Below are 57,671 nucleotides of genomic sequence, written 5' to 3' on the forward strand. Positions count from 1 at the left end.
CTCAAGATGAGATGTCCCATTCGAAAGAAGTAAACCCCCTTGAAGACGACGAGGTAGATAGGGCAGGGGTGGAAGTGTGGTAACACATGGAGCTGACTGTTACTAATAGGGTGAGGGCTTGACCAAGAAATGAGAAAGGCGGCTGCAAAGCGGCTGCCGGACTCACGCAGAGGTAAAATGATTCCATTAGGATGTAACATGTATGTAGTTTTGAAGGTACAGAACGGAAACGGTAGCCGGTTGGTTATCGTTTTTTTTGTGTGTATGTTCCTATTGCAAAATTTTCTCATTTGTTTACATTTACCTATTGCATTATTTGAAAATATGTAGTAACTTAGTATCTACCACGCTGTAATCACAGAACAAATATTCTGTTTTACAGTTTGGAAATGAAGGGGGAAATTGATAAATGGAAAACACAGTAACTAAGCCTGGATTCCGGAAGAAATTTCTGGGAGATAAGGCCTTTTACAAAATGGTACTTGCAATTGCAATACCCATTATGATACAGAATGGTATCACTAATTTTGTCAGTCTTCTGGACAATATTATGATCGGAAGGATTGGCACAGAGCAAATGTCAGGGGCAGCCATTGTAAATCAGCTTCTTTTTGTATACAATCTTTGTCTGTTTGGAGGCGTGTCCGGTGCTGGAATTTTTACAGCTCAGTACGCAGGCCAGAAGGATCATGAAGGTGTGCGCCAGACATTTCGCTACAAATTATGGCTGGTAATTGCGCTCACAATTATAACAATATTGATTTTAATGTGCTCAGGAGAAAACCTGATCGGCATGTATCTGAAAGGCGAAGGAAGTGCAGCTGCGCTGGAGGCTACGAGCAGATATGGAATGCAGTATTTGTGGATCATGTTTATTGGATTGCCGCCATTTATGATCAGTCAGGCATACTCCAGTACTCTTCGCGAATGCGGAGAGACTGTTCAGCCTATGAAGGCGGGAGTTACTGCAGTACTTGTGAATCTTGTATTCAACTATCTTCTTATTTATGGTAAATTTGGCTTTCCAGAGCTGGGGGTACGAGGAGCCGCTATTGCGACTGTTCTTTCCCGCTATGTGGAGGCTGCAATTATAATTATCTGGTCACATACCCACACAGAGAAAATGCCTTTTGCCAAAGGTCTTTACAGTACTCTGAAGGTACCAGCTAATTTAACAAAGAAGATTTTGATCAAAGGAACTCCGCTGCTGCTTAATGAGACTCTCTGGGCAGCCGGAATGGCAATTCTTACCCAGTGCTATTCTATTCGGGGATTAAACGTAGTAGCTGCACAGAATATTGCAAATACCATTAATAATGTTTTTAATGTTGTATTCATCGCTTTGGGAGACTCTGTTGCCATTGTAGTGGGACAGCTGTTAGGCGCGGGAAATATGAAGAAGGCCAGAGATACAGATAATAAGATGATTGCATTTTCTGTTATGTGCTGCACTGGAGTGGCATTAGTCATGCTGATTGTCGCACCATTTTTCCCAAAGCTGTATAACACCAATCTGGATGCGCAGGAACTGGCGAAATACTTTATTATGATCATGGCAATTTTTATGCCGCAGAACGCATTCCTGCATGCTTCATATTTTACCTTGCGTTCCGGTGGAAAAACGATCATTACATTTTTATTTGACAGTGTATTTGTGTGGTGTGTTAGTGTACCAATTGCGTATTGCCTCAGTCGCTTCACAGGTTTACACGTGTTGGCTGTTTTTGCCATGGTACAGGTGGGAGATATTTTGAAGTGTATTGTGGGGTTTGTGCTGGTTAAGAAAGGTGTATGGATGCAGAATATTGTTTCCGGAAAATAGGCGTGGAATGCCTGATAATTATTTTTCAAATAGAGTTTTTTGTTAACCGAATGACTTATCAGGAGCGTGTTTGAAAAAGGCTTTTTCAAATGCGTTCTAAGAAAAAATGCTTTTAATTTATTCAAACAGCAGTTCAGAAGCTGCGTAAATAAATTAAAAGCATTTTTATTATCCATGGGTATTTTAAAGAGAAAGCAGTTCCCCTGTCCGTGTCACATTATATCCGGTCTGTCCCTGAAGAATCGTTCGGAAATCTTCAGACCGTACAATTTCAAGAAGAGCAGAGAATCCAGGCTGGGAAAGGGCTTCCGTTTCCATGACCAGATACATAGGAAGTGTCTGAAGCGGAATAAAATCCAGAAGTCCGGACTGGTGTGCTGCGTATTCTTCTCCAAGAGCTGAATCTGCCTTGTGCGTAGCAATAGCTGCGGCAGTGGAAATATCAGATACCAGTTCAGTATGGTAACCAGATATGCTGGCTGGCGAAATTTTTTCTGAGAAAAGAAACTGGTCCAGGTAAATCCGTGGTGTACTTCCTTTTTCCCGATTGGCAATCTTTATGTCTTTACGGGCGAAATCCATCAGACCTGAAAGCTTCAAAGGGTTTCCAGAAGGAACATAAAGCCCTATGGAATACTCATAAAGGCATAAAAGAGAAAGCTGTACACCTGGGACAAGGCTGCGGATATGTTCCAGATCCAGACTTGCACATGCTATGTGAGCCTTTTTGAAATAAAGAGAATACAGGCTGTTGTAGCTGTTCATAAAGGATTGAAGGACTGGGATCCCCTGAGGGTGAATGGACATCTGGCTGATCAGAAGTTCGAGAGCCGGGGAAAACTGTCCGCAAAGGATCAGTCCGCTGGAGTGGAGAAGATAATCCCTCTTCAAAAGGGAACTTTCTGGAGGAAGTTCCGGAATCTGCAGATTTCCGTTAGGGGTACTGGAAGAAACGGCTTTCTGATCTGGCATGTTATTGCCGGAACCGGAACGCTCCAGGTATTGTTTCAGCTGCTGCTCGCTGATGCGAAGCTGTTTTCCTACTTTAGAAGAATATAATTCTCCACGTTTGATCAATTCATAAACCGTGGTCTTCTTAATTTGGAGCTTGTCTGCAATTTCCTGAGCAGTATAAAGTTTATTCATCAATTCCCACCATAACGTTGGTTGCCTTAATGACTGCGTAAGCGTCAGAGCCAACTTCAAGTCCAAGTTCTTCTACAGCTGCACAGGAAATAGTAGCTGTGATAATGTTGCCGCCTCCGATATCAATTGTGACGATGGAGTTAACGGCTCCCTTATTGATATTGATAACTTTTCCCTTTAACTGGTTGCGTGCACTTAATTTCATAGTTAAATCCTCTTTTCATTATTTACTACAAAACTCCTGAAAGACAGCTGTGTATTCATTATGTCTATATGCTGAATGGATGGATATCAGACAGATCGGAACATATGAGCAAGTAGGAGATTAGACAGGAGTATGAACGTGTTCCATAGCTGAGAAGCAGCTGCCTTTTGTATTTATTATTGGTAGTATTTAAATATCATAGCATGTTGGAAAGAAAATAACAAGGAGTGTTTCGTTGGAGAAAAAATGAAAAGTAAAAAAAATTTGTGTGAACTAATAAAAATTGTACAAACAATGCAGGTTCAAATTGACATAGCAAATGAAATTAAGTATAATGAATGAAACTGAATAAAACATAACAAAACACAACAAAATACAACAAGAATGGAAGGCGTGAAATGAAAAAAAGAGTTTTTGCAGCACTTATGGCTGGTGTTATGGGAACTATGATGTTTGGAACTACTTTCGTATCTGCTGAAGCAGAGACACCGGAACTGAAAGGTGAGGTTTACGCATTTATTGCAGCCAGCCTGAATAACGCCATGGAAGAGATTCAGAAGAATTTTAATGAAACTTATCCGGATGTTGAGATTCTTTACAATGCAGACAGTTCAGGAACTTTGCAGACTCAGATTGAGGAAGGCGCCCGCTGCGACATTTTCTTCTCAGCAGCTAGGAAGCAGATGGATGCACTGGTTGACGAGGGGATTGCTGACAAGGATTCTGTAGTGAATCTTCTTGAGAATAAAGTTGTTCTCATTAAACCAAAGGGGGGAGAGACCAAGGTAACCGGATTTGAGAACATTCCAGATGCTGCAAACCTTGCCCTTGCCGGAGAGGATGTTCCGGTTGGACAGTATTCACGCGAGATTTTTGATAATCTTGGAATTACAGATGAAGTAAACAAGATGGAGATCAACGAGGGTAAGAATGTTACAGATGTACTTGCATCTGTAAGTGAGGGCAGTAATGAGGTTGGTATCGTATATGCTACGGATGCGGCTTCTGTGGCAGATTCTGTTGAGGTTATTGCAGAGGCACCGGAGGGAAGCCTTAAAACACCTGTACTTTACCCTGCCGGAATGGTAGAAGATAAAGAAGCAAGTGATGATGATAAAGCAGCAGCAGAAGCATTTCTTGAGTACCTTCAGTCTGATGAAGCTCTTGAAGTATTTGAGAAATATGGATTTGCAGCTTATGTAAATGGCGAGAAAACGGATGACATGGCAGCCGCTGAAGAGACCGCAGAGCCGACAGAGGAAGCATCTGAAGACACTGCAGAATAAAGGATAATAATATGGTAGAATTTCTCAGTGAAATAAACTGGAGTCCTTTGTGGATTTCTTTGAAAACCGGTGTGGCAGCAACTATATTTGCTTTTTTTCTGGGTGTATTCTGTGCAAGGAAGATCATGAAACTGAAACCGGGAGCAAGGGCAGTGCTGGATGGGATTCTGACAATGCCTCTTGTTCTGCCTCCTACAGTAGCTGGATTCTGCCTGCTTTTGCTTTTTAGCCTGAAAAGGCCTTTTGGAAGTTTTCTGCTGGACAATTTTGATATTAAAGTAGTTCAGACATGGACCGGATGTGTGATCGCAGCTTCTGTGATCGCGTTTCCACTGATGTATCGAAATGCCAGGGCGGCCTTTGAGCAGGTGGATGTGAATCTGATCTATGCAGGAAGAACTCTGGGAATGAGTGAAAGCCGGATATTCTGGAAGGTAATTATACCTGCAGCAGGACCTGGAATTGCTTCCGGTACTGTACTGGCTTTTGCCCGTGCCATTGGAGAATATGGAGCAACCTCCATGCTTGCCGGCAATATCCTTGGAAAGACAAGGACGGTTTCTGTTGCAATTGCATCGGAGACTGCAGCTGGAAATTATGATATGGCAGGTCTCTGGGTCGTAGTGATCATATTGATCTCATTTCTGGTGGTTGCAGCAATTAATATTGCTTCCGGCAGAGGAATGCAGACCAGAAGGTGGATATAATGGCGATTGAACTTGATATTCAGAAAAATTTTAAAGGCTTTTCCCTGGATGTAAGACTGAAGGGGCAGGATGGACCTATAGGGATCCTGGGCGCTTCCGGAAGCGGAAAGAGTATGACTCTTCGCAGTATTGCCGGAATTGAAACTCCGGATTCCGGAAGAATCATTATTAACGGGAAGACTGTTTTTGATTCTGAGGCAAAAATTAATTTAAAGCCTCAGGAGAGAAGAGTTGGATACCTGTTTCAGAATTATGCCCTTTTCCCAACTATGACTGTGGAAAAGAATATTGCCTGCGGGTATCGAGGGGAAAAAAGCGAGCTTTCACAGAAGGTTGCAGATTACATAAAAAGATATCATTTGGAGGGACTGGAAAAGCATTTGCCGTCGCAGCTTTCTGGCGGTCAGCAGCAGCGGGTGGCTCTCGCGCGTATGATGATCGGAGAGCCGGAGGTGATTCTTCTGGATGAACCTTTTTCTGCGCTGGATGGGTATCTGAAGGATATTTTGCAGCGTGATATGCAGAATTTTTTGAAAGATTACAAAGGCGATATGATTATGGTAACTCACAGTAGGGATGAGGCCTATAAGTTCTGCGGTCAGCTGACCCTGTTGAATAATGGAAAAGATATTCTTACTGGTGAGACCAGGGATATTTTCGAAAATCCTCAGTATCTGGAGGCTGCAAGGCTGACTGGATGTAAGAATTTTTCTGCAGTGCAGAAGATGGGCAGCCATGAGGTTTATGCATTGGATTGGGAGCTTATGCTTCGTTCAGAACAGGAAGTGACAGAGGATATTACCCATGTTGGAATCCGGGGACATTGGATGAGGCCGGCAACTAAGGCTGGTGAGAATACCATGGAAGTGCAGGTTGAGGAGTATATTGAAAATACTTTTGAGCATCAGTATCTGTTTCGTAATAAAGGGGCTGCAGAAAGCGGCACTTTGTGGTGGATGTGCCAGAAAAAGAATTTCCAGGAAACTGCAAAGGACAATATCCCAAAGTATCTGTATTTTCCACCAGAGCATGTGATGTTGTTGAAGAAATAAAACAAGGTGGTTCTGAATGAATAATAAAGGAATATGAGACAGCATGGAATGGTTTGCTGTTTCATATTCCTTATTTTGTATTGCGAAGTCTGCAGAAGACGGATAGTAGAAGAATGTCTTTATTTCAGATATGTTTTAGAACTTTTTTTAAACAAGCTCTGATGCTGCGATAAAAAAACGCCGGAAACCTTGAATTACAAGATTTCTGACGCTTAAGAGCAGGGGATGAGAGAATCGAACTCCCACCAAAGGTTTTGGAGACCCCTATCATACCATTTGACCAATCCCCTATGTTTTGTTTCTGTTGCAATTATACATACAAAAGGAACAGTTGTCAAGGCAAAATTAATAAAATTTGCACGAAAACAATTATGAAACGGAGATGGAGGGATTTGAACCCTCGCACCGGTTACCCGGCCTACCGCATTTCGAGTGCGGACCCTTCAGCCACTTGGGTACATCTCCATGACATTCTCCATTATATCGGGGGATTGGATAAAGGTCAATCTTTTTTTTATTGACGTAAAAAGAATAGTGTAATAATATGAAAGGAAAGCAAAATACGAGGAGACCAGTTATGAGTGACAAAAAGACATCCATAGAGAATGCAGTAGAGCGTCTGACTGCCAATTACCGTAAGGAAGAGCTGTTTCTGACAAAGAGCGGAAGACATCTTCCAGTCCGTGCAGCGATTATTAATATTGTGAAAGAAATGAGATCAGTTATTTTTCCGGGATATTTCGATATTGATTCGGGAGCAGCTGTTTTTCCGGAACATTATACCGGATATCTGCTCAATGACCTGTTTGACCGTATGCAGGCGCAGATTGAGACGGCTTTTCTGTATGTTGGCGAGGATATGACCAGTGCATGCGGCAAGGCAGCACAGATAACCTCCAGATTTTTTGAGCAGCTTCCGGAAGTGCAGGAGATGCTGCTGAAAGATGTGCAGGCTGGTTTTGACGGTGATCCGGCTGCGAAGAGTAAAGAGGAGATTATTTTCTCCTATCCGGGATTTCTGGCAATTTATGTGTATCGTCTGGCACACATCCTTTATCTGGAGGAGGTTCCGTTTATTCCAAGGATTATGACAGAGTATGCTCATGACCACACAGGAATAGATATTAACCCAGGTGCTACGATTGGGGAATATTTCTTTATTGACCATGGCACTGGCGTAGTAATCGGTGAAACGACTACTATTGGAAATAATGTGAAGTTGTATCAGGGAGTTACCCTTGGCGCTCTTTCTACAAGAAAAGGACAGCAGCTTTCTGGTGTGAAGCGTCATCCTACTATTGAAGATAATGTGACCATTTATTCCAATTCTTCTGTACTTGGTGGAGAAACTGTAATTGGGGAGAATACGATCATCGGCGGAAACACATTCATTACAGAATCAATTCCTGCAAACTCCAAGGTAAGTGCGAAGAGTCCGGAGCTGGTGATCAAGAAGCCGCGTACACATGTGGAAGCCTCCAATGTATGGGACTGGGAAAATTAACGGAATAAAAAGAAAATGGCAGTCAACAGAACAGGCACGGTGGTATTTTAGAAAATATCATTTCTGGAAAAACAGAAAGTCGTAGTGTGAATCTGGTAACATGCATCGCTTTGAATATGGTGAACCGTGTAACTGTTGACTGCTCCAGAGCATGTTTGAAAAATCATTCCCCAATCTGCACGCCCCACTTTGCGGTATATTTCGCCCGAATTCAGTTGTCGTAGCCCGCTACGGCGCTTTCATCCGGGCAAAATCTCCCACAAATTGTGACGTACATCTTGCAGAAAGCTTTTTTCAAACATGCTCTAACAGACAAGCAATATTGCATCAATCTTAGAAACAAAAGAAAAAATTAAAAAATTTCAAAAAAGTTGTTGACAAATATTCCAACATCAGATATACTAATCTTCGTTGTGACGGACAAGCACAAATGTGCGGGTGTAGTTCAATGGTAGAACACCAGCCTTCCAAGCTGGATACGTGGGTTCGATTCCCATCACCCGCTTATGCGATAGTGGCGTAGTTGGTAACGCGCGACCTTGCCAAGGTCGAGACCGCGGGTTCGAGCCCCGTCTATCGCTCTTCTGACAAATGTCAGGTAAACACATCTGAATATGATGTGCGGGTGTAGTTCAATGGTAGAACACCAGCCTTCCAAGCTGGATACGTGGGTTCGATTCCCATCACCCGCTTGTGCGATAGTGGCGTAGTTGGTAACGCGCGACCTTGCCAAGGTCGAGACCGCGGGTTCGAGCCCCGTCTATCGCTCTTTAAAAGCCAGGAATTAAGTTTCCTGGCTTTTTTAACTTATGACGCATTATTTTCATTGGAGCAGATTGTTCCATAGAAACTGAGCAGATACAGACCCGAAAGTCCGACCAGCGCGTAGATGATTCTGGAAATCCAGCTCATACTGCCAAAGATGAGAGCTACCAGATTAAAGTTGAAGAACCCGATCAGTCCCCAGTTGACAGCGCCGATTATTGTAAGAGTCAGACAGAAACAATTTAAAAATTTATTTTCCATAAGTCACCATCCTTTCGTAACTATAGTGTTTCTTTTTATCGTGGAAATTATACGAAAAAGCCTGTATAAAATGTGGTAAAAGATGGAATTTTAGCAGCAAAAAACAGGGGGACTGTCTGAAACTGCAAAGAGAGACATAAAAATACGCGAAAGCCTTAAACGGAACTTTCGCGTATAAAAGATTTCATTGTGCTTCCCATATGGTGATGTGCTGGTTGCTTCTTTTACTGGAGATTTAATGTCTGTGCTGCTGTAATTCCTGTATCCAGACCAAATGCGTCCGAAGCATGTAAGGTAACCGGGCTCATATCATTAAGGGAAAAAGCCTGACATACATTTACCGTTTCTCCAGGCTGGATTTCTTTCATAAATGCATCAACAGCCTCATCACTGTTTGCCGGAATAGCTGCTTCAAGAGCCGCATCATTCTGATAAGCGGTAAGATTTACATCTACCATAGCACTGGAAGAACTTTCTCCGTTATTTGTGTAGTCGTAGTAGACGAGAAGACAGGGCTCACCGCCAAAGTCTGTGGAAACTACATTTCTGGTATAGTGGATAGAGAAACGCTGGTTGGAAAGATCAATGGTTCCATCAGATGTGGCAGGCGTCTGGACCACAGAATCAGCTGGACCATCGGTTCCCTCTGCTGTGGAGTCGGAATCCGCCAGAGCCTGGCTGATCTCATCCTCTACACTTTTGAAATTGGCGGACATGATCTTTACTGTTTCATCATCAAGAGCTGTAACCTTCCATTGGCCGTTTACTTTGATCATAGGATAAACAATGTCTGTTTCACTGAATTTGTCTTCCAGGCTGGAGGCTTTTTCTATTAAAATAGCAGCAAGCTTGTCCTGGGTTTCCTGTTCTGTAAGACTTTCTCCGGAAAAGGCGCTGGAAACGATCTGACGAAGGAATTCGGTTACAGTTTCACGGTAGATGTCAGATCCGTCTACATAGCGGATCCGCGCAGTGACTTCTGCAGTGCCGTCTTGAAAACTGAAACGTGTCTTTGTGATCTTCCAGGTCATTTTGGCGTTGATGGATTTGAAGAAGCTTTCGTAGGTGGCGTTTCGCACATCTGCATTGTCAAGAGCGGAAAGATCGGCGCTCTGGAGCATACTTTCCATTGTGTCGAAATCAAGGCTCTGGATGCCGGTAAGATATTTATCCAATTCTTTGGCTGGCTGGCTGCGTTCGTAGAAATAGTAGCCAATGGCTGCGCCGGCGATAAGGATAAGAATAGGCAGAAGCAGAATGCGTCCGGCCTTTCCTTTTCTTTTTTTCTTCGGAACAGGGTGTTCATCTGGCATATTTAGTTGTTTTTCTTCCATGTTTCCTCCTTGTTAAGTTTAGAGCCTGTTTGAAAAATCATTCCCACAATCTGCACGTCCCACTTTGCGGTATATTTCGCCCGAATTCGGCCTGCGTAGCCCATTGAGGCGCCCTCATCCAGACAAAATTTCCCACAAATTGTGACGCACATCTTGCAGAAAGCCTTTTTCAAACATGCTCTGGCGATGTCTATGATATTATAATTTCATAAATTGACCGTCTGTAAAAATTTCACATATAAATCTGTGTGACATCTTTTTTATTATAGTATACTCTTGGGAGAGTGTCAAAGTATTTACAGAGTGTTACTGCTCACTCCGTTCAAAGTAACCAGTAACTTTACGGATACCGGGTATTTATGTTAAGATAATAAAAAAAGAAGAAAGGCGGAAAAACTATGGGTGCAAAGTATGAAGCTTATATAGAATCAGAGGCGGATGGACTTGATATTTCCGTTCTGGCAGTGGTTCCGGATGAGACACCGTACAAAGGAATCCTGCAGCTTGTTCATGGGATGAGCGAATACAAGGAGCGCTATCTTCCCTTTATGGAATACATGGCTAAAAAAGGCTATGTATGCGTGATCCACGATCACCGTGGCCATGGGAAAAGTGTGCGGGCGCTGGATGACCTGGGATATATGTATGGCGGCGGCGCGGATGCGATCCTCAAGGATATTGAGGTGGTGAACCGGGAAATGCACCAGCAGCTTCCGGATCTGCCATTGATCTTATTCGGGCATAGTATGGGTTCGCTGGCCGTGCGCGCTTTTGCAAGAGATCATGATGACTGCATGGACATGCTGATCGTTTGTGGTTCTCCAAGCAAGAATGGGGCAAGATCTCTTGGAGAAGCAATTGCCCATATGGAAAGTGCTGTGTTTGGACCAGCTCACAAGAGTAAAGTTATCGAAACCCTTTCCTTTGCCGGAAATGTGATGCGCTTCCGCAAGGACAAAAACTGTACTTCCTGGATCTGTGCCAATAAGGCAGCAGCTCAGGAATACTCCGATTCTGAACTTTGTGGCTTTACGTTTACAGATGATGGCTATCTGGCACTTTTTGAGCTGATGAAGCGTGCTTACGACGTAAAGCACTGGCACTGCACCAGACCGAAAATGCCCGTGCTTTTTGTCAGTGGTTCTGATGATCCCTGTATGATCAACGTGCGTCATTTTGCAAAAGCAGTGCAGGATATGCGGCGCGCCGGTTATGTAGACGTGAAAGGCAAGCTGTATCCGGGAATGCGCCACGAAATTCTGAATGAGACAGACCGGAAGCGGGTTTATCATGACATTGCCTTCTATATAAAGAAAAAGGGTTTTTGAGAAAACACGTCCATTATGCATAATATGCTCTATTTTGCACATACTCACAGAAATACAGTGTGAAATGGAGAACTATATGAGAAAAAAAGGCTGGATTCTGCTGCTGGTTCTTCTGGGTGTGGCTTTTCTTATGAGCTGCGGCAAAGATACGGAGCCGGATGAAGCAAAAGGGGAACTGGTAAGAATTGAGAGAGAAGGATGCCAAGCTGGTATCCTTCTTTTTTGAATTGGAAAATAGATTGGTCCTGTACAGATTACAGGAATGATTTTTAAAACAGGCTCAAAAGTTTTTTTTAAACATGCTGTAGAGTTATGATAAACAATCTGCACTTGTGAAACAAACAAATGTCTTTGTATAAAATACACAAAAAATATACCATAATAGCACTGAAAAATAGTACAAGCTTAAAAAATTGCACCGTCACCGTTCTAAAGTTTAAAATGTTACTTGAATAAAGCGAATTGAAATGCTATAATTTTTTTTACATATTAAAAAATGAACTCTGGTCAGAAATCAGTCTGATATGGGTGTAATGTTTTTGATGGCATCTCTCATAAAGGAAACGGAAATAAATGTTTTCGACCGGAAAAAATAAGGAGGAAAAATGGGAAAGTATTTTGCAAAAAGACTTGGAATGGCGATTCTGACTATCTTTCTGGTAGCCTGTCTTACCTTCCTGCTGATGAATGCTGTACCTGGAAGCCCATGGCTCAGTGAAAAAACACCTTCTGAGACCACACTGGCTGCGCTGAATGCCAAATATGGACTGGATAAGCCGGTCTATGTACAGTTGTTTATGTATCTGAAAAATATTCTTCACGGTGACTTCGGTGTATCACTTAAGATGCAGAAGAACCGTGCAGTTCTTGACATTATCGTGGATATGTTCCCGGTATCTGCCAAGGTAGGTGCACTTGCACTTGCATGGGCGATTCTGGTGGGTGTACCTCTTGGCTGTCTTGCCGCATTTAAGAGAGGCAAGCTGACAGACAGCATTCTTCGTGTGATCTGTACACTTGGAATCTCCATGCCAAGCTTCGTTGTGGCATCTGTTCTTCTGGTAACCCTGACTGGAAACAATGCACTGAATCTGTTTCCGTCTATTTTTGATCCGTCGCAGGGATGGCGCGCCTATGTACTGCCATGTTTTGCCCTGGGCTTTTACCCAATGTGCTATACAGCACGTCAGACACGTTCTGCCATGCTGGATTCCTTAAGCCAGGAGTACATTAAGACAGCCCGCGCCAAAGGTCTGAAGAACAAAAAGATTATTTTCAAGCATGCTCTTAGAAATGCACTGATTCCGGTTATTACATACTTAGGACCGCAGGTGGCCTTTACTCTTTGTGGTGGTTTTGTTGTAGAGAGTGTATTCTCAATTCCAGGACTTGGACGTTACTTCGTACAGTCCATCCAGAACCGTGATTATCCGGTTATTATGGGAACTACCATTTTCCTGGCAGCATTTATTATTCTGATGAACCTGGTTGTAGACCTCCTTTATAAGGTTGCTGACCCGAGAATCAGCCTTGCGAAAGGAGGAGAATGATCGTGGCAGAAGATAAGAAGATTAAGAAATGTCCGGTGAGTCTTCAGCCGGATATTGAGAACCTCCTTCAGGATTTAAGTCCGGATGATTTTGCATCTGCGTCCCGACAGGAGAAGGATGATTTTATTCAGGACCGCCAGAGTGTTTCCTACTGGAAAGATGCCTGGAGAAGATTAAAGAAAAATGTGGTGGCTATGGTTGCACTTGGTGTGATCGTATTCCTGTTTTTATTTGCCTTTGTGGGCCCGCTTCTGATCCCATATGGTTATGACGAGTTTAACAAAGGTGCTGAGAACCTTTATCCCTATCACTACACACTGGAGGACACCCAGCGTGTGAACGACGAGATCGCTTCCAGAACCCAGTCCGATGTAGTGGATGTAGATGAAATGATCGCCCAGGCGAAAGCAGAAGCTGAGAAAAAGGGCGAGAAATTTACAAAGAAAGATGAAGCAGTTATCCGTGCAAAAGCAAAAGTCGCTGCAAAACCTTCAGAAGATTCTTCTGAGGAGCAGAGCGTAGATGAGGATTCCATCCGCAAGGAGCTTGGAATCAAGAAGCATATTTTCGGTTATTCCCAGGCAGAGCTTGAGCGCAAGGCAAATGGGGAAAAAGTATTCCCTCATGTATTTGGTACTGACATGTATGGCCGTGATATTCTGGTCCGTGTTATGTATGGTGCCCGTGTTTCCATGTCTGTCGGCGTATTCGCAGCTATCCTGGTACTGGTGATCGGCGCCCTTTATGGTGCTATTTCCGGTTACTGTGGCGGCAAGGTGGACGCAGTGATGCAGCGTATTGTTGAACTTATTTATGCAGTTCCGGAGATGCTGGTTGTCCTTTTGATCGCAACTGCACTGAAACCAATCCTTACTGACTATGTGAATTCATCAGGAACCAGTCCTATGAAATCCTTTGTCAATGTACTTGGACCGAACCTGATCTCCATGTTTATTGCATTTGGTCTGTTATACTGGGTTACCATGAGTCGTATTATCCGTGGCCAGGTACTTCAGCTGAAACAGCAGGAATATGTAACCGCAGCAAGAGCACTTGGTGCATCTGGCGGCAGAATCATCCGCCGTCATCTGCTTCCAAACTGTATCGGACAGATTGTTGTTACTACCTGCCTGCAGATACCGTCTGCAATTTTCCTGGAATCCTTCTTATCCTACCTTGGAGTTGGTGTTTCTGCACCTCTTCCAAGCCTTGGATCCATGGCAACAGACGCACTTAGCGGTATGTACACTTATACTTACAGACTGATCGTACCTTCCGTGATCCTGAGCATTATGATCCTTGCATTCAACCTGTTTGGCGATGGACTTCGCGATGCTCTTGATCCGAAGCTGAAGAAATAAGAGAGGAGGAGAACAATGTCTGAACAGAAAAATAAATTGCTGGAAGTAAAAGACCTGAAAGTCTCCTTCTTTACCCCGGCCGGCGAGGTAAAAGCCGTTGGCGGTATCTCCTATGACCTTGATTATGGCGAAGTTATGGGAGTTGTTGGAGAATCTGGTTCTGGAAAGAGCCAGGAGGCATATTCTATTATGGGGCTTCTTCAGTCCCCAGGTAAAGTTATCGGAGGCTCCATTACCTTCGAGGGAAAAGATGTCCTTTCTTTTTCCAAGGAAGAGATGACTGCGTTCCGCGGAAACAAAGTAGCTATGATTTTCCAGAATCCCATGACCTGTCTGAATCCGGTTTACACCATCGGAAATCAGCTTGTGGAAGCTCTTCGTGCCCATGATAAGAAAATCAGCAAAGAAGAAGCCCAGAAACGTGCCATGGAAATGATGGAACTGGTTGGAATCAATAATGTGGAGAAGCGTATGAAGCAGTATCCACACGAGTTTTCCGGCGGTATGCGACAGCGTGTCATGATCGCTATGGGACTGATTTGCCATCCGCAGCTTCTGATCGCAGATGAGCCGACCACAGCCCTTGATGTTACCATTCAGGCACAGATCCTTGACTTGATGAAGGATCTTCAGAAAAAGACCGGAATGGGAATCATTTTCATCACACACAACCTTGGTGTTGTGGCAGATATCTGTGACAAGGTATCCGTTATGTATGCAGGTAAAATTGTGGAGCAGGGACCTGTAGATGACATTTTCTACGAGCCTGCACATCCATATACAAAGGGTCTTCTTCGTTCCATGCCCCGTGTTGATGCCGAGAGCTATGAAAGACTGATCCCAATCGAGGGAACCCCGGTTGATATGCTGAATCCGCCGGAAGGATGTCCGTTTGCTCCACGTTGTGAGCATTGCATGAAGATCTGTCTGAAGAAAATGCCTCCTTACGTGGAAGTGGGCGAGAAACATCGTTCCGCCTGCTGGCTTCGGGTTCAGGAGCTTATGAACAAGGAGGAGAAATAAATGGCAGAAGAAAAGAAGCTTCTTGAAATTGAGAATTTACGAAAATATTTTCCGGTAAATGGCATAAAAGGTCCGGGGGTACAGGCTGTACAGGATGTTTCCCTTTATATCAAAAAAGGTGAAACACTCGGTCTTGTAGGAGAGTCCGGATGTGGAAAGACCACACTGGGAAGAACGATTCTTCGCCTTTATGAGCCAACCGGAGGAAAGATTATTTATGATGGCGAAACCATTTACGACAATCCTCTGGATAAAGACGGCAAACCTCTTGGAAAAGCCAAAGCTGCTAAAATGCTTCCCTACAGAAGAAAAATGCAGATCATTTTCCAGGATCCGTCCGCTTCCTTGGATCCTCGAATGACAGTTGGTGAGATCATTGGAGAGGCCATTGATATCCACAAGCTTGCAGCGAGTAAGAAAGACCGCGCTGACATGATCAAAGAGCTGCTGGCGCAGGTTGGATTAAATACAGAGCATGCAAACCGTTATCCACATGAGTTTTCCGGCGGTCAGCAGCAGCGTGTTGGTATTGCCCGCGCCCTTGCAGTAAAACCGGAGTTCATCGTCTGTGACGAGCCGATTTCCGCATTGGATGTTTCTATCCAGTCACAGGTGGTAAACATGCTGGAGGACATGCAGGAGCAGATGGGTCTGACTTATCTGTTCATTGCCCATGATCTTTCCGTTGTCCGTCATATTTCCAACAGAATCGGTGTTATGTATCTTGGCTCTCTTGTTGAGTTGGGCGAGAGCTATGAGCTGAACAGACATCCGATCCATCCATATACACAGACCCTGCTTTCCGCAGTTCCGGTTCCGGATCCAAAGCTGAGCCGGACAAGAAAGCGTATTATTCTGGAAGGAGACGTGCCAAGTCCTATGAATCCGCCAAGCGGATGCCGTTTCCACACCAGATGTCCATATGCCACTGAAAAGTGCAGCCAGGTAACTCCTGTGTTCAGAGAGCATGAGCCGGGCCACTGGGCAGCCTGCCATTTGCTGGACAAATAAAGGAAGTTTAGGTATTTCGTTCTTCTTCACGGAAGAGCTGATGAATACAAGCGTCGATTCTCATCTCTCATGCGGCGCAAAAAAGCATAAAGGAGGAAATGTAATGAGAAGAAAATTTATGTCTATGGCACTGACTGCAGCTATGGTATTAAGCATGGCAGCAACTCCTGTATTCGCCGAGGATACAGCATCTGACGAAGGATTCAACCTGAACCTTTGTATCGCATCTGAACCACAGACAATTGACCCTGCACTGAACTCTGCAGTTGATGGAGCTATCATGTGCAACCATATGTTCGAAGGTCTGGCTAAATGGGTAAATGATGGTGAAGGAAATGCTGTCACAGCTCCTGGACAGGCTGAGTCCTGGGAAAAGGCCGAGAACGAAGATGGTACAGTTACTTACACTGTTAAACTTCGTGACGGAATCAAATGGTCTGATGGACAGGCTGTAACAGCTGGTGACTTCGTTTATGCATGGCAGCGTCTAGCAAATCCTGAGACAGCAGCAGATTACTGCTACATGATCGACATGGTAAAAGGATATGACGCAGTTGCTGACGGAAGTGCGGATCCAAGCACTCTTGGAATTACAGCAGTTGATGATCAGACTCTTCAGATCGATCTTACCTATGACTGCCCGTATTTCGAAGAAATCATGGCATTCCCGGCAACCTTCCCGGTTCGTCAGGATATGGTAGAGAGCAGTGACAACTGGACATTTGATCCAAGCACATACATTGGCAATGGACCATACAAAATGACAGAGTGGTCTCACAATGCTTACATCTCCATGGAGAAAAACGAGAACTACTATGACTATGAGAATCTTGGACCGGATACTATCAAGTTTACACTTCTTGATGACAACAACGCAATGCTCAAAGGTTACAACAACGGAGAGCTTGATTTCATCGAGAACCTTCCTGTAGACGAGATCCCGACCTACCTTGCTTCTGGCGAGCTTGAGATCGGTGACTATCTTGGAACTTACTATGTATGCTTCAACACAGAGGACGAAGTTTTCTCTGACCCTAACATCCGTAAAGCGTTCTCACTTGTAATCGACCGTAACTACATCGTAGAGAACGTTTCCCAGGCTGGTGAGGTTCCGGCTGACGGATATGTACCGAACGGTGTAAATGATGCAGCTGGTGCTGGTAGTGATGACTTCCGTACAGTAGGCGGTTCTTACTACAGCATTTCCGATGAGGATTATGAGGCTAACTGCGAAGAGGCCCGTCAGCTTCTTGCAGACGCTGGTTATCCGAACGGCGAAGGCTTCCCGACTGTAGAGTATCTGTACAACACAGCTGATAACCACAAGAAGATCGGTGAGGCTCTTCAGAACATGTGGCAGACAGAGCTTGGTGTAACTGTTAACTTGAACAACCAGGATTGGAACGTATTCCTTCAGAACAGAAAAGATGGTAACTTCCAGATCGCCCGTAACGGCTGGATCGCAGACTACAACGATCCTTGCTCATTCTTGGATATGTGGTACACAGACGGCGGTAACAACGACGCTCAGTACTCTAACCCAGACTATGATGCAGCTATCGATGCAGCAAAAGCTACTTCTGATCCGGAAGAGCGTATGAAAGCATTCCACGAAGCTGAGGATATCCTCATTGGACAGGACAGCGTACTTGCTCCAATCTACTTCTATACACAGCCATATATGCTCAATCCAGACATTGACGGCATGTACTACACACCACTTGGATACTTCTTCTTCGGTTATACAAGTAAGAAATAATCAAGTCAAAAGAATATAAGTCTTTTGCTATTACTTAAATGTGATGCAGAAGAAAATGACAGGCATTCGGAATTTTTCCGGGTGCCTGTTTTTTTGAGCAGCAACGAAAGCAGGATAAAATTTGCGAAGCTATTTTATCCTGTTGACCGATTATGCATGATAGCGGTATAATAAGCAGATAATGGTTATTGAACCAGACAGGAGGAACATATGATGAGAGCCAGCGGTATTTTATTGCCTATATCCAGTATCCCTTCCAACTATGGAATCGGATGTTTTTCTAAAGAAGCTTACGCTTTTGTAGATCAGCTTGCAGAAGCGGGTCAGAAATACTGGCAGATCCTGCCACTTGGACCTACCGGATACGGGGATTCCCCTTACCAGTCTTTTTCCACATTTGCAGGAAATCCTTATTTCATTGATTTGGAGGAATTGATCCAGAGAGACCTTCTCACAGCAGCAGAATGTGCAGAATGTGACTGGGGCGGCAGCAAAAGCTATGTGGACTATGAGAAGGTTTATCTTTCCAGATTTTCCCTTCTTCGGAAGGCTTACAGACGTTTTTACCAGATGGATGGGAAAGAAAAGGAGCTTCAGCTGATCCGTGAGGAGATGGAAGCCTTTGAGAAAGAGCAGGGCTTCTGGCTTGCAGATTATTGTCTTTATATGGCAGTAAAGGACAGCCTGGAGGGAATTTCCTGGAATCAGTGGCCGGAGGACTTAAAGACACGTAAGCCGGAGGCGCTTGCTAAGGCAAGAGAGGAGCTGAAGGAGGATATCAGCTTCTATGCCTTTCAGCAGTTCTGGTTCTACCGCCAGTGGAGCCGGCTGAAGAAATATGCAAATGACAGAGGTATTAAGATCATCGGTGATCTTCCTATTTATGTGGCTTTTGATGGCGCAGATGCATGGGCGAACCCGGATCTGTTCCAGTTTGATGAGGAGGCTACACCGGCAGCAGTGGCAGGATGTCCTCCAGACGCTTTTTCCGCAACCGGTCAGCTGTGGGGAAATCCACTTTATAATTGGGAATATCATAAGAAAACAGGTTATAACTGGTGGATCCTTCGTATGGCTCACTGTATGAAGCTGTACGACAAGGTCCGGATCGATCATTTCCGCGGTTTTGACGAGTACTGGTCAGTTCCCTATGGAGATGAGACCGCTGAGAATGGAAAATGGGAAAAAGGTCCTGGAATAGAACTGTTCAAGGTCCTGGAGGAGAAAATTAAGGATCTGGATGTGATCGCAGAGGATCTGGGATTCCTTACAGACAGCGTCAGGGAGCTTCTGGCAGAATCCGGATATCCGGGTATGAAGGTGCTTCAGTTTGCCTTTGATGAAAGCGGCGAGAGCGTATATCTTCCTTTCCGATATGACAAAAACTGCATTGTATACACTGGAACCCACGACAATGAGACTACGAAGGGCTGGCTTGGGAACCTTACCCAGTCAAACAGAGCCTATGTGAACCAGTACACAGCCTGTGAGGAGAAAGACACAGATGAATGTGTATGGGGGCTTATCCGGGCGGCACAGTCCTCAGTAGCAGAAGTGTGCGTAGTACCTTTGCAGGATTATCTCTGTCTTGGAAATGAAGCGAGAATGAATACGCCTTCTACTTTGGGAGACAACTGGAAATGGCGTCTTACAAGAGGTCAGCTTACGGATGAGATTATTCATAGAATTAACGCCATGACCAGATTATATGGACGAATCCAGGAGAATAAGAAGTAAGATGAAGAGATTGCTTAGATTTTTGAAGGGCTACGAGAAAGAAAGCTTTCTGGCTCCTTTGTTCAAAATGCTGGAGGCCACCTTTGAGCTGATCGTGCCTCTGGTTGTTGCCAGAATCATGGATATCGGCATTAAGAATCAAGACAATGTCTACATCTGGCACCAGTGTGTGATCATGGTACTGCTTGGAGTGATTGGCCTTGCATGCTCTCTGACTGCACAGTATTTTTCTGCAAAGGCAGCCATGGGATTCAGCACTGCCCTTCGCAAGGAGCTTTTTTCCCATATCAGCAGGCTTTCCTACAGAGAACTGGATATGCTTGGAACTCCTACCCTTGTGACAAGGATCACCAATGACGTGAATCAGGCACAGACTGGTGTGAACATGGTACTTCGTCTGTTCCTTCGTTCTCCTTTTATTGTTGTGGGTGCAGTGATCATGTCCTTTACCATTGATGTGAAGATTGGCCTGATCTTCCTGATTGCGGTTCCGGTGATCTCCATTGTAATTTACGGAATTATGCGCACAACAGTGCCAATTTATAAAAAGGCTCAATCATTTCTGGACAGAATTTCCTTGATCACCAGAGAGAATCATGTGGGTGCCAGAGTGGTAAGGGCTTTTGGAAGACAGCAGGAAGAATATAAAGAATTTTCAGAAGTAAACGACGATTACACCAATGTGCAGGTAAGAGCGGGAAAAATTTCCGCACTTCTGAATCCTGCTACTACGGTTATCATGAACTTTGCCATTATCGGAATCCTCTGGTATGGAAGCAGGGAAGTGTCTGTGGGTATTCTTACACAGGGGGAAGTGGTTGCCCTTGTAAACTATATGAACCAGATCCTGATCGCACTGATCGCTCTTGCAAACCTGATCGTGGCAGTGACAAAGGCTATGGCTTCCGGTGTGCGTCTGAATGAGGTGCTGGATACACAGCCGTCTCTCACGGATCAGGGCAATAGTGTTCAGAAAGAGAATGCAGGCGCTGCAAGAGTTGTTTTTGAAGATGTGAGCTTTACCTATGCAGGCAGCAAGGAGCCGGCGCTTTCCCATATTTCCTTTACGGCAAAACCAGGTGAGACCATCGGTATCATTGGTGGCACCGGATGTGGTAAATCCACTCTGGTCAATCTGATTCCACGCTTCTATGACGTAACTTCCGGTGATGTGGTAATTGATGGAAATAATGCAAAAGAATATCCATTTTCACAGCTTCGTAAAAAGGTGGGGATGGTACCACAACAGGCAGTTCTGTTTAAGGGAACCATCCGTGACAATATGAAATGGGGCAAAGAGGACGCTTCCGAAGAAGAAATCCAGCGGGCTCTTTCCATTGCGCAGGCAAGTGATTTTGTAAAAAGTAAGCCGGAGGGCTTAAATACCATGGTAAGTCAGGGCGGCGCCAATCTTTCCGGCGGACAACGTCAGCGTCTTACCATAGCAAGAGCACTGGTGGGAGATCCGGAGATCCTGATCATGGATGACAGTGCTTCTGCCCTTGACTTTGCCACAGATGCGGCTCTTCGTCATGCCATTCATGAGCAGACAAAGGGAATGACTGTGTTTATCGTTTCCCAGAGAGCAACCTCCATCAAGCAGGCAGATAAGATCCTGGTTCTGGATGATGGTGAGCTGGCTGGTGTGGGAACACACAAAGAGCTTATGGAATCCTGTGAGGTCTACAGAGAAATCTGCCTGTCACAGCTTTCCGAACAGGAGGTGAACCGCTGATGGGAAAGAATAAAGAGACTATGAAGAGGGTACTGAAATTTATCAGCCCTTACAAAGCAAAAATTATCATTATGCTTCTGACAGCGCTTGTCACCGTTGGATTTACCCTGTATACACCCATTCTGATTGGTAACGGTGTAGATAATATCGTAGGTCCGGGAAAGGTAAATGCAGCCGGACTTTTGAAGGTACTTGGAACTCTGGCTGTGATCGTTGTGGGAAATGCAGTTTCCCAGTGGGTGATGAACCTTCTTACCAATCAGGTTACCTACAGCGTGGTGCAGGATGTGCGAAGCCAGGCATTTGCCCATCTTCAGGAAGTGCCGGTATCTTATATAGATGCCAATCAGCCAGGAGATATTTTAAGCCGTATTGTTTCTGATGTCAGTCAGTTTTCAGATGGTCTCCTTATGGGCTTTACCCAGCTGTTTACCGGTGTGCTGACTATCTTTGGAACCATTGGATTTATGCTTTCCATCAGTGTGAAGATTACAGTGATCGTTATTTTGCTTACTCCGATTTCCCTGTTCGTGGCAAGCTTTATCGCAGGCAGAACCTTTCGCATGTTCCAGGAGCAGTCCGAGAAGAGAGCGGAGATGACTTCTATTGTGGAAGAGCTTGTTGGAAATCAGAAGATCGTGCAGGCTTTTTCCTATGAGGAGAGAGCTAATGAAAGGTTTGGAAAAGTAAATGAAGAGCTTCGCGTCTGCGGAATCAAAGCAATTTTCTTTTCCTCTATTACAAACCCATCCACACGCTTTGTAAATGGTCTTGTTTACACAGCAGTTGGAATTTTTGGTGCATTTACAGTAATTAAGGGCGGTATGACTGTGGGACAGCTGACTAGCTTCCTGAACTATGCAAATCAGTATACCAAGCCTTTTAATGAGATTTCCGGCGTTATCACAGAGCTGGAGAATGCGTTGGCATGTGCAAAACGTCTCTTTGACTTTATTGATACACCAGCACAGGAGCCAGATGCGCCAGATGCTTCGGAGCTGGAGAAAGCAGATGGCCGTGTAAGCGTGGAGAATGTTTCCTTTTCTTACAGAAAAGAAGTTCCGCTTCTTACTGATATTTCCATTGACGTAAAACCTGGACAGCGGATCGCTATCGTCGGACCTACCGGATGCGGTAAGACCACTATGATCAACCTTCTTATGAGATTCTATGATGTAGATAAGGGTCAGATTAAGGTAAGCGGTTATCCGGTAAGAGAGCTGACAAGAGACAGCCTGAGACGAAACTTTGGTATGGTGCTTCAGGAGACCTGGCTGAAGGCAGGAACCATCCGCGAGAACATTGCCTATGGAAAGCCGGATGCGACTTTGGAAGAGGTTATGGAGGCAGCTAAGCATGCACATGCCCACAGTTTTATCAAGCGTATGCCAAATGGCTATGACACCGTGATTTCAGAGGGCGGTGGAAATATTTCCCAGGGACAGAAGCAGCTTCTTTGCATTGCAAGGGTTATGCTGATGCATCCGGCTATGCTGATCCTGGATGAGGCCACTTCTTCCATTGATACCCGTACTGAGGTGAAGGTGCAGAAGGCTTTTGCAGAGTTGATGGAAGGAAGAACCAGCTTTATTGTAGCACATCGTCTTTCCACTATTCAGGAGGCAGATCTGATTCTGGTCATGAAGGACGGAAATATTATCGAGCAGGGCAGACATGAGGAATTGCTGGCGAAGAAGGGCTTTTATGCGAACTTGTATGAGAGTCAGTTTGCTATTTCATAAGGGGGATGAATATGGAAAATAAGAATCTGGAAGAGACTGATGTAAATGAGAAGCAGGAAGTCGGAAATGGGAAGTCTGCTATGCCTATGAGAACCTGCCTGGTTATGATTCTGGCAGGGGTTTATGTGGCTTATCTGGGTGTTTCTCTTTGCCAGAATGTAATAAATGGTGCTGAGGGCAGCAGTCCTGGCTTTATGGTTGCGGGAGTGATTTTTATTGTGCTTGGCGTGGCTTTCGTGATCAATGGAATCCGCGGCAGCATAAAGGCTGGCAAGATTCAGAAGGAGTCGAATGCAGAAAGTGAAGCACAGGCTTCTGAGACAGAAATTTCAAGGACAGTTGAATCTAAAATGGAAAGTACTTCATCCTTGAATAAGAAAATGTCTATTGCTGACCGCGCTAATCTGGTTAGCCAGTTAGGGGATGCGACAGAGGATGAAGAATAGAGAGTATTGTTTTTTGAAAAGAAATTGATATATTAGATAGTGTTAATATATGTATGAAAAATGAGTGGTGTAGTTATTTCGAGAACGATGTACTAGTTTGCAGACCGGGCGGTTACTTTTGCGTTTTATGATTATAACAGCACGAAATTACGAATACAATACTAAATATAAAAAAATAAACAGACTTCCGAATGAGTGATAATCAATCAGAAGTCTGTTTTTTTGTTGAAATACACGCTCTAGCGCCGTTTCCTGCGCCTGCGTTTCCCGCTTGGGTTATGTAGAGTGGACCAGCAGAATGCCTGCACCAACAGGATTCCCGCTGTGACTCCGATGCTGTCGATTCCCACATCACGTACAGAAGGTCCGCGGTCTGCCACAAAGGACTGGTGGTATTCATCAAAGCCTGCGAAGCCTACGCATATGGCGCCTGCCAGCAGGATCAGCCAGATACCTCTTACTCCGTAAACATAAAGTGGGAAAGAAATGGCAATGGCAAGCAGACAGTACTCTGTCATGTGAGCTGCTTTTCGCACATAAAATTCGATGGAGCTGGCAGAATAGGCGAGCTCGTCATAAGTTTTGTTTTCGTTGAGAACTTCATTCTTGGTTTCCACAATCTGGTAGCTGACTTCATAGCTTAGGGCTCCGGACACCTCCCCTGTCTGGGCTGAAAATGAATAAATCAGATACATCATCAGAATTGCAGGAAGAAAAGAAAGAGGTTTCAGTAAATGGATTAAAATTTTCTTCATGGGGTTTACTATAACACGGGAAAATAAGATTGTAAAGAAAAAGGTGATTTGGCAAGGTTTTGAAAAAACAATAAAACCAGAGCAAGCAGGAGTGAGACAGGAGGGCAAAGAACTTGTTATTTACAGGAATCTATGCTAAAATTGTTGAAGTATGAAAAGCAGCGAGATACTTGGTGTGGAGAGACTCTGGCGGCCAGGTATCGTGTTGCTATAAAGAACGCACAATGGAGACCAGGAGGAAAAAGACAGGTATGAGTTTAGCTGATCATATTTTTATAGATATGTGTAAAGACGTAATTGAGAACGGAACCAGTACAGAAGGGGAGAAGGTCCGGCCAGTGTGGGAGGATGGCACTTCTGCTTATACGATCAAACGTTTTGGTGTTGTGAACCGTTATGATCTGAGAAAGGAATTTCCAGCGCTGACCCTTCGCAAGACCGCATTAAAGAGCGCTATGGATGAGATCCTCTGGATCTGGCAGAAGAAATCAAACAACATTCATGACCTTCACAGCCATATCTGGGATAGCTGGGCTGACGAGAATGGCTCCATTGGAAAAGCGTATGGTTATCAGCTGGGTGTGAAGCATCAGTATAAAGAAGGCATGATGGATCAGGTAGACCGTGTTCTTTATGATCTGAAGAATAATCCATACAGCCGTCGTATTATGACCAATATTTATGTGCATGAAGATCTTCATGAGATGAATCTTTACCCATGTGCTTACTCTATGACCTTCAATGTAACAAAGGAGCCTGGAAAGGACAAGCTGACTTTAAATGCCATTTTGAACCAGCGCTCCCAGGATATCCTGGCTGCAAATAACTGGAATGTATGCCAGTACTCCCTTCTTCTTATGATGATCGCACAATGCTGTGACATGGAAGCCGGTGAGCTGGTACATGTGATCGCGGATTGTCATATTTATGACAGACATGTTCCGGTTATCAAGGAGCTGATTTCCAGGACACCTTATCCGGCACCGACTGTGAAACTGAATCCGAATGTGAAGAATTTCTATGATTTTACCACGGATGATCTGATCGTGGAGAATTATCAGACCTGGCCTCAGATTAAAAATATTCCGATTGCCATTTAAACATGGAGTAAATGAGAAAGGGTTCCAATGCCGCATGCGTTTCAGATATGGTGAGGCTGCTGTAGCGGGCTACGGCAACCGAATTTGGGCAAAATCTCCCGCAAAGTGGGGCGTGCAGATTGCGGGAATGATTTTTAGACACGCTCTAGGAGTTCGTATAAAGGAGATTATAAGAAATGAAAATAATAGTAGCTGCTGACAAAAACTGGGGAATTGGAAAAGACAATAAGCTTCTTGTAAGCATTCCGGCGGATATGAAAATGTTTCGTCAGGAGACCACTGGCAAGGTTTGTGTTATGGGAAGAAAGACCCTGGAGAGTTTCCCAGGAGGGCTTCCTCTTAAAAACCGCATAAACATCGTTCTTACCAGAAATGAGAATTACAAGGTGAAAGATGCCATAATCGTTCATTCTATTGAAGAGCTTATGGAAGAATTGAAAAAGTATCCGGCAGAAGATGTATACTGCATCGGCGGCGACACTATCTATAAGCAGCTTCTTCCTTATTGCGATGCTGCTCAAGTGACCAAGATCGATTTCGCCTATATTGCAGACAGTTATTTTCCGAATCTGGATGAAGATCCACAGTGGCATGTGGCAGCAGAGAGCGAAGAGCAGACATATTTTGATCTGGAATATAAGTTTGTGAGATATGAGAGAAATAAATAAGCGGGAAAATATAATGTGTTTTTAAAAAAATCAGTTCTGCCATCACGACAGAACTGATTTTTGTTATGCAATAGGAAATTCCGTTGGAATCTCCTATTGCATAAAAAAAGCCCTACCGGGCAGGAATGCACTGCGGCGGAAAGGTAGATGTCGCTGAAGCGACCCGCCGCAGGCAGAGAATCCTGCAAGCAGGATTCTTTTTTATATGCTGTGCAGAGTGTGTTTGAAAAAATACGAAAAATGGGAAGCTTAAGAAATTACTCAATAACCTTCAGCCATCCCTCTGGAGCCTGGATGCGTCCCATCTGGATTCCGGTAAGGGTTTCATACAGCTTCTTGGTGATCGGTCCCATCTCGTTCATGCCGCTTGGGAAGCAAATCTCTTTGCCGTGGTCCACGATCTTTCCAACAGGAGAGATAACAGCAGCAGTACCACAAAGACCGCACTCTGCGAAATCCTTCACTTCGTCGAAGTATACTTCTCTTTCCTCAGCCTCAAGTCCAAGGTACTCTTTCGCAACGTAGATCAGAGAACGACGTGTGATGGATGGAAGGATACTGTCAGACTTCGGAGTAACAACCTTGCCGTCTTTTGTTACGAATAAGAAGTTTGCTCCGCCTGTCTCCTCAACCTTGGTACGAGTCTTGGAATCAAGATACATGTTCTCATCGAATCCGTTCTTATGAGCGTCAACGATCGCATGAAGGCTCATTGCGTAGTTAAGACCAGCTTTGATATGACCGGTACCATTTGGTGCAGCACGGTCAAAGTCGCTGACACGGATTGTGATCGGCTTAGCGCCGCCTTTGAAGTATGGTCCGACAGGTGTGGTGAATACACGGAACTGATACTCGCTGGCAGGTTTTACACCGATAACAGCGTCGCTTCCGAACATGTACGGACGTACATATAAAGTAGCACCAGAACCATATGGCGGAACATATGCTGCATTTGCTTTAATTGTCTGAACAACTGCGTCAACAAAACGGTCTTTCGGGAATACAGGCATTTCCAGTCTTGCGGCGGAATGCTCCATACGCTCACCGTTCAGGTCAGGACGGAAAGTAACGATATGTCCGTCTTCTGTAGTATATGCTTTCATACCCTCAAAAACAGTCTGTGCATACTGAAGGACACCTGCACACTCACTGATGGTAACCATATCATCTGTGGTAAGGCCTCCCTCATCCCACTTGCCGTCTTTATAATTGGATACATAACGGTAGTCTGTTTTTACATAACCAAAGCCCAGGTTGCCCCAGTCAATGTTCTTTTTTTCCATAACAATTTCCTCCTAGCGTGGTTTTTGGGGGGAGATTCTTATTGTGAATCCCCAATGTTTTTACTATTGTAAAACTTTTACGTGTGAAATTCAATGGGAAAAGCAGATTTTTTAAGTGATTTTCCTGTGAAAAAGGTTACAAAAAGTATAATGTGTTTATATTTTGTGGTGTCTTGTTTTTTGAGAGGGATTTTTGTATAATGATAAAACAAGCGTTGTGAAATAAAATATCCGGAGGAAAAGATGGGATATAACGAATTTGATGAACTTGGAGATAAGATCCAGAGCATCATTGACAGTGCAGTAAATGAAAAAAATTACCAGAAACTGAGCCAGAGTATTAATCAGGCGCTGAATAAGGCTATTGATAATGGGAGTGATGCCCTTCGGGATGCGCTTAATAATACTGTGGGCAGTGGGAAATATACCAATTACCGCAGCGGCAGTTCTTATGATTACAGAGAGAATCGGTCCTGGGATTTTCAGAAGGATGGAAAGAAAAACCGGAGTACCGGGGAGAATCATGGAACTGGTTATCAAGGTTATGCCGATACGAAAGGGAATGATTCGCGTAATGGAAATTTCCAGAGAAATGGTACAGGCAGGCAGGATACCAATCACCAGAATTCGGATCTGGCATTGTATTTACCGACGAATGGAATCAAGGTCGGGGGAATTCTGAAGACAGTGTTTGGTGGGATTTTTACTGGAGTATTTGGAATTGCTACAATGGTAGTTGGTGGAATTGGAGCTGGCTTTAGCAGCAGTGTAATGCTTGGAATTTCGGCAGTGCTGGCGGCATTTACGGTCGGCGGAGGTATTCTTCTCGGCCAGGGCTGTAGCAGTCTTACCAGTTTAAGCCGCCGAAACAAGTATATCAAGGCTCTTGGCACTCACACCTACTGCAATTTCCAGCAGCTGGCACAGGCAGTCGGCAAGCCGGTGAAATTTGTAAAAAAAGATATCAAACGTATGATAAGCAAAGGCTGGTTCCTTCAGGGACATGTTGATAAACAGGAAACTTGTCTGATCACAAGTAATGAGACTTACGACCAATATGTAAGCACTCAGAAGCGGCTGGAAGAAAGAGATCATCAGCAGGATGAAGAGCGTGCACGCCAGGAGGCAGCGCTTCGTCAGCAGGCAGAGGAAAAAGAAAGGCAGAAATTTAACCAGCATGAACAGGCAGATGCCCGGGCGTGTGTGGAAGCAGAACGGGATGCTGCGGAAAGAATCAGACTTTCCCCGGAAGTCCGGCAGGTTCTGGACAAGGGGAATGACTTTCTTGATAAAATCCACCGCAGCAATGATGCCATTCCAGGAGAAGAGATTTCCAGAAAAATCTCCCGTATGGAGCTGATCATAGCGAAGATTTTTGAACGCGCCAAGGCTCATCCGGAGATTATTCCGGATCTGAACCGCCTTATGGATTATTATCTTCCTATGACTGTGAAGCTTTTGAATGCATATGAAGAAATGGACAGCCAGCCGGTTCAGGGAGAGAATATTACTTCTTCCAAGAAAGAAATCGAAGAGACTATTGATACGCTGAATGTGGCTTTTGAGAAGCTTCTGGATTCCATATTTGAAGACACGGCTATGGATGTATCCAGTGATATTTCTGTTCTGAATACAGTTTTGGCACAGGAAGGGCTGACTGAGGACGAGCTTACCCGTATGAGAAAAGAGGCTGAAAAAAACAGGCTCTAGCAGTGTGCGGAATGTTAAGTATATGAAAAGATAAGATTTGCAGCGGGGTTAGAGCGTGTTATAAAAATAACGAAAATGCCAAACTGAAGGCTGCTGATAAATATGGGCAGACCTATACACAAGGAGGATGCTATGGGAAACGAATTTACAGGTTTTGAAGATAACGCACCTACACTTACATTAGAACCGGATTTGGGAGAGCCAAAGGCAGAGATTGCAGCAGAGCCGGAAGCCGAAGCTGTGAAAAAGGAAATGGAACAGACCGTTCTCTCCCCGGAAGAGCAGCAGATGGTAGACAGCTTTGCTAAGAAGATCGACATTGAGAATACCAGCCAGATCCTCCAGTACGGCGCCGGAACCCAGAAGAAAATGGCTGATTTTTCCGATGCTGCCCTTGAAAATGTGCGTACACAGGATTTGGGAGAAGTAGGAAATCTGATTACACAGGTGGTAGGTGAGCTTCGCGATTTTGATGCTGCTGAGGAGGAGAAAGGTTTCCTTGGCTTTTTCAAGAAACAGGGCAGCAAGATCGAAAATATGAAGAACCGCTATGCCAAGGCTGAGGTAAATGTGCAGAAGATCACTACCTCCCTTCAGGATCACCAGATGCGTCTCATGAAGGATTCCGCAGTCCTGGAAAAAATGTATGCCCAGAACCTGAACTATTATAAAGAACTGACCATGTACATCCTTGCAGGAAAACAGAAGCTGCAGGAAGTACGGGAGGGAAAATTAAAAGATCTGGAGGCAAAAGCAGCAGTCAGCGGACTTCCGGAGGATGCGCAGGAAGCCAAGGATCTGGACAGCAAGTGCAATCGTTTCGAGAAGAAGCTGCATGATCTGGAACTGACCAGAACCATTTCCCTGCAGACAGCACCGCAGATTCGTCTGGTGCAGAACAATGACACCCTTATGGTAGAAAAAATCCAGACAACCATTGTAAATACCATTCCACTTTGGAAGAGCCAGATGGTGCTGGCACTTGGAATCGCCCATTCCACAGAAGCAGCCCAGGCCCAGCGCCAGGTAACAGACCTGACAAATGAACTTTTGAAGAAAAATGCGGAGGCACTTCACCTTGCATCCACAGAGACTGCCAGGGAATCTGAGCGCGGAATCGTGGATATTGAGACTCTGAAGCAGACCAATCAGGAGCTGATCGCTACTTTGGATGATGTCATGAATATTCAGAAAGAGGGCCGCGCCAAGAGAGCCCAGGCAGAACTGGAAATGCGCAAGATGGAAGAAGACTTGAAGAATAAATTGTTGGAAATCCAGCATTAAATTGTAAAGAAAACAGGGTTACTGTTTACTGGTAACGTTCCGCGAGGTGTTTTTTGTGAACAAAGTTCATGGAAAACCCGAGAATTGCGGCGCGAAATCACGCAGAATGCTGTGAAATAACTGTACAGCAGGGGTGTCAGAGACATCCCTTTTGTGCCTTTTAGCATAGAAACATTTGAGAAGCGCCTGCGGTGTAAAAGTGAACCGCGAAGAATGTTACTGTTCACTCCGTTCACAGCAACACGCTTCGCGATGCATAGAAATCATGCTTTCGCATGATTTCGCGCCGCAAGTCTCGGGTTTTTTTGTGACCTTTGGTCACAAAAAACACCTCGCGGAATGCTATCAGTGAACAGTAATCAAAGAATATCATGTTCATAATATATGGAGGAATTTCGTATGTACAGAGACCATACCAAAGTAATTCAGATAGGAAATAAGAAGATTGGAGGCGGAAATCCCATCCTGATCCAGTCTATGACCAATACAAAAACAGAGGATGTGCAGGCAACCGTAGAGCAGATCCTTGCCCTGGAGGCTGCTGGCTGCGACATTATCCGCTGTGCAGTGCCGACCATGGAAGCGGCAAAGGCTCTGAAAGAGATCAAAAAACAAATTCACATTCCGCTGGTAGCAGATATTCATTTTGATTATCGTCTTGCGATTGCGGCCATGGAGAACGGTGCCGACAAGATCCGTATCAATCCCGGAAATATTGGAAGCACAGAGCGTATCAAGGCAGTTGTAGATGTGGCGAAGGAGCGGAATATTCCCATCCGTGTTGGGGTAAACAGCGGTTCTCTTGAGAAAGAACTGGTGGAGAAATATCACGGTGTTACCGCAGAAGGTCTGGTAGAAAGCGCCCTTGACAAGGTGCACATTATTGAAGAGCTTGGCTACGACAATCTGGTGATCAGCATCAAATCTTCTGATGTTATGATGTGCGCCAGGGCTCACGAACTGATTGCGGAACAGACCAGTTATCCTCTCCATGTGGGAATTACAGAGGCAGGAACCCTTTATTCTGGAAATATCAAATCTGCCATAGGGCTTGGTATTATTTTATACCAGGGAATCGGTGACACGATCCGCGTCTCCCTGACTGGTGCCCCTCTGGAAGAGATAAAATCTGCCAGACGTATCCTAAAAACCCTTGGACTTCGCAAAGGCGGCGTGGAAGTAGTATCCTGTCCAACCTGCGGGCGCACCCAGATCGATCTGATCGGTCTTGCAAATAAAGTAGAAACTATGGTGCAGGATATCCCTCTTGACATTAAAGTAGCTGTTATGGGCTGTGTGGTAAATGGCCCGGGAGAAGCGAAAGAAGCCGATATCGGAATTGCAGGCGGCGTAGGTGTAGGTCTTCTGATCAAAGGCGGTGAGATTGTGAAGAAAGTGCCGGAAGACCAGCTGCTGGATACCTTGAGAGAAGAATTGATGAACTGGGATAGCAATAAGACACAGAAATGACAGAAGGTGTATATTCTATAAATGGAAAAAGAATTTTTTGACGTATTTCCAAACTTAAAATTAAAACAGGAATTAAGTGAACTTCTGGAAGAGGTGATCGTCACCAAGGTTGCCTGCAACTCTGCCAAAACCTGTGTCCGGGTTTACCTGAAAAGCGACCGCTGGATCCATAAAAAGCATATTTTCAGCCTGGAAGAGCAGATTCAGAGACAGTGCTTTCCTGGTCTTGAAGTGAGTGTGAAGGTAATCGAGAAGTTCCATCTGTCCAGACAGTACACGCCAAAGAATTTCCTGGATACCTACCGCTCCAGCATGGAACTGGAGCTTCGCAATTACAACATGCTGGAATACAATCTGTTCAAGCAGGCACAGATCACATTTCCAGAAGATGACTGCCTGAATATGGCACTTCCGGATTCTGTGATTTCCAGACAGAAAAGTGAGATACTTATTGAATATCTTCACAAAGTATTCTGCGAGCGTTGCGGAATGGACCTGAAAGTTTCTCTGGATTATGTGCAGACGGAGGAGAGCAGGTACCGCAAAAATGCAGCTATCCAGATCCGTCAGGAAGTAGCTAATGTGCTGAAGCATGCCAGACTTTCCACAGAAGAAGAGAGCGCAGCACCAGCTCCTGCAGCTGAGGAAAAAACAGGAAAAGAGGCCGCAGCCGGCAAGACATCCGCTGCCAGGTCGGAGAAGAAAGCAGAGGCAGCCAGTGAAAAGAAGCCTTTCGAGAAAAAGCCATTCGAAAAGAAAGGCAAATGGGGCGATTTCCGTGGTGGCTTCCGCAAGGATCCAAATCCGGACGTTATTTATGGAAGGGATTTCGAGGACGAGCCTATTCCATTGGAAAATATTGTGCAGGAAATGGGAGAGGTTATCATCCGCTGTCAGGTTATGGATGTGGAAGCGAGAGAGATTCGAAATGAGAAGACCATACTGATTTTCCCAGTTACGGACTTCACAGATTCCATCACAGTAAAAATGTTCCTGCGCAATGAGCAGGTGCCGGAGATCAAAGAGCATGTGAAAAAAGGTGCCTTCCTGAAAATCAAAGGCGTTACTTCTATTGACCGTTTCGATGGTGAGCTTACCATAGGCTCCATCTCCGGAATTAAGAAAATCTCCGATTTCCGCAGCTCCAGAGTGGACACCAGCCCTCAGAAGCGTGTGGAACTTCACTGTCATACGAAAATGAGCGATATGGATGGTGTAACCGAGGCAAAAGCGCTGGTAAAACGTGCCTACGAGTGGGGGCATCCTGCCATTGCCATCACAGATCATGGTGTGGTGCAGGCTTTCCCGGAGGCAAACCATTGCTTTGATGCGTGGGGAGGCTGCGTGCCAAAGGATTCTGATTTTAAGGTGCTTTACGGTATGGAGGCCTATCTGGTAGACGACTTAAAGGGTATGGTCACCAACCCGAAAAAACAGTCCCTGGACGGAAGATTCGTGGTTTTCGACATTGAGACCACAGGATTTTCCCCCCTTACCTGTAAGATCATTGAAATTGGTGCTGTATTGGTGGAAAATGGAAAGATCACAGATCGTTTTTCCACATTTGTTAATCCTCAGGTTCCAATTCCATTTCGAATTGAGCAGCTGACCAGTATTAATGACAGCATGGTTATGAATGCCCGTCCAATTGAAGAAATTTTACCGGAATTCCTGAAATTTTGTGAAGGAGCTACAATGGTAGCCCACAACGCAGATTTCGATATGAGTTTTATTATAGAGAATTGTAACCGCATGGGCATCCCAAATGATTTCACCTATGTGGATACGGTAGGTATGGCACGATTCCTGCTGCCTGCGCTGAACCGTTTTAAGCTGGATACCGTTGCCAAGGCAGTTGGCGTTTCCCTGGATCATCACCATCGTGCAGTTGATGACGCAGAGTGTACGGCACGTATTTTCGAGAAATTCGTGGGAATGTGCAGGGAAAGAGATATTACGGATGTAGACAAGCTGAATGAGCAGGGAAAGGTTTCCCCGGACACCATTAAGAAACTGCCTACTTACCATGCCGTTATTTTCATGCGGAATGAGACCGGCCGTATCAATCTGTACAAGCTGGTAAGCCAGTCCCATATCAAGTACTTTAACCACAGACCCCGTGTGCCAAAGAGCGTGTTTGAGGCACATCGGGAGGGACTTCTTATTGGAAGTGCCTGCGAGGCTGGTGAGCTTTACCAGGCTCTTTTGCGCAATGCACCGGAGCAGGAAATCGCAAGGCTGGTAAGCTTTTATGATTATCTGGAAATTCAGCCCCTTGGGAACAATATGTTCATGGTGGAGGATGAAAAGAATGATACGGTTCATTCGAAAGAGGATCTGATTGAGATCAACAAAAAAATTGTAAAGCTTGGTGAACAGTTTAACAAGCCGGTTGTTGCTACCTGTGACGTTCATTTTATGGATCCCCAGGATGAAATCTATCGCCGTATTATCATGGCTGGAAGCGGCTTCAAGGATGCCGACAATCAGGCACCTCTTTATCTTCGCACTACTGAGGAAATGCTGGAGGAGTTTTCCTATCTGGGAAGCGAGAAGGCAGAGGAAGTGGTAATTACAAATACAGTGAAGATTGCGGATATGATAGAGAAAATGTCACCGATCCATCCGGATAAATATCCGCCGGTTATTGAGAATTCTGACCAGGACTTAAAGGATATGTGCTTCCAGAAAGCCCATGAAATGTACGGTGAAGTGCTTCCCAAGATCGTAGAAGACCGTCTGGACAAAGAGCTGAATTCCATTATTTCCAATGGATATGCGGTGATGTATATTATTGCCCAGAAGCTGGTGTGGAAGTCCAATGCAGATGGTTATCTGGTGGGCTCCCGAGGGTCTGTAGGTTCTTCCCTGGCGGCTACCATGTCTGGTATTACAGAGGTAAATCCTCTGCCACCCCATTATCTGTGCCCCAATCCGGAGTGTAAGTACAGTGACTTTGATTCTCCGGAGATCAAGGCCTTTTCCGGTATGGCGGGATGCGATATGCCAGACAGGATTTGTCCAAAGTGCGGCACCAGGATGACCAAACAGGGCTTTGACATTCCCTTTGAGACCTTCCTTGGATTCAAAGGAGATAAGGAGCCTGATATCGACCTGAACTTCTCAGGAGAGTATCAGTCCAATGCCCATCATTATACAGAGGTTATATTCGGAAAAGGTCAGACCTTCAAGGCGGGAACCATCGGTACCCTTGCGGATAAGACCGCATTCGGATATGTAAAGAACTATTTTGAAGAGCGGGGGCAGCACAAGCGTTCCTGCGAGATCAACCGTATTGTACAGGGGTGTACCGGTATCCGGCGAAGCACCGGTCAGCATCCTGGCGGAATTATTGTACTCCCAATGGGAGAGGAAATAGAGAAATTTACCCCGGTCCAGTACCCGGCGAACGATTCCAGCAGTGGATTTATCACCACCCATTTTGACTACCACTCCATTGATGGAAACCTGCTGAAGCTGGATATTCTGGGACACGATGATCCCACCATGATCCGTACCCTTGAGGATATGACAGACCTGAATGCAAGAGAGGTTCCTCTTGATGACAAGGCGGTTATGTCACTTTTTGCCAGTACAGAAGCTCTTGGAATTGATCCGAAGGATATCGGCGGCTGCAAGCTTGGCTGTCTGGGAATTCCAGAATTTGGTACTGATTTCGCCATGCAGATGCTTGTGGATACCAAGCCGAAATATTTTTCTGATCTGGTCCGTATTGCCGGACTTTCCCACGGTACGGATGTATGGCTGGGAAATGCGCAGACACTGATCGAAGAGGGAAAAGCTACTATTTCCACGGCAATCTGTACCCGAGATGATATTATGATCTACCTGATCGGTCAGGGTGTGGAAAGTGGTCTTGCCTTTACTATTATGGAGAGCGTCCGTAAAGGAAAAGGTCTCCGGGATGAGTGGATCACCACTATGAAAGAACACGGCGTTCCGGACTGGTACATCTGGTCCTGCAAAAAAATCAAATACATGTTCCCGAAAGCCCATGCGGCAGCTTACGTTATGATGGCATACAGAATCGCCTGGTTCAAGGTATTCCAGCCGCTGGCTTATTACGGTGCATATTTCAGTATCCGTGCCACAGCTTTTTCCTATGAACTGATGTGTATGGGAAAAGAAAAGCTGGAGTTTTATATGGCAGAGATACGCAAGAAAGGGGACGCTGCATCCAAAAAAGAGCAGGATACCCTGAAAGATATGCGTATTGTCCAGGAAATGTATGCAAGAGGTTATGATTTTATGCCCATTGATATTTACCGGGCGAAGGCACATCGTTTCCAGATCATAGAAGGAAAACTGATGCCGTCCATTGATTCTATAGAAGGTCTTGGAGATAAGGCTGCAGATGCTGTAGTGGATGCTGCTGTACAGGGAAGATTTCTTTCCAAGGATGATTTCCGTGACAGGACCAAGGTCAGCAAGACCGTAATTGATCTGATGGATAAACTTGGATTATTTGGAGATATTCCACAGTCCAATCAGATTTCATTGTTTGATTTCTAACGCTGGTTAAATAAGAGTAATATGAATTTAGGAGGTTCCATGAAAACAGAAGAACTGCGCTACCTACAACGTCTGGCGGAGCTCTACCCCACTATCGGGAAGGCTTCTACAGAGATCATCAACCTTCAGTCCATTCTCAATCTTCCAAAAGGCACCGAGCATTTTCTTTCCGATATCCATGGAGAGTACGAGGCTTTTTCCCATGTGCTTCGAAACGGTTCGGGAGCTGTGCGAAAGAAGATAGATGATGTATTTGGACATACCTTAAGCAACAGTGACAAACGTTCCCTGGCAACTCTCGTGTATTACCCGAAGGAAAAAATTGCCTATGTGAAGAAAAAAGAGTCTGATATGCAGAACTGGTACAAGATCACCCTGTACCGTCTTATTGAAGTGTGCAAGACAACTGCCTCCAAATATACCAGATCCAAGGTTCGTAAGGCATTGCCTTCGGATTATGCATATGTGATCGAAGAGCTGATCACGGAGAAAGCAGAAGTTCTGGATAAAGAGGCTTATTACGATTCCATTGTGGATACCATTATAGATATCGGCAGGGCAGAGAACTTCATTATCGCTCTTGCTGAACTGATCCAGAGACTGGTTGTAGACCACCTTCATGTGCTTGGAGATATATATGACAGAGGTCCCGGTCCTCATTTTATTATGGACAGACTGATGGATTATCATTCTCTGGATATTCAGTGGGGAAACCATGATGTGGTATGGATGGGCGCCGCTGTAGGACAGGCTGCCTGTATGGCCACAGTGATCCGTAACAGTATCCGTTACGGCAATCTGGATATTCTGGAGGATGGTTATGGAATCAATATGATGCCTCTTGCTGCTTTTGCCATGGAGGTTTACGGGGATGATCCCTGCCAGGTATTTGAAGTACATGGTAATCCTTCCAATTACAATGCTCTTGAGAAAGAGCTGAGCAGGAAAATGCACAAAGCCATTTCCATTATCCAGTTTAAGCTGGAAGGGGTACTGGCGAAAGAACATCCGGATTTTCATATGGAGAATCGATGCGTTCTGGAGGGGATTGATCCGGAGAAGGGCACTGTGCAGCTGCCGGATGGAAGTATGCATAATCTTCTGGACACCCATTTTCCAACCATTGACTGGGAACATCCCTATGAGCTGACAGATGGGGAAAAAGAGGTAGTGGAGCGCCTGAACTCAGCATTTCGGAACTGCGAGAAGCTTCAGAACCACATGCAGCTGCTTCTGGATAAAGGCGGCCTTTATAAGACCTATAACGGGAACCTTCTTTTCCATGGAAGTATTCCGCTGAACGAAGATGGAACTCTGAAAGAGGTTGAGATTTACGGTGAGACTTGTAAAGGCAAGGCACTTTATGATAAACTGGAAGCCTACGTAAGAAAAGCTTTTTTTACCGTAGATGAGAAGGAGAAGAAAGCAAGCCAGGATATTCTGTGGTATATCTGGGCCGGGCCTAATTCTCCCCTTTATGGAAAAGATAAAATGACTACCTTCGAGCGTTATTTTATCGCAGATAAAGAGACACACAAAGAGAAAAAGAATGCCTACTATCACCTCTGGGAAAAAGAAGAGGTAGTAAATCGTATGCTGGAAGAATTCGGGCTGGATCCGGATGAGGGGCATATTATCAATGGTCACGTGCCTGTTCATCAGCTGGAGGGAGAGAATCCGGTGAAATGTGATGGCAAGGTGATCGTAATTGACGGTGGTTTTTGTGAGGCATACCGGAATGTGACCGGTATTGCCGGATATACTCTTGTTTACAGTTCCTATGGTCTGAGCCTGACTGCCCATGAGCCTTTTACTTCGGCGGAAGATGCAGTGGAAACAGAGAGGGACATTGTGTCCAACCGTGTGGCTGTCCGCTATAATCCAAGGCGTGCCCTTGTGGGAGATACGGATAACGGTAAGGCACTGAAAGAACGAATTCAGGAGCTGAAACAGCTTTTGGATGCCTACAGAAAAGGCGTTATAAAGGAGAAAAAATAAGGAGACTAAGGAAAAATGGGTGGAATTTTTGGTGTTGCGTCAAAGTCTGATTGTGTAATGGATCTTTTTTTTGGAATTGATTATCACTCCCATCTGGGTACAAGAAGGGGCGGAATGACCGTTTATAGCAGGAGCAGTGGATTTAACCGCGTGATCCATAATATTGAGAACTCACCGTTCCGTACCAAATTTGACAAAGATGTGGCAGAGATGGAAGGCAATCTTGGAATAGGCTGTATTTCTGACAATGAACCGCAGCCTCTTCTGGTACGCTCCCATCTGGGAAATTTTGCAATTACAACAGTAGGCAAGATCAATAATATAGAAGCTTTAGTAGAGAAATGCTTCAAAGACGGGCATACCCATTTTCTGGAGATGAGCGGTGGCAGTGTGAATCCTACAGAGGTAACTGCAGCGCTGATCAATCAGAAGGACAGTATTGTTGAGGGAATCCGTTATGCCCAGGAAATGATCGAGGGCTCTATGACCCTTCTTCTCATGACAGGGGAGGGCATTTACGCAGCACGCGACCGTTATGGAAGAACTCCTCTTGTAATCGGCAAAAAGGAAGATGCATGTTGTGCTTCTTTTGAAAGTCATGCCTACATTAATCTTGGCTATGAAGACCTGAAAGAGCTGGGCCCTGGAGAGATTGATTTTATCACCCCGGAGGGCGCCCAGGTTCTGCAGAAGCCAGGAGACAAGATGCGAATCTGTTCTTTCCTCTGGGTTTATTATGGATATCCAACCTCCACTTATGAAGGGGTAAATGTAGAGGAAATGCGTTACAAATGCGGCGATATTCTGGCAGGAAGAGATGCCGGAGAAGTGAATCCGGATCTGGTTGCAGGAGTACCGGATTCCGGTATTGCACATGCTATCGGCTATGCTAACCGCTCTGGTGTGCCGTTTGCCCGTCCGTTTATTAAATATACGCCCACATGGCCAAGATCTTTTATGCCGACCCAGCAGAGCCAGCGAAATCTTATCGCCAGAATGAAGCTGATCCCAGTACATAAACTGATCAAAGATAAAAGCCTCCTTATGATCGACGACTCTATCGTAAGAGGTACCCAGCTTCGTGAGACAACAGAATTCCTCTATAACAATGGTGCTAAGGAGGTTCATATCAGACCTGCCTGTCCGCCGCTTTTATATGGATGTAAGTACCTGAATTTCTCACGCTCCAAGTCAGAGATGGATCTGATTACAAGAAGGATCATAGCGAAACGTGAAGGGGACAATATATCAGACAGGATTTTGCAGGATTATGCAAATCCGGATTCTACAAACTACAAAGAAATGCTGGAAGAAATCCGCAAGGAGCTGAATTTTACATCTCTGAAATATCATCGTCTGGATGATCTGAAGAAGTCAATTGATATTGAACCGTGCAAGCTTTGCACCTATTGCTGGAACGGACAGGAATAAACAGGAATAAACAGGAGGTGACTGCCTGTGAAAAAGCACAACAAAGATGTACTAAAAGCAACGCTGTTTGCTCTGATCGCCATATTTATCATGATTGGAGCAGCGGGGCTTCTGTTTGCCGAACATAAGAAAAAGATTCAGAAGGAGCAGCAGAAGAAGGCTGCCATTGAGGCTCTGGAAAGGGTGCCCACAGTGACACCGACTCCAGCGGCTACAGCTACGCCCACACCGGAGCCTACAGCCACAGTGACACCGACTCCAGTGATTACCAGGGCACCGGCGTTCATGGCTAGTGATTATATGGGAACCTGGTACAGCAAGGATGGACTGGTGACACTGTCTATAGACGACCTTACCCTGAAGTCTGTTACTTTTACTTTTTCTCAGGCTGGTGACAATGCCGGCACTAAGGTTTCGGAAGCTTCGGATACTGCAAAAGTGGCTGGAAATGCAGCAAAGCTTTCCTTTACAGATTCCTGGGGAAACCAGGTGCGTGGAAATATGACCTTTGATCAGGGCAAACTTTATCTGCGCCTTAATACAGCTTCCCATGCAGAGGGTGCCGGGGTGACACCAAAGGTAGATGGGGTCCTTACAAGGGAGAAAGCCGCTTCTGTGACACAGGTACCTTCCGTGACTCCGGCTGATAATACAGATAAAATGGATCTCTCTTCCAGGGATTATATATTCCCGGACAGCAACAGCCGATACCTTACAGATGAGGATTTGTCAGGCTATTCATCTGACCAGCTGGAACTGGCGAAAAATGAGATTTATGCCCGACATGGCAGGAAATTTGTGACACAGAGAATTGCGGATTATTTTAACAGTAAATCTTGGTATAAGGGAACTGTGGAGCCGGAGACCTTTGATGCAGATACTTCTGTGTTTAATGAATATGAAGTCGCAAATATTCAGAAAATTGCAGATACGGAAGGAAAGCTTCGAAGTGAGGGAAAGTAACAGATATATGAAAAGTACTTTACGGAATGTTACGGGTGAATGGTAATAACTTTATTTATGGTATACAAAATGAGGGGGAAATCGCATCCCCCTCATTTTGTATCTGCTGTGTACCTTTACAATTACGGCATTTTTTTATTATCAGTACGCCCAACCAGATAGTCAATGCTGGTTTCATAATAATTTGCAAGGCGGATCAGCATTTCGATTGGAATGTTCCTGGAGCCAGTTTCGTAGTGGGAGTAGGAACGCTGGCTGATGTGAAGGATATCACTGATCTGCTTCTGGGACAGATCAGCGTCTGTCCGAAGGTCTTGAATTCTCTGAAATTTCATAGGTTCACCTCTTTTTCTTCGGTAGAGTCTGCAGGGACCAAATGTAACGAACAACGAAAACCGTCTGTCCCCGAATCCTTTCAGAAAGTATAAATCAGAACGAAATGCACTATTGCAATTCAGAGCAAAATGGGCTATAATGAATTTTATATATCTTTTAATCATATCTTTTTAACTTTTATTCTTTTTTATTCCAGAGATACATTGAAATGGCAGAGCAGATTCGTATATGGGGAAGGACTGTATCTGCAGAAAGGGATAAGATTGTTTGCAAGTGTTTTATCAGCGGCGATTTCCGGAATGGAAGTCTGCCCGGTTCAGGTGGAAGCTGATGTAAGCAGCGGTCTGCCTTGTTTTACCATGGTTGGATTTCCCAGCACCCAGGTGAAAGAAGCACAGGACAGAGTGCGCACAGCGTTAAAAAATAATGGGATCAGTCTGCCGCCTAAGAAGGTGACGGTGAATCTGGCACCTGCTGATCTGCGAAAAGAAGGGGCCGGTTTTGACCTGCCCGTGGCAGCAGCGGTGCTGGCAGCATCGGGATTTATAGAACCACAGCTTCTTCGGAATGTAATGGTGGTTGGCGAACTCAGTCTGAATGGGGAGGTAAGGAGTGTATCCGGAGTGCTGCCAAGAGTGATCCGGGCAAGGGAACTGGGATGCCGGTATTGTATCATTCCGTTTGAAAATCTGGCAGAAGGAGCTTTGGTGAAGGATATGAAAGTGGTCGGAGTCCAAAATATAAAAGAAGTTTTGAAGCTTGTCTCAGATCCGGATGCATTTGGAAAAGAAAATCAGTTTTCAGAGGAAAATTCAGAAGAGAATCAGGCAGAAGAGAAGCTGGTGGATTTCGGGGAAATCTGTGGTCAGGAGAGTGCCAGAAGAGCTGCTGAGATTGCAGTCAGCGGGTTTCACAACATCCTGTTTATCGGCCCTCCGGGCACTGGGAAGACCATGCTTGCCAAAAGAATACCTACGATCATGCCCTCTCTTACTTTTGAGGAAAGCCTGGAGCTTACAAAAATCTACAGCATTGCTGGACTTTTAAGTCCAAAGAGACCATTAATTAAGGCAAGACCCTTTCGAAGTCCGCATCATACCAGTTCGTCTGCAGCTCTGGCTGGAGGCGGAAGAATCCCGGGTCCCGGTGAAGTGACCCTGGCTCACAGAGGCGTTCTGTTTCTGGATGAAATGCCGGAATTTGCAAGAGGCAGCCTGGAAGTGCTGCGACAGCCCCTGGAGGACAAGCAGATCCAGCTGTCAAGGGCAAGTGGAACGTACGTGTTTCCGGCGGGATTTATTCTGGTAGCAGCCATGAACCCCTGTCCCTGTGGCTATTATCCGGATATGAATAAATGCAGGTGCACACCTGGCGAGGTGAGCCATTATCTTCATAAGCTGAGCCAGCCCCTTCTGGAGCGGATCGATCTATGTGCAGATGTGCCGCCTGTTAATTTTTCCCAGATCTCAGAAGAAAAATCAGGAGAAAGTTCTGCCCTTATCCGGAAAAGAGTGGAAAAAGCCAGAAGAATACAGCAGAAACGCTACCAGAATGAGAAAATCTGTTTCAACGGAGAACTGTCCGGGAAGCAGATCCGGAAATACTGTGTGCTGACAGAGAATGCCTTTCAGGTGGCAAAAAATGCTTTTGAGCTTATGGAACTCAGTGCAAGATCCTATCACCGGATTCTGAAGGTTTCACGCACCATTGCGGATATGGAAGGAGAGGAACTGATACACACAAGACATGTTGCAGAAGCCCTTACTTACAAAGCATTTGATAAGAAGTACAGAAGCTGAATGAATTTATTCATAAAACCGCACGCAGGGAGGTATTTTAGTATGGAAGCAATGCAGAAAATCAAATGTTTAACTATAGAGGATTCCAATTTTCCAGATCGTTTGAGAAAACTTTCCGGAATGCCAAAAAAACTGTACTACATCGGAAACCTGCCAGATCCGAAGAAGCCTGCTGCAGCAGTGGTAGGTGCCCGCATGTGCAGTCCTTATGGCAGATGTCAGGCATTTAAATATGCAAGGACCATGGCAAGCTACGGTGTGCAGATCATCAGTGGAATGGCAAGAGGGATTGATGCAGAGGGGCATAAAGGTGCACTGGATACGGACACTCCTACTTTTGCAGTGCTGGGAAGCGGAGTGGACGTGTGTTATCCCAATTCCAACAGATGGCTTTATCAGCGGATCCTGGAAAAAGGCGGCGGGATCATCAGCGAGCTTCCCCCGGGCTCTCCGCCTGTGAACTGGGCTTTTCCGGCAAGAAACCGGATCATCAGCGGACTTTCCGATGCTGTTCTTGTGGTAGAAGCCAAGGAACAGAGCGGTTCCCTGATCACTGCAAACTTTGCCCTGGAACATGGACACAGTGTTTATGCCCTTCCGGGAGCTGTGACAGAGGAACTGAGCAGAGGCTGCAACAAGCTGATTTTCGATGGTGCAGGAATCGCTTACAGCCCGGAAATCATGCTTATGGAATGGGGAATCGAGGCAAAAAACAGACCTCAAAATGTGGAAAAAAAGAAGTTGGGGCTTGCACCGGATTTGGATTTGGTGTATAGTGGTCTCGATTTACGACCTGAAAATCTGGATAATTTAATACGGAAAACCGGTTTTTCAGCATCAAAAGTCTGTGCTCTTCTGACAGAACTTCAGCTAATGGGGCTTGTGGGAGAGACAGGCAGACAATACTACAGAATATCAGGGGGATAATTTGTAGTGTATGTAGACTGAATACAAAGTAGGAGAGGTAGTATGGCTAAATATCTGGTGATAGTTGAGTCACCTGCAAAAGTAAAGACAATAAAGAAATTTCTTGGGGCAAATTATGAGGTAGAGGCATCTAACGGACATGTCCGTGATTTTCCCAAGAGTCAGTTTGGAATAGATGTGGAGAATGATTTCGAGCCGAAATATATAACCATCCGTGGTAAGGGGGAATTGCTTGCCAAACTTCGCAAGGCAGCCAAAAAAGCTGATAAGATTTATCTTGCCACTGACCCTGACCGTGAAGGAGAAGCAATTTCCTGGCACTTGATGCAGGCTCTGAAAGAAGATCCGGATAAAATGCACCGAATCACTTTCAATGAGATCACAAAGACTGCTGTAAAGGATTCCCTGAAGCATGCACGCGGTCTGAATATGAATCTTGTAGATGCACAGCAGGCGAGAAGAATGCTGGACCGTATGGTGGGTTATACCATCAGTCCGCTTCTCTGGGCGAAAGTAAAGAGAGGCTTAAGTGCCGGCCGTGTGCAGTCTGTTGCACTTCGCATCATCTGTGACAGGGAGGAGGAGATTAATTCTTTTATCCCGGAAGAATACTGGAGCCTGAATGGTGAATTCCTTGTGGATGGCGAGAAAAAGCCTCTGGAGGCTAAATTCTACGGAACAGACAAGAAGATGGATATCCACAATAAAGCTGAGATGGATGAGATTCTTAAGGTTCTTGAGAACGAAGAATTTGAGATCTCTGAGGTGAAAAAAGGCGAGAGAATCAAGAATGCTCCGCTTCCTTTCACTACCAGTACCCTGCAGCAGGAGGCATCCAAAACACTGAATTTTTCCACCCAGAAGACTATGCGTCTGGCACAGCAGCTTTATGAGGGTGTTGATATCAAGGGCAACGGTACTGTAGGTGTGATCACATACCTTCGTACTGATTCTGTACGTATTTCTGACGAGGCAGATGCGGCAGCAAGAAGCTACATCAGCAGCCAGTATGGAGAAGAATATGTGTCAGAAACAGCCAAGACAGTGAAGAAGGGACAGAAGATCCAGGATGCTCATGAGGCTATCCGCCCAACTGATATCAGCCGTACACCTGTACAGATAAAAGAATCCCTTACACGAGATCAGTTCCGTTTGTATCAGCTGATCTGGAAGCGTTTTGCGGCCAGCCGTATGGCTCCTGCGAAGTATGAGACTACCTCTGTAAAAGTGGCTGGTGGAGACTATACGTTCACTGTGTCCGCTTCCAAGGTAGCATTTGAAGGCTTCCTTTCGGTATATATGCAGGAAGAGGATATGAAGAAGGGAAATGTGTTAAGCCAAAGCCTGAGTAAAGGCATGAAGCTGAAACTGAAAGAGTTAAAGCCGGAACAGCATTTTACCCAGCCGCCGGCACATTATACAGAGGCTTCCCTGGTAAAGACCATGGAGGAGCTTGGAATCGGCCGTCCGAGTACTTATGCGCCGACCATCACCACCATTATCAGCCGCCGCTATGTTTCCAAGGAGCAGCGTAACCTTTATGTGACAGAGCTGGGCGAGGTGGTAAACAGTATTATGAAGCAGGCGTTCCCAAGCATTGTGGACGTGAATTTCACGGCTACCATGGAGGGACTTCTGGACTGTGTGGAGAATGGTACTGTACAGTGGAAGACAGTAGTCCGGAACTTCTATCCGGATCTGAAACATGATGTGGATGCTGCCCAGGAAGAGCTGGAGAAAGTAGACATCCATGATGAAGAGACCGATGTGATCTGTGATAACTGCGGTCGTCATATGGTGATTAAATATGGTCCTCACGGACGTTTCCTTGCATGCCCGGGATTTCCGGAATGCCGCAATACCAAGCCTTATTATGAAAAGATTGGTGTAGCCTGCCCGAAGTGTGGTAAGGAAGTGGTGCTTAAGAAGACGAAGAAAGGCCGTAAGTATTACGGTTGTGAAGATAATCCGGAATGTGACTTTATGTCATGGCAGAAGCCGTCGGATAAGAAATGTCCGGTGTGCGGAAGCTACATGGTGGAAAAAGGAAATAAACTGGTGTGCAGCCAGGAAACCTGCGGCTATGTAGAAACCAGGCCGAAGGATGAAAAAGAAAATTAAGGTTGCTGTGAAGCTCGCGAACAGTAACAAATTAAGAAGTTTTCGGGAAAGATCCCCTGCAAGGCAGATGTATTATGTTTTGCAGGGGATTTTTTAAATAAAAGCTCTATTACTTCCATTGTTTGATGAATAGTTTCAAAAACGTGATATTTTCAGAAAAGCTAAACAAAATTGAAAAATAGTAAAAAATAGCTTGTAAATAGTTTGAAAAACGTGTAGTATTAGAATAACAGGTAAAGTCAGAGCATGCCTGAAAAATGCTTTCTGCAAAATCTCCTGCAAAGTGGAGCGTACAGATTGCGGGAGTGGGTTTTCAAACAGGCTCTCATGTAACAAAAGCGAAGGGAGGACAAAATGAGCGTTCAGTTACTTGATAAAACAAGAAAAATCAATAAACTTCTCCATAACAGCAGTTCCAGTAAGGTGGTTTTTAATGATATCTGCCAGGTTCTGATGGATACTTTAAGTTCTAATATCCTGGTTCTCAGCAAGAAAGGCAAGGTGCTTGGTGTAAGCTTTTGCCCGGGAGTTGAGGAAATCCAGGAGCTGATAGCTGATGAGGTGGGCGGTCATGTTGACCCTCTGCTGAATGAGCGTTTTTTAGGGGTATTATCTACCAAAGAGAACGTGAATCTTCAGACACTTGGCTTTGAGCATGTTTCCAGCAGCTATCAGGGAATCATCAATCCTATTGATATTGCAGGAGAACGTCTTGGAACGGTGTTTATGTACCGCAAGGATCGTCCATATGATATTGAGGATATTATTGTCAGTGAATACGGCACTACAGTTGTAGGTCTTGAGATGATGCGGGCTGTACATGAAGAGAATGCTGAGGAAGACCGAAAGAAACAGGTTGTAAAATCTGCTTTTAACACACTTTCTTTCTCTGAACTGGAAGCTATCATCCACATTTTTGATGAGCTTGACGGAGATGAGGGAATTCTTGTTGCCAGCAAGATTGCAGACAGAGTAGGTATTACCAGATCAGTAATCGTAAATGCACTCCGCAAGTTCGAGAGCGCGGGCGTTATTGAGTCCCGGTCATCCGGTATGAAGGGAACCTATATCAAGGTTCTCAATGAAGTGATCTTTGATGAATTAGAAGAGATTAAGGCCCAGAGAAATAAAAAGGCCTGAGTGAATTCAATAAATAATAAACAAGTGTACAGAAGAACTGTTTTCCTTTGAACGTGTTTGAAAAAGGCTTTCTGCAAATTGTGAAGTTGCAGATTGCAGGAACGCTTTTTCAAACACGCTCTGGAGGGCAGTTCTTTTTTGTGTATAACAGGAAACTTCGTTGGAATTCATGATTTCACAAAAAAACTTTACCAGGCAGTCTTCAGAAGCTTCGAAATAGAAAAAAATTCAGAAAATTTTTAAAGTGAGAAAACAAGAGAAAAAAAGAGCATAAAAGAGAATAAAAAAGAATATACTTAAAAATGCAACTATGAAAAGAGTTGCACAAATAACGATAATTCAATAATATAATGGACAGTGATTAGCACTCGGCAATAATGAGTGCTAGCAAGGAAAAGAAAAGCAATTCTAAAGGAGGACATAGATCATGAAATTAGTTCCATTAGGCGACAGAGTTGTATTAAAACAGTTAGAAGCAGAAGAGACAACAAAATCCGGTATCGTTCTTCCAGGACAGGCACAGGAGAAACCACAGCAGGCAGAAGTAATCGCAGTAGGACCTGGCGGAGTTGTTGACGGCAAAGAAGTGAAAATGGAAGTTACTGTAGGCGACAAGGTTATCTATTCCAAATATTCAGGAACAGAGGTTAAGCTTGACGGTGAAGAGTATATCATTGTAAAACAGAGCGATATTCTTGCAATTGTGAAATAAGACATAACCTTATAAATAACTTGAAATCAGGAGGATGATTCATTATGGCAAAAGAGATTAAATATGGCGCAGAAGCCAGAACAGCATTAGAGGCTGGTGTAAATAAACTTGCTGATACCGTAAGAGTAACACTTGGACCGAAAGGAAGAAACGTAGTACTTGATAAACAGTTCGGTGCTCCGCTTATCACAAACGATGGTGTTACAATCGCAAAAGAGATCGAGCTTGAGGATGCTTTCGAGAACATGGGAGCTCAGCTGATCAAGGAAGTTGCATCCAAGACAAACGATGTAGCTGGTGACGGTACTACAACTGCTACTGTACTTGCCCAGGCAATGGTTCATGAAGGAATGAAGAATCTGGCAGCAGGTGCTAACCCGATCGTTATGAGACGCGGTATGAAGAAAGCTACAGATGCTGCTGTAGAAGCAATCAAGAACATGAGCCAGAAAGTAAGCGGAAAGAAACAGATCGCAAACGTTGCATCTATTTCCGCCGGAGATAAAGAAGTCGGAGAGCTTGTTGCAAATGCAATGGAAAAAGTTTCCAACGACGGTGTTATTACTGTAGAAGAGTCCAAGACCATGCACACAGAGCTTGACCTTGTAGAAGGTATGCAGTTTGACCGTGGATATATTTCCGCATACATGTCCACTGATATGGAGAAGATGGAAGCAAACCTTGAGGATCCATATATTCTGATCACAGACAAGAAAATCTCCAACATTCAGGAAGTTCTTCCGCTGCTGGAGCAGATCGTACAGGCTGGAGCAAAACTTCTTATCATCGCTGAGGATGTTGAGGGTGAGGCTCTTACCACTCTGATCGTAAACAAATTAAGAGGAACCTTCCAGGTAGTAGCTGTAAAAGCTCCTGGCTATGGTGACAGAAGAAAAGAAATGCTTCAGGATATCGCAATCCTGACAGGTGGTACTGTAATTTCTGACGAGGTAGGTCTTGAACTGAAAGATGCTACAATGGCTCAGTTAGGACGTGCAAAATCTGTTAAAGTTGCAAAAGAGAATACTGTTATTGTTGATGGTATGGGAGATAAAGAAGCAATTGCCAATCGTGTTGCCCAGATCCGTGCTCAGATTGAGGAGACAAAATCTGATTTCGACAGAGAGAAGCTTCAGGAAAGACTTGCAAAACTTGCTGGTGGTGTAGCAGTGGTTCGTGTTGGTGCAGCTACTGAGACTGAGATGAAAGAAGCAAAACTTCGTATGGAAGATGCTCTTGCAGCTACCAGAGCAGCTGTTGAAGAAGGAATCATTGCAGGAGGCGGTTCTGCATATATCCACGCTTCCAAAGAGGTTGCAAAACTTGCAGCAGGTCTTGAGGGAGATGAGAAGACTGGTGCAAACATCATCCTGAAAGCACTGGAAGCTCCGCTGTTCCGTATTGCTGCTAATGCAGGTCTTGAAGGTGCAGTTATCATCAACAAAGTAAGAGAGTCTGAGCCAGGTGTTGGTTTTGATGCTCTGAACGACAAATATGTAAACATGGTAGACGAGGGAATCCTTGATCCTGCAAAGGTTACAAGAAGTGCTCTTCAGAACGCAACAAGTGTTGCTTCTACTCTGCTTACAACTGAGTCTGTTGTTGCAAATATCAAAGAAGATACTCCGGCAATGCCAGCTGGCGGTCAGGGTATGGGAATGATGTAATTTCCGGCAGCAGAAAACAGAACGGAAAATCCATAAATGGATTTTTGAAAGTATAATTCAGAACTCAAAAGGGTCGGTGTCAAAGACGCTGGCCCTTTTGCATTCAATAAAAGTCATTTTTTACAGTAACTGTGTACTGTTACTGTTCACTGGTAACGTTCCGCGAGGCGTTTTTTGTGAACAAAGTTCACAGAAAACCCGAGAATTGCGGCGCGAAATCATGCGAATGCATGATTTCTGTGCATCGCGAAGCGCGTTACTGTGAACGGAGTGAACAGTAACTGTGTACTGGCAATATTCCGTGTTTTATCAGGAACAATGTTCACAGGAAAACTTTTGTGTGTTATACTTAAAACAACATGCCGGCTGGCAAAAAAACAAAGGAGAATTGTAATATGAGCGATTTGTATTCTGAGCTGCTTGTAAAAAAAGAGCGGACCGCAAAGGACAGGCTGGTAAAGGGCAGTATCATTGCACTGATCGTGCTTCTGGTACTCGCAGGTCTGTTTATCATGCCCCTGCTTTTGATCGCGGCAATTGTGCTGGGAGTCTGTGCCTATCTTTTTATCTTTCCAGGCACTGATCTGGAATTTGAGTACCTGTTTGTAAACGGAGAACTTGACATTGACAAGATCATGGCAAAGTCCAAGAGAAAAAGAGTAAAAAGCCTGAACATCACAGAATGTGATATTATGGCACCTCTTAACTCACATAGAATGGACTATTACAACAGCAACCAGAAGCTGAAAGTACAGGATTTTTCCTCCGGAAATCCGGAACATAAGCGTTTTGCAATTGTCTGCCGCGATGGCGCAGATACCTGCAAAGTAATTATCGAGCCAGATGAAATATTGGCAAAAACCATGAGAAATACTGCTCCGAGCAAAGTATTTTTAGATTAATTTACTAGATTGACACACTTTTAGTTTTTTGCTACACTAATCTACAAACCAAAGACACAATAAGACAAGGGAGGAAAAGCAATGGGTACTATCATTGGTGAAGGCATTACTTTCGACGACGTCCTTTTAGTTCCGGCGTACTCCAAAGTAATCCCGAATCAAGTTGACGTTTCAACTTACCTTACAAAGAAGATTAAACTGAACATTCCCATGATGAGTGCAGGAATGGACACCGTTACTGAGTACAATATGGCGATTGCCATGGCACGTCAGGGAGGTATCGGTATCATTCACAAGAACATGTCTATCGAGGCGCAGGCAGAAGAGGTGGACAAGGTTAAGCGTTCTGAGAATGGTGTTATCACAGATCCATTTTTCTTATCTCCGGAACATACATTGAAGGATGCCAATGACTTAATGGCGAAATTCCGTATTTCCGGTGTCCCGATCACAGAAGGCAAGAAGCTGGTAGGTATTATTACCAACCGTGATCTGAAGTTTGAGACAGATTTCAGCAAGAAGATCAAAGAGTCCATGACATCTGAGGGACTGATCACAGCCAAAGAAGGTATTACACTGGAAGAGGCGAAAGAGATCCTTGCGAAATCCCGTAAAGAGAAATTACCCATTGTAGATGATGATTTTAACTTAAAAGGACTTATCACCATCAAGGATATTGAGAAACAGATCAAATATCCTCTGGCTGCCAAAGATGAACAGGGACGTCTTCTCTGTGGGGCTGCTGTTGGTATTACCGCCAACGTGCTTGCCCGTGTAGACGCACTTGTGAAGGCAAATGTTGATGTCATCGTTGTTGATTCTGCTCATGGTCATTCTGAGAATATCCTCCGTGCTGTACGAGAGATCAAGGCTGCATATCCGGAGCTGCAGGTTATCGCAGGAAACGTTGCCACAGGAGCCGCTACTAAGGCTCTGATCGATGCTGGTGTAGATGCAGTTAAGGTCGGAATCGGACCTGGTTCTATCTGTACCACCCGTGTAGTTGCTGGTATTGGTGTACCGCAGATCACAGCAGTCATGGATTGCTATGAGGTTGCCAAGAGATATGGTATTCCGATTATTGCAGACGGTGGTATCAAGTATTCAGGCGATGTTACCAAGGCAATCGCAGCTGGTGCAAACGTTTGTATGATGGGAAGCATGTTCGCCGGATGCGATGAGAGCCCGGGAACTTTCGAGTTATATCAGGGAAGAAAATATAAAGTATACCGTGGAATGGGATCCATTGCAGCTATGGAGAATGGCAGCAAGGACCGTTACTTCCAGGAGAATGCCAAGAAGCTTGTTCCGGAAGGTGTGGAAGGACGTGTTGCATACAAGGGACACCTTGAGGACACTGTATTCCAGCTGATCGGAGGACTTCGCTCCGGTATGGGATACTGTGGAGCTGAGAATATTGAAGCACTGAAACAGAATGGTAAATTCGTGAAGATTTCTGCTGCTTCCCTGAAAGAGTCTCACCCACATGACATTCACATTACAAAAGAAGCACCGAACTACAGTGTGGATGACAAATAATGAAAAGAAAATCTGCAAGGCCGTCTTTTTCAAGGCGGCCTTCTTTTAACAAAAGAGAAAAAACAGATAAGGGCGGCAGAATCCGTCAGAGAAATCAGCGTCTGGCATTACTGGTGCTTCTTTTGCTTCTGGTTGTGACAGGAGTGGTTATTCTGATGGTAAGGAAAGGACAGAAGCAGGAGGAAAGTGCAGAGACATTCCAGGAAACGAATGATCATACGAATTATGGACCGGAAGAATGGATGTCCCAGGGTGCTCCCTACATAGATGTACAATTATTGACTCCAAATGAGTATTCCAGGCCTCAGCTGCCCCTGAATGGAGCTGATTACATAGCGATCCATTATACAGCCAATCCCGGTGCCACAGCCCAGAATAACAGGGATTATTTTGAGAATCTTTCCATTTCTCATGAGGCGAAAGTAAGCAGCCATTTTGTAGTAGGACTGGAGGGTGAAGTGATCCAGTGTATTCCTACCTCGGAGATGTCTTATGCGACTAACTCAAGGAATGTGGACAGTATTTCCATTGAGTGCTGTCATAAAGATGATACCGGCGTTTTTGAACAGGAAACTTATGATTCTGTGGTAAAGCTGGCTGCATGGCTGTGCGCCCGATTTGGGCTGACCTCAGAGCAGGTGATCCGGCATTATGATGTGACAGGCAAGGAATGCCCCAAGTATTATGTGGATCATCCGGATGCCTGGGAGCAGATGAAGGCGGATATCAGTGCACAGATCACAATAGATCAGGGCTTGATGGGGATTTCCTGAGAAAAAAGTACGGACTATATCCATAAATTTGCTTATGCAGGCATTGCGACCAGTAACCACAAAAAGTTACTGGTCATTGGTAACGTTCCGCGAGGTGTTTTTTGTGAACAAAGTTCACAGAAAACCCGAGAATCTCAGCGCGAAATCATGCGAATGCATGATTTCTGTGCATCGCGAAGCGTGTTACTGGTCACTCCGTGACCAGTAACCACAAAAAAATTGTACATAAAAGAAAAAGATTTCCCATCTTGAAATAACGAAAAAAATATTGTAGTATAAAAAAGAACTGCATGACTGGCGGATCGTGGGAATACCCACAGGGAGTGCAGTAATATCATTGTGTCGACCGCCTGGGCAGCCTGGAAGAGAGGCTTCCCAGGCGTTTTTTTATACACGCAGTCAACATTTACACGATTGATGAAAATCTGGTGGCTGCGGTAATATACTCATGTAAATTTCGAAAGGAGAACATCTGCATGGAAATGATAGCATTGGACAAAGAACTGAAGGAAAATTCTTACCCGGGACGAGGAATCATCATTGGCCGCAGCGCTGATGGAACGAAGGCAGTTACTGCTTACTTTATTATGGGAAGAAGTGAAAACAGCCGCAACCGTGTATTTGTGGAGGATGGCGAGGGAATCCGCACACAGGCATTTGACCCTTCCAAACTGGTAGATCCAAGCCTGATCATTTATGCACCTGTCCGCGTACTTGGAAATAAAACAATTGTGACAAACGGTGACCAGACAGACACTATTTACGAAGGAATGGATCATCAGCTCACTTTCGAGCAGTCTTTACGTTCCAGAGAGTTTGAGCCAGATGCACCAAACTATACACCACGTATTTCCGGAATTATGCATGTGGAGAACGGCTCTTACAGTTATGCAATGTCCATTTTAAAGAGCAATAATGGAGATCCTTCCTCCTGCAACCGTTACACTTTTGCATATCAGAATGCAAAGGCCGGTGAGGGACATTTTATCCATACTTATAAATGTGATGGAAACCCGCTGCCAAGCTTTGAGGGTGAGCCGAAGCTTGTTCAGATTCCGGATCACATGGATGAGTTTGCAGATATGTTGTGGGAGAGCCTGAATGAAGACAATAAGGTTTCACTTTTTGTGAGATACATTGATATCGAGACTGGTAAATATGAATCAAAAATTATCAACAAGAATCACTGAAAATAAAGCTTTCCGTTTTGGGTAAATTATATTCACAAAACGGAATGCCTCACGGAATAGTACCTACTGAATCGTTACCTTAAAAGATAAAATGGAGGAGATAACCATGAAAGAGTTAGAATTAAAATACGGCTGTAACCCAAATCAGAAACCATCTAAAATATACATGGAGGATGGAAGTGAACTGCCAATTAAAGTACTTTCCGGAAAACCTGGATATATTAATTTTCTGGATGCCTTTAACGGCTGGCAGCTGGTGCGTGATCTGAAAAAGGCAACCGGACTTCCCGCAGCTACTTCATTTAAACATGTTTCCCCGGCAGGTGCTTCCATTGGTCTTCCGCTCACAGAGACGCTTGCAAAAATCTACTGGGTAGAGGATATGGACTGGCAGAATTTTTCGCCGCTTGCCTGTGCATATGCCCGTGCAAGAGGCGCAGACAGAATGTCTTCCTTCGGTGATTTTATTTCCCTTTCTGATGTATGTGACAAAGACACAGCACTTCTGATCAAGAGAGAAGTTTCCGACGGTGTGATCGCTCCTGGTTATACAGAGGAGGCACTTGAGGTTCTGAAACAGAAGAAAAAAGGCAACTACAATGTAATTCAGATCGATCCGGAATATGTACCGGCTCCATTAGAGCATAAGCAGGTGTTCGGCGTTACTTTTGAGCAGGGAAGACAGGAGCTTGCAATTGATGATGAGCTGATTTCCAACATCGTAACTGAGAATAAAGAATTATCTGAGGAAGCAAAGCGTGATATGAAAGTTTCTCTGATCATTCTGAAATACACCCAGTCCAATTCCGTATGCTATGTAAAAGACGGACAGGCAATCGGCGTTGGTGCAGGACAGCAGTCAAGAGTTCACTGTACACGTCTTGCAGGACAGAAAGCAGATAACTGGTTCCTTCGCCAAAGCCAGAAAGTATTGAACCTTCCATTTAAGGAAAGTATTTCAAGAGCTGAGCGCGACAATGCTATTGATGTTTACATTGGCGATGAGTATATGGATGTTCTGGCAGATGGAAACTGGGAAAAGACATTCACAGAGAAACCTGCAGTTTTCACAAAGGAAGAGAAGAGAGCATGGCTGGATCAGATGACAGATGTAACATTAGGATCTGATGCGTTCTTTCCATTCAGCGACAATATTGAGCGAGCTTACAAGAGCGGCGTGAAATATATTGCACAGCCAGGCGGTTCTGTGAGAGATGCAGACGTAATCGATACCTGCAACAAATACAATATAGCAATGGCATTTACCGGAATTAGATTATTCCATCACTAAATCGTGGCTGAAAAATCATTCCTGCAATTGAGACGCACATCTTGCGGAAAGTTTTTTTTACATGTTTTAAGAAAAAATATTGGATTCTGGACAGAATAATAAAATGAAGTAATAAAAGGTCTTGTACAAAGTGCAAAGAACTGAAAACTCTTATTGAAAGATGAGTCAATAGAGAATCTTCAGATAGAAAAGCAAATTGTACAAGGCTTTTTTGTTTAAAATAAGATATCCTTTATAAATTATTTCCGAAAGAATAAGCGGGATTTTCTTATGAAGTATACAAAAGACAGTGATCGCTTTGTAAGGCGGATTCAGACACAAAAAAGCTCCGACTAAATCGGAGCCTCAGAGCGATAGACGGGGCTCGAACCCGCGGTCTCGACCTTGGCAAGGTCGCGCGTTACCAACTACGCCACTATCGCATTTATTGCTGTCAACTGTTTTCCTCAGCGACAAAACATATAATACAGTATAAAATCTATTTTGTCAAATGTTTTTTTGAAAAAAATGAAATAATGTTTTTTTTAATGAAAAAATAAAAAAGCTACAATAATAAATGTGAAAAATTTCTAAAAAGCCTGATGGGATTTGAAATAAGAAAATAGCTGTGCTATGATAAACAAAGAGTAGAGGGGAAAATTGAACAGATCAGGAGATATAAATTTATGAAAAAAAGATTTCTGGCTATGGCAGTATGTGTTTCCGCATGTATGCCTGTTTCTGCGCTTGGAGCGGAAATAGCCGGTCCGGCCATTTCAGGTACAGCACAGGAAAATACTGATAATAAAGAAGAAACAGTTTCAGAAGAAGCTATCGAAAAAAAGGATTCCGGGAAAATCGAGGACGAGATTACGGAAGTCCAAGATACTGTCACAGTAGCGGCAGATACAGATGTATTAGATTATCCTGGCAGAAAAGAGGGTTCTGTGATCGGTGAAGTGCTGGAAGAAGATGAAATCAGCCGTACAGGTACTATTGATGATATCTGGAGCAGGATTCTATTTGAGGATGATAATGGAGAAGAACAGGTGGGATATATCCCAACCTCTGTTTTGGAGGGGTATGAAGATAAGAATCAGGTAGCTTCAGATGCAACCTCAGATGGAACTGTAGAAGCAGGAATTATACATAAAAGTACAGGAGAGGGCGTATTTGCAGAAGCAGTAGAAGGTGTTACCCAGACAGGGGGAAATGCAGGTGTTCTTGAAGGACAGCCGATTATGGTTTCCGCAGACAGCAGCCTTCGTCCACTTGGTGTTTTCCATATTACCCATTACTGCCAGTGCAGCATTTGCTGCGGTCCGTGGGCAAACGGAATCACATCCACAGGTGTGACAGCTACCACGAACCGTACTATTGCAGTAGATCCAACTGTAATTCCTTACGGTTCTAAAGTAGTTATCAATGGACAGGTCTATGTGGCAGAAGACTGCGGCGGCGCCATTAAGAACAACCGCATTGATATTTATATGGGAAGCCATGCGGAAGCATTGAACAGCGGTGTATTTGATGTAGAAGTTTATCTTTTGGAAGAGGGATCATCCGTTCAGGGTATAGAAGGGATTCAGGAAGGAAATCAAGAATAATATGAAAATTTTGTGAAAAATTGTGCATATTTAGTTCGAAAATGTACTAGCCAATGCGGTACTTCTAGTGTATAATATTTAGGCAGACACTGCCATGACGTGAATTATGGGAAATCAGAAGGAAAATATGGCAGATTTACAGGATAACAAATAGATAAGGTGAAAACAAAATTATGGTAAAAGTAAAAATTAGCGACTGGAAAGCTGATTCATCCATGGATGAGGCTTATAAGGCACTTCGTACAAACATTCAATTTTGCGGTGCCGACAAAAAGGTGATTGCATTTACAAGCTGTACCCCGAATGAAGGAAAGAGTAATGTAACTTTCCATCTTGCAGCTTCCCTTGCAGAGAGTGGTAAATCTGTACTTTTGATTGATGCAGACCTTCGTAAATCCGTACTTATGGGACGTGTACAGGTTGAGGAAGAAGTGAAGGGACTGACCCACTACCTGTCCAAGCAGGCGAAACTGCAGGACGTTATCTGCGCAACCAATCTTCCCAAGTTTCACATTATTTTTTCCGGTGTTGTACCGCCGAACCCGGCAGAGCTTTTAGGAAGCAGACAGTTTAAAGACATGATCCGTGTTGTAAGAGATGTATATGATTACATTATCATAGATACACCGCCTCTTGGACGAGTAATCGACTGTGCAGTTGTGGCGGATTCCTGCGATGGAACTGTCATTGTAATTGAATCCGGCAGTATCAGCTACCAT

At 44.6% G+C, this 57,671-nt stretch carries 49 protein-coding genes, 7 tRNA genes, 1 rRNA gene and 1 riboswitch (1 of these 58 running past the window's edge); of the genes, 45 read left to right on the forward strand and 12 right to left on the reverse strand.

All coding sequences use genetic code 11. The annotated features are described in order from the left end of the window. Both I4V84_RS10245 and I4V84_RS10250 read left to right on the forward strand, forming a co-directional pair. Nucleotides 1-126 (forward strand): 23S ribosomal RNA (locus I4V84_RS10245); the annotation flags it as partial. Between the two features lie 283 nt (nt 127-409). Next, nucleotides 410-1,822 (forward strand): MATE family efflux transporter, encoded by a 1,413-nt coding sequence (locus I4V84_RS10250; RefSeq protein ID WP_195991865.1) that lies wholly within the window; start codon nt 410-412, stop codon nt 1,820-1,822. Between the two features lie 183 nt (nt 1,823-2,005). Here the strand turns inward: I4V84_RS10250 and I4V84_RS10255 are convergent, their stop codons facing one another. After that, entirely contained in the window at nt 2,006-2,968 is a 963-nt protein-coding gene (locus I4V84_RS10255; RefSeq protein WP_118579243.1) for a helix-turn-helix transcriptional regulator, read from the reverse strand. Beyond that, a complete protein-coding gene (locus I4V84_RS10260; protein ID WP_118579240.1) occupies nt 2,961-3,173 on the reverse strand; it encodes a TOBE domain-containing protein in 213 nt (70 codons plus the stop codon). Before I4V84_RS10260 ends, I4V84_RS10255 begins: the two co-directional genes overlap by 8 nt. Nucleotides 3,174-3,571: 398 nt before the next feature. Here I4V84_RS10260 and modA point away from each other — a divergent pair, with 398 nt between their 5' ends. Genes modA through I4V84_RS10275 form a run of 3 tightly spaced genes read left to right on the forward strand, consistent with a single transcriptional unit; the run spans nt 3,572 to nt 6,218 of the window. After that, nucleotides 3,572-4,459, forward strand: coding sequence for a molybdate ABC transporter substrate-binding protein (modA, locus tag I4V84_RS10265; protein WP_148463777.1), 888 nt, complete (start codon nt 3,572-3,574; stop codon nt 4,457-4,459). A gap of 11 nt (nt 4,460-4,470) precedes the next feature. Continuing rightward, nucleotides 4,471-5,166 (forward strand): molybdate ABC transporter permease subunit, encoded by a 696-nt coding sequence (modB, locus tag I4V84_RS10270; protein ID WP_195991874.1) that lies wholly within the window; start codon nt 4,471-4,473, stop codon nt 5,164-5,166. Next, the gene (locus I4V84_RS10275) at nt 5,166-6,218 is read left to right on the forward strand and encodes an ATP-binding cassette domain-containing protein (protein WP_195991882.1); all 1,053 of its coding nucleotides are present in this window, start codon (nt 5,166-5,168) and stop codon (nt 6,216-6,218) included. Before modB ends, I4V84_RS10275 begins: the two co-directional genes overlap by 1 nt. A 219-nt stretch (nt 6,219-6,437) precedes the next feature. On the opposite strand, the gene I4V84_RS10280 is transcribed toward I4V84_RS10275, so the two are convergent. Both I4V84_RS10280 and I4V84_RS10285 read right to left on the reverse strand, forming a co-directional pair. Then, a tRNA-Trp gene (locus tag I4V84_RS10280) sits at nt 6,438-6,508 on the reverse strand. Nucleotides 6,509-6,595: 87 nt separating this feature from the next. After that, a tRNA-Ser gene (locus I4V84_RS10285) sits at nt 6,596-6,683 on the reverse strand. 112 nt (nt 6,684-6,795) lie between these two features. Between I4V84_RS10285 and epsC the strand changes: the two genes are divergently transcribed. From epsC to I4V84_RS10310, 6 genes are all read left to right on the forward strand, one after another. Next, nucleotides 6,796-7,722, forward strand: coding sequence for a serine O-acetyltransferase EpsC (gene epsC, locus I4V84_RS10290; protein WP_195477801.1), 927 nt, complete (start codon nt 6,796-6,798; stop codon nt 7,720-7,722). Between the two features lie 151 nt (nt 7,723-7,873). Further along, on the forward strand, nt 7,874-8,059 hold the full coding sequence (locus I4V84_RS20550) for a DUF6783 domain-containing protein (protein WP_334285704.1): 186 nt from the start codon (nt 7,874-7,876) through the stop codon (nt 8,057-8,059). A 97-nt stretch (nt 8,060-8,156) separates the two neighbouring features. Beyond that, nucleotides 8,157-8,227: transfer RNA gene (locus tag I4V84_RS10295), tRNA-Gly, on the forward strand. A gap of 3 nt (nt 8,228-8,230) precedes the next feature. Next, nucleotides 8,231-8,303, forward strand: a tRNA-Gly gene (locus I4V84_RS10300). Nucleotides 8,304-8,343: 40 nt separating this feature from the next. Continuing rightward, nucleotides 8,344-8,414, forward strand: a tRNA-Gly gene (locus tag I4V84_RS10305). Between the two features lie 3 nt (nt 8,415-8,417). Beyond that, a tRNA-Gly gene (locus I4V84_RS10310) sits at nt 8,418-8,490 on the forward strand. A gap of 39 nt (nt 8,491-8,529) precedes the next feature. On the opposite strand, the gene I4V84_RS10315 is transcribed toward I4V84_RS10310, so the two are convergent. The 3 genes from I4V84_RS10315 to I4V84_RS20555 form a co-directional block, all read right to left on the reverse strand. After that, a complete protein-coding gene (locus I4V84_RS10315; protein ID WP_118579225.1) occupies nt 8,530-8,748 on the reverse strand; it encodes a DUF378 domain-containing protein in 219 nt (72 codons plus the stop codon). A gap of 224 nt (nt 8,749-8,972) precedes the next feature. Further along, nucleotides 8,973-10,082, reverse strand: coding sequence for a DUF5067 domain-containing protein (locus I4V84_RS10320; RefSeq protein ID WP_195991884.1), 1,110 nt, complete (start codon nt 10,080-10,082; stop codon nt 8,973-8,975). After that, nucleotides 10,064-10,234, reverse strand: a complete 171-nt coding sequence (locus I4V84_RS20555) for a DUF6783 domain-containing protein (RefSeq protein ID WP_334285705.1) — start codon at nt 10,232-10,234, stop codon at nt 10,064-10,066. Before I4V84_RS20555 ends, I4V84_RS10320 begins: the two co-directional genes overlap by 19 nt. Before the next feature lie 246 nt (nt 10,235-10,480). Here I4V84_RS20555 and I4V84_RS10325 point away from each other — a divergent pair, with 246 nt between their 5' ends. The 11 genes from I4V84_RS10325 to I4V84_RS10375 all read left to right on the forward strand — a co-directional run bounded on the left by I4V84_RS10325 (nt 10,481) and on the right by I4V84_RS10375 (nt 23,774). Further along, complete coding sequence (locus tag I4V84_RS10325) at nt 10,481-11,410, forward strand: alpha/beta hydrolase (protein ID WP_118579222.1); 930 nt, start codon at nt 10,481-10,483, stop codon at nt 11,408-11,410. Nucleotides 11,411-11,486: 76 nt separating this feature from the next. Then, on the forward strand, nt 11,487-11,636 hold the full coding sequence (locus I4V84_RS10330; RefSeq protein WP_173716424.1) for a hypothetical protein: 150 nt from the start codon (nt 11,487-11,489) through the stop codon (nt 11,634-11,636). Nucleotides 11,637-12,015: 379 nt separating this feature from the next. After that, nucleotides 12,016-12,960 carry an ABC transporter permease gene (locus I4V84_RS10335; RefSeq protein WP_118579219.1) on the forward strand — a complete coding sequence of 315 codons (945 nt, stop codon included), beginning with the start codon at nt 12,016-12,018 and terminating at the stop codon, nt 12,958-12,960. A gap of 2 nt (nt 12,961-12,962) precedes the next feature. Next, nucleotides 12,963-14,321, forward strand: coding sequence for an ABC transporter permease (locus I4V84_RS10340; RefSeq protein WP_118579270.1), 1,359 nt, complete (start codon nt 12,963-12,965; stop codon nt 14,319-14,321). Nucleotides 14,322-14,336: 15 nt separating this feature from the next. Next, nucleotides 14,337-15,344: an ABC transporter ATP-binding protein gene (locus I4V84_RS10345; protein WP_118579216.1), complete on the forward strand. Its 1,008-nt coding sequence runs from the start codon at nt 14,337-14,339 to the stop codon at nt 15,342-15,344. Continuing rightward, nucleotides 15,345-16,355, forward strand: a complete 1,011-nt coding sequence (locus I4V84_RS10350) for an oligopeptide/dipeptide ABC transporter ATP-binding protein (protein ID WP_118579213.1) — start codon at nt 15,345-15,347, stop codon at nt 16,353-16,355. Nucleotides 16,356-16,458: 103 nt separating this feature from the next. Further along, on the forward strand, nt 16,459-18,114 hold the full coding sequence (locus I4V84_RS10355) for a peptide ABC transporter substrate-binding protein (RefSeq protein ID WP_118579210.1): 1,656 nt from the start codon (nt 16,459-16,461) through the stop codon (nt 18,112-18,114). Nucleotides 18,115-18,327: 213 nt separating this feature from the next. Then, on the forward strand, nt 18,328-19,851 hold the full coding sequence (gene malQ / locus I4V84_RS10360; RefSeq protein WP_195991918.1) for a 4-alpha-glucanotransferase: 1,524 nt from the start codon (nt 18,328-18,330) through the stop codon (nt 19,849-19,851). A 1-nt stretch (nt 19,852) separates the two neighbouring features. Continuing rightward, nucleotides 19,853-21,586, forward strand: coding sequence for an ABC transporter ATP-binding protein (locus I4V84_RS10365; protein ID WP_195991886.1), 1,734 nt, complete (start codon nt 19,853-19,855; stop codon nt 21,584-21,586). Further along, the gene (locus I4V84_RS10370; protein WP_195991888.1) at nt 21,586-23,328 is read left to right on the forward strand and encodes an ABC transporter ATP-binding protein; all 1,743 of its coding nucleotides are present in this window, start codon (nt 21,586-21,588) and stop codon (nt 23,326-23,328) included. The genes I4V84_RS10365 and I4V84_RS10370 overlap by 1 nt, the downstream gene beginning before the upstream one ends. Nucleotides 23,329-23,339: 11 nt before the next feature. Next, nucleotides 23,340-23,774, forward strand: coding sequence for a hypothetical protein (locus tag I4V84_RS10375; protein WP_173716428.1), 435 nt, complete (start codon nt 23,340-23,342; stop codon nt 23,772-23,774). Nucleotides 23,775-24,013: 239 nt separating this feature from the next. Here I4V84_RS10375 and I4V84_RS10380 read toward each other — a convergent pair whose 3' ends face one another. Next, nucleotides 24,014-24,529, reverse strand: coding sequence for a VanZ family protein (locus tag I4V84_RS10380; protein WP_118579198.1), 516 nt, complete (start codon nt 24,527-24,529; stop codon nt 24,014-24,016). 251 nt (nt 24,530-24,780) lie between these two features. Between I4V84_RS10380 and thyA the strand changes: the two genes are divergently transcribed. Beyond that, the gene (gene thyA, locus I4V84_RS10385; RefSeq protein WP_118579195.1) at nt 24,781-25,629 is read left to right on the forward strand and encodes a thymidylate synthase; all 849 of its coding nucleotides are present in this window, start codon (nt 24,781-24,783) and stop codon (nt 25,627-25,629) included. Here thyA and I4V84_RS20560 read toward each other — a convergent pair. Beyond that, complete coding sequence (locus I4V84_RS20560; RefSeq protein ID WP_306797087.1) at nt 25,604-25,747, reverse strand: DUF6783 domain-containing protein; 144 nt, start codon at nt 25,745-25,747, stop codon at nt 25,604-25,606. The two genes, thyA and I4V84_RS20560, sit on opposite strands and share 26 nt — an antisense overlap. Between I4V84_RS20560 and I4V84_RS20565 the strand changes: the two genes are divergently transcribed. Continuing rightward, entirely contained in the window at nt 25,712-25,828 is a 117-nt protein-coding gene (locus I4V84_RS20565; RefSeq protein WP_334285858.1) for a DUF6783 domain-containing protein, read from the forward strand. The two genes, I4V84_RS20560 and I4V84_RS20565, sit on opposite strands and share 36 nt — an antisense overlap. Further along, entirely contained in the window at nt 25,806-26,297 is a 492-nt protein-coding gene (locus I4V84_RS10390) for a dihydrofolate reductase (protein ID WP_173718256.1), read from the forward strand. Before I4V84_RS20565 ends, I4V84_RS10390 begins: the two co-directional genes overlap by 23 nt. A 257-nt stretch (nt 26,298-26,554) precedes the next feature. Here the strand turns inward: I4V84_RS10390 and I4V84_RS10395 are convergent, their stop codons facing one another. Continuing rightward, nucleotides 26,555-27,580, reverse strand: coding sequence for a branched-chain amino acid aminotransferase (locus tag I4V84_RS10395; protein WP_148462786.1), 1,026 nt, complete (start codon nt 27,578-27,580; stop codon nt 26,555-26,557). Nucleotides 27,581-27,823: 243 nt separating this feature from the next. On the opposite strand from I4V84_RS10395, the gene I4V84_RS10400 reads away from it, so the two are divergent. From I4V84_RS10400 to I4V84_RS10430, 7 genes are all read left to right on the forward strand, one after another. Beyond that, entirely contained in the window at nt 27,824-29,290 is a 1,467-nt protein-coding gene (locus I4V84_RS10400) for a 5-bromo-4-chloroindolyl phosphate hydrolysis family protein (RefSeq protein ID WP_195991889.1), read from the forward strand. Nucleotides 29,291-29,422: 132 nt separating this feature from the next. Continuing rightward, nucleotides 29,423-30,574 (forward strand): toxic anion resistance protein, encoded by a 1,152-nt coding sequence (locus I4V84_RS10405; RefSeq protein ID WP_195991891.1) that lies wholly within the window; start codon nt 29,423-29,425, stop codon nt 30,572-30,574. Between the two features lie 399 nt (nt 30,575-30,973). Beyond that, a complete protein-coding gene (ispG, locus tag I4V84_RS10410) occupies nt 30,974-32,044 on the forward strand; it encodes a flavodoxin-dependent (E)-4-hydroxy-3-methylbut-2-enyl-diphosphate synthase (RefSeq protein WP_118579186.1) in 1,071 nt (356 codons plus the stop codon). A gap of 21 nt (nt 32,045-32,065) precedes the next feature. Continuing rightward, nucleotides 32,066-36,577, forward strand: coding sequence for a PolC-type DNA polymerase III (locus I4V84_RS10415; RefSeq protein ID WP_195991893.1), 4,512 nt, complete (start codon nt 32,066-32,068; stop codon nt 36,575-36,577). 21 nt (nt 36,578-36,598) lie between these two features. Then, nucleotides 36,599-38,575, forward strand: a complete 1,977-nt coding sequence (locus I4V84_RS10420; protein ID WP_334285706.1) for a fructose-1,6-bisphosphatase — start codon at nt 36,599-36,601, stop codon at nt 38,573-38,575. Between the two features lie 15 nt (nt 38,576-38,590). Beyond that, on the forward strand, nt 38,591-40,006 hold the full coding sequence (locus I4V84_RS10425) for an amidophosphoribosyltransferase (RefSeq protein WP_195991895.1): 1,416 nt from the start codon (nt 38,591-38,593) through the stop codon (nt 40,004-40,006). 27 nt (nt 40,007-40,033) lie between these two features. After that, the gene (locus tag I4V84_RS10430; protein WP_272113262.1) at nt 40,034-40,969 is read left to right on the forward strand and encodes a YARHG domain-containing protein; all 936 of its coding nucleotides are present in this window, start codon (nt 40,034-40,036) and stop codon (nt 40,967-40,969) included. A 122-nt stretch (nt 40,970-41,091) separates the two neighbouring features. Here I4V84_RS10430 and I4V84_RS10435 read toward each other — a convergent pair whose 3' ends face one another. Beyond that, nucleotides 41,092-41,304 (reverse strand): helix-turn-helix transcriptional regulator, encoded by a 213-nt coding sequence (locus I4V84_RS10435; RefSeq protein ID WP_118579180.1) that lies wholly within the window; start codon nt 41,302-41,304, stop codon nt 41,092-41,094. A gap of 264 nt (nt 41,305-41,568) precedes the next feature. Here I4V84_RS10435 and I4V84_RS10440 point away from each other — a divergent pair, with 264 nt between their 5' ends. The 11 genes from I4V84_RS10440 to I4V84_RS10490 all read left to right on the forward strand — a co-directional run bounded on the left by I4V84_RS10440 (nt 41,569) and on the right by I4V84_RS10490 (nt 55,366). Beyond that, on the forward strand, nt 41,569-43,104 hold the full coding sequence (locus I4V84_RS10440; RefSeq protein WP_195991922.1) for a YifB family Mg chelatase-like AAA ATPase: 1,536 nt from the start codon (nt 41,569-41,571) through the stop codon (nt 43,102-43,104). A gap of 42 nt (nt 43,105-43,146) precedes the next feature. Beyond that, entirely contained in the window at nt 43,147-44,031 is an 885-nt protein-coding gene (dprA, locus tag I4V84_RS10445; protein ID WP_118579174.1) for a DNA-processing protein DprA, read from the forward strand. A gap of 42 nt (nt 44,032-44,073) precedes the next feature. Continuing rightward, nucleotides 44,074-46,152, forward strand: a complete 2,079-nt coding sequence (gene topA / locus I4V84_RS10450) for a type I DNA topoisomerase (RefSeq protein ID WP_148462778.1) — start codon at nt 44,074-44,076, stop codon at nt 46,150-46,152. 354 nt (nt 46,153-46,506) lie between these two features. Further along, a complete protein-coding gene (gene codY / locus I4V84_RS10455; protein WP_118579172.1) occupies nt 46,507-47,292 on the forward strand; it encodes a GTP-sensing pleiotropic transcriptional regulator CodY in 786 nt (261 codons plus the stop codon). A 427-nt stretch (nt 47,293-47,719) separates the two neighbouring features. After that, the gene (groES, locus tag I4V84_RS10460) at nt 47,720-48,004 is read left to right on the forward strand and encodes a co-chaperone GroES (protein ID WP_118579169.1); all 285 of its coding nucleotides are present in this window, start codon (nt 47,720-47,722) and stop codon (nt 48,002-48,004) included. Nucleotides 48,005-48,048: 44 nt separating this feature from the next. Continuing rightward, the gene (gene groL / locus I4V84_RS10465) at nt 48,049-49,671 is read left to right on the forward strand and encodes a chaperonin GroEL (protein WP_195699913.1); all 1,623 of its coding nucleotides are present in this window, start codon (nt 48,049-48,051) and stop codon (nt 49,669-49,671) included. 395 nt (nt 49,672-50,066) lie between these two features. Continuing rightward, nucleotides 50,067-50,573 (forward strand): DUF6106 family protein, encoded by a 507-nt coding sequence (locus I4V84_RS10470; protein ID WP_118579163.1) that lies wholly within the window; start codon nt 50,067-50,069, stop codon nt 50,571-50,573. An 81-nt stretch (nt 50,574-50,654) separates the two neighbouring features. Further along, complete coding sequence (gene guaB, locus I4V84_RS10475) at nt 50,655-52,112, forward strand: IMP dehydrogenase (RefSeq protein WP_118579160.1); 1,458 nt, start codon at nt 50,655-50,657, stop codon at nt 52,110-52,112. Further along, entirely contained in the window at nt 52,112-52,885 is a 774-nt protein-coding gene (locus I4V84_RS10480) for a peptidoglycan recognition family protein (protein ID WP_173716436.1), read from the forward strand. The genes guaB and I4V84_RS10480 overlap by 1 nt, the downstream gene beginning before the upstream one ends. A gap of 280 nt (nt 52,886-53,165) precedes the next feature. Beyond that, nucleotides 53,166-53,248, forward strand: a riboswitch (ZMP/ZTP riboswitch). A 113-nt stretch (nt 53,249-53,361) separates the two neighbouring features. Then, nucleotides 53,362-54,075: an IMP cyclohydrolase gene (locus I4V84_RS10485; protein ID WP_118579154.1), complete on the forward strand. Its 714-nt coding sequence runs from the start codon at nt 53,362-53,364 to the stop codon at nt 54,073-54,075. A 106-nt stretch (nt 54,076-54,181) separates the two neighbouring features. Further along, entirely contained in the window at nt 54,182-55,366 is a 1,185-nt protein-coding gene (locus I4V84_RS10490) for a phosphoribosylaminoimidazolecarboxamide formyltransferase (protein ID WP_118579151.1), read from the forward strand. 349 nt (nt 55,367-55,715) lie between these two features. Here I4V84_RS10490 and I4V84_RS10495 read toward each other — a convergent pair. Then, nucleotides 55,716-55,788 (reverse strand) — tRNA-Gly (locus I4V84_RS10495). Between the two features lie 243 nt (nt 55,789-56,031). On the opposite strand from I4V84_RS10495, the gene I4V84_RS10500 reads away from it, so the two are divergent. Both I4V84_RS10500 and I4V84_RS10505 read left to right on the forward strand, forming a co-directional pair. Then, nucleotides 56,032-56,952 carry a 3D domain-containing protein gene (locus I4V84_RS10500; RefSeq protein WP_195991897.1) on the forward strand — a complete coding sequence of 307 codons (921 nt, stop codon included), beginning with the start codon at nt 56,032-56,034 and terminating at the stop codon, nt 56,950-56,952. A 173-nt stretch (nt 56,953-57,125) separates the two neighbouring features. Beyond that, on the forward strand, nt 57,126-57,671 hold the 5' portion of the coding sequence (locus I4V84_RS10505; protein WP_118579145.1) for a CpsD/CapB family tyrosine-protein kinase. Its footprint extends 153 nt past the window's final position; only the first 546 of its 699 coding nucleotides appear in the window; it begins with the start codon at nt 57,126-57,128; the stop codon falls past the right edge of the window.

It is taken from the genome of Ruminococcus sp. 1001713B170207_170306_F1, from assembly GCF_015668065.1.
GTDB lineage: Bacteria > Bacillota > Clostridia > Lachnospirales > Lachnospiraceae > Blautia_A > Blautia_A faecis.

Bases quoted from the DNA above. Each gene is read 5' to 3' on its own strand.
- modB (WP_195991874.1), top strand. From the start codon at position 4,471: ATGGTAGAATTTCTCAGTGAAATAAACTGGAGTCCTTTGTGGATTTCT.
- I4V84_RS10345 (WP_118579216.1), top strand. From the start codon at position 14,337: ATGTCTGAACAGAAAAATAAATTGCTGGAAGTAAAAGACCTGAAAGTC.
- I4V84_RS10365 (WP_195991886.1), top strand. From the start codon at position 19,853: ATGAAGAGATTGCTTAGATTTTTGAAGGGCTACGAGAAAGAAAGCTTT.
- I4V84_RS10490 (WP_118579151.1), top strand. From the start codon at position 54,182: ATGAAAGAGTTAGAATTAAAATACGGCTGTAACCCAAATCAGAAACCA.
- I4V84_RS10415 (WP_195991893.1), top strand. From the start codon at position 32,066: ATGGAAAAAGAATTTTTTGACGTATTTCCAAACTTAAAATTAAAACAG.
- I4V84_RS10480 (WP_173716436.1), top strand. From the start codon at position 52,112: ATGAAAAGAAAATCTGCAAGGCCGTCTTTTTCAAGGCGGCCTTCTTTT.
- I4V84_RS10375 (WP_173716428.1), top strand. From the start codon at position 23,340: ATGGAAAATAAGAATCTGGAAGAGACTGATGTAAATGAGAAGCAGGAA.
- topA (WP_148462778.1), top strand. From the start codon at position 44,074: ATGGCTAAATATCTGGTGATAGTTGAGTCACCTGCAAAAGTAAAGACA.
- I4V84_RS10380 (WP_118579198.1), bottom strand. From the start codon at position 24,529: ATGAAGAAAATTTTAATCCATTTACTGAAACCTCTTTCTTTTCTTCCT.
- I4V84_RS10355 (WP_118579210.1), top strand. From the start codon at position 16,459: ATGAGAAGAAAATTTATGTCTATGGCACTGACTGCAGCTATGGTATTA.
- codY (WP_118579172.1), top strand. From the start codon at position 46,507: ATGAGCGTTCAGTTACTTGATAAAACAAGAAAAATCAATAAACTTCTC.
- ispG (WP_118579186.1), top strand. From the start codon at position 30,974: ATGTACAGAGACCATACCAAAGTAATTCAGATAGGAAATAAGAAGATT.
- I4V84_RS20555 (WP_334285705.1), bottom strand. From the start codon at position 10,234: ATGTGCGTCACAATTTGTGGGAAATTTTGTCTGGATGAGGGCGCCTCA.
- I4V84_RS10435 (WP_118579180.1), bottom strand. From the start codon at position 41,304: ATGAAATTTCAGAGAATTCAAGACCTTCGGACAGACGCTGATCTGTCC.
- I4V84_RS10370 (WP_195991888.1), top strand. From the start codon at position 21,586: ATGGGAAAGAATAAAGAGACTATGAAGAGGGTACTGAAATTTATCAGC.
- I4V84_RS10320 (WP_195991884.1), bottom strand. From the start codon at position 10,082: ATGGAAGAAAAACAACTAAATATGCCAGATGAACACCCTGTTCCGAAG.
- I4V84_RS10275 (WP_195991882.1), top strand. From the start codon at position 5,166: ATGGCGATTGAACTTGATATTCAGAAAAATTTTAAAGGCTTTTCCCTG.
- I4V84_RS10500 (WP_195991897.1), top strand. From the start codon at position 56,032: ATGAAAAAAAGATTTCTGGCTATGGCAGTATGTGTTTCCGCATGTATG.
- I4V84_RS10425 (WP_195991895.1), top strand. From the start codon at position 38,591: ATGGGTGGAATTTTTGGTGTTGCGTCAAAGTCTGATTGTGTAATGGAT.
- I4V84_RS10395 (WP_148462786.1), bottom strand. From the start codon at position 27,580: ATGGAAAAAAAGAACATTGACTGGGGCAACCTGGGCTTTGGTTATGTA.
- I4V84_RS10255 (WP_118579243.1), bottom strand. From the start codon at position 2,968: ATGAATAAACTTTATACTGCTCAGGAAATTGCAGACAAGCTCCAAATT.
- I4V84_RS10405 (WP_195991891.1), top strand. From the start codon at position 29,423: ATGGGAAACGAATTTACAGGTTTTGAAGATAACGCACCTACACTTACA.
- thyA (WP_118579195.1), top strand. From the start codon at position 24,781: ATGAGTTTAGCTGATCATATTTTTATAGATATGTGTAAAGACGTAATT.
- groES (WP_118579169.1), top strand. From the start codon at position 47,720: ATGAAATTAGTTCCATTAGGCGACAGAGTTGTATTAAAACAGTTAGAA.
- epsC (WP_195477801.1), top strand. From the start codon at position 6,796: ATGAGTGACAAAAAGACATCCATAGAGAATGCAGTAGAGCGTCTGACT.
- guaB (WP_118579160.1), top strand. From the start codon at position 50,655: ATGGGTACTATCATTGGTGAAGGCATTACTTTCGACGACGTCCTTTTA.
- I4V84_RS10325 (WP_118579222.1), top strand. From the start codon at position 10,481: ATGGGTGCAAAGTATGAAGCTTATATAGAATCAGAGGCGGATGGACTT.
- I4V84_RS10335 (WP_118579219.1), top strand. From the start codon at position 12,016: ATGGGAAAGTATTTTGCAAAAAGACTTGGAATGGCGATTCTGACTATC.
- I4V84_RS10350 (WP_118579213.1), top strand. From the start codon at position 15,345: ATGGCAGAAGAAAAGAAGCTTCTTGAAATTGAGAATTTACGAAAATAT.
- I4V84_RS10330 (WP_173716424.1), top strand. From the start codon at position 11,487: ATGAGAAAAAAAGGCTGGATTCTGCTGCTGGTTCTTCTGGGTGTGGCT.
- I4V84_RS10485 (WP_118579154.1), top strand. From the start codon at position 53,362: ATGGAAATGATAGCATTGGACAAAGAACTGAAGGAAAATTCTTACCCG.
- I4V84_RS20550 (WP_334285704.1), top strand. From the start codon at position 7,874: ATGTTTGAAAAATCATTCCCCAATCTGCACGCCCCACTTTGCGGTATA.
- I4V84_RS10250 (WP_195991865.1), top strand. From the start codon at position 410: ATGGAAAACACAGTAACTAAGCCTGGATTCCGGAAGAAATTTCTGGGA.
- groL (WP_195699913.1), top strand. From the start codon at position 48,049: ATGGCAAAAGAGATTAAATATGGCGCAGAAGCCAGAACAGCATTAGAG.
- I4V84_RS10315 (WP_118579225.1), bottom strand. From the start codon at position 8,748: ATGGAAAATAAATTTTTAAATTGTTTCTGTCTGACTCTTACAATAATC.
- dprA (WP_118579174.1), top strand. From the start codon at position 43,147: ATGGAAGCAATGCAGAAAATCAAATGTTTAACTATAGAGGATTCCAAT.
- I4V84_RS10400 (WP_195991889.1), top strand. From the start codon at position 27,824: ATGGGATATAACGAATTTGATGAACTTGGAGATAAGATCCAGAGCATC.
- malQ (WP_195991918.1), top strand. From the start codon at position 18,328: ATGAGAGCCAGCGGTATTTTATTGCCTATATCCAGTATCCCTTCCAAC.
- I4V84_RS10420 (WP_334285706.1), top strand. From the start codon at position 36,599: ATGAATTTAGGAGGTTCCATGAAAACAGAAGAACTGCGCTACCTACAA.
- I4V84_RS10390 (WP_173718256.1), top strand. From the start codon at position 25,806: ATGAAAATAATAGTAGCTGCTGACAAAAACTGGGGAATTGGAAAAGAC.
- modA (WP_148463777.1), top strand. From the start codon at position 3,572: ATGAAAAAAAGAGTTTTTGCAGCACTTATGGCTGGTGTTATGGGAACT.
- I4V84_RS10470 (WP_118579163.1), top strand. From the start codon at position 50,067: ATGAGCGATTTGTATTCTGAGCTGCTTGTAAAAAAAGAGCGGACCGCA.
- I4V84_RS10260 (WP_118579240.1), bottom strand. From the start codon at position 3,173: ATGAAATTAAGTGCACGCAACCAGTTAAAGGGAAAAGTTATCAATATC.